General features: G+C 67.8%; 53 protein-coding genes, 1 tRNA gene and 1 pseudogene. 23 read left to right on the forward strand and 32 right to left on the reverse strand.

The window, feature by feature from the left end:
• A partial coding sequence (locus E3T48_RS11960; protein ID WP_255455824.1) for a thiamine pyrophosphate-binding protein occupies positions 1-646 on the reverse strand: 646 nt, incomplete at its 3' end.
• Positions 639-1,109 carry a PLDc N-terminal domain-containing protein gene (locus tag E3T48_RS17485; protein ID WP_134524282.1) on the reverse strand — a complete coding sequence of 157 codons (471 nt, stop codon included), beginning with the start codon at positions 1,107-1,109 and terminating at the stop codon, positions 639-641. The genes E3T48_RS11960 and E3T48_RS17485, both read right to left, overlap by 8 nt.
• 69 nt (positions 1,110-1,178) lie before the next feature.
• Between E3T48_RS17485 and E3T48_RS11970 the strand changes: the two genes are divergently transcribed.
• On the forward strand, positions 1,179-1,478 hold the full coding sequence (locus E3T48_RS11970; protein WP_134524283.1) for a DUF4229 domain-containing protein: 300 nt from the start codon (positions 1,179-1,181) through the stop codon (positions 1,476-1,478).
• On the opposite strand, the gene E3T48_RS11975 is transcribed toward E3T48_RS11970, so the two are convergent.
• Genes E3T48_RS11975 through E3T48_RS11985 form a run of 3 tightly spaced genes read right to left on the reverse strand, consistent with a single transcriptional unit; the run spans position 1,452 to position 4,621 of the window.
• On the reverse strand, positions 1,452-2,459 hold the full coding sequence (locus E3T48_RS11975; RefSeq protein ID WP_134524284.1) for a 1,4-dihydroxy-2-naphthoate polyprenyltransferase: 1,008 nt from the start codon (positions 2,457-2,459) through the stop codon (positions 1,452-1,454). The genes E3T48_RS11970 and E3T48_RS11975 overlap by 27 nt on opposite strands.
• A gap of 42 nt (positions 2,460-2,501) precedes the next feature.
• Positions 2,502-3,707: an AMP-binding protein gene (locus tag E3T48_RS11980; RefSeq protein ID WP_241986795.1), complete on the reverse strand. Its 1,206-nt coding sequence runs from the start codon at positions 3,705-3,707 to the stop codon at positions 2,502-2,504.
• Between the two features lie 2 nt (positions 3,708-3,709).
• Positions 3,710-4,621 (reverse strand): 1,4-dihydroxy-2-naphthoyl-CoA synthase, encoded by a 912-nt coding sequence (locus E3T48_RS11985; protein WP_134524285.1) that lies wholly within the window; start codon positions 4,619-4,621, stop codon positions 3,710-3,712.
• 225 nt (positions 4,622-4,846) lie between these two features.
• Between E3T48_RS11985 and E3T48_RS11990 the strand changes: the two genes are divergently transcribed.
• The 5 genes from E3T48_RS11990 to E3T48_RS12010 all read left to right on the forward strand — a co-directional run bounded on the left by E3T48_RS11990 (position 4,847) and on the right by E3T48_RS12010 (position 7,979).
• A complete protein-coding gene (locus tag E3T48_RS11990; protein WP_134524286.1) occupies positions 4,847-5,149 on the forward strand; it encodes a hypothetical protein in 303 nt (100 codons plus the stop codon).
• Entirely contained in the window at positions 5,149-6,204 is a 1,056-nt protein-coding gene (locus tag E3T48_RS11995) for a sigma-70 family RNA polymerase sigma factor (protein ID WP_241986796.1), read from the forward strand. Before E3T48_RS11990 ends, E3T48_RS11995 begins: the two co-directional genes overlap by 1 nt.
• Before the next feature lie 86 nt (positions 6,205-6,290).
• Entirely contained in the window at positions 6,291-6,623 is a 333-nt protein-coding gene (locus tag E3T48_RS12000) for a DUF7882 family protein (RefSeq protein WP_134524287.1), read from the forward strand.
• Positions 6,620-6,883: a hypothetical protein gene (locus E3T48_RS12005; RefSeq protein ID WP_134524288.1), complete on the forward strand. Its 264-nt coding sequence runs from the start codon at positions 6,620-6,622 to the stop codon at positions 6,881-6,883. The genes E3T48_RS12000 and E3T48_RS12005 overlap by 4 nt, the downstream gene beginning before the upstream one ends.
• Positions 6,884-6,998: 115 nt before the next feature.
• Positions 6,999-7,979, forward strand: a complete 981-nt coding sequence (locus E3T48_RS12010) for an o-succinylbenzoate synthase (RefSeq protein ID WP_134524289.1) — start codon at positions 6,999-7,001, stop codon at positions 7,977-7,979.
• A gap of 96 nt (positions 7,980-8,075) precedes the next feature.
• Here the strand turns inward: E3T48_RS12010 and ccsB are convergent, their stop codons facing one another.
• From ccsB to E3T48_RS12035, 5 genes are read right to left on the reverse strand one after another with little or no spacing between them, the layout of a single operon-like run.
• Positions 8,076-9,071, reverse strand: a complete 996-nt coding sequence (gene ccsB, locus E3T48_RS12015; protein ID WP_134524330.1) for a c-type cytochrome biogenesis protein CcsB — start codon at positions 9,069-9,071, stop codon at positions 8,076-8,078.
• 38 nt (positions 9,072-9,109) lie between these two features.
• Complete coding sequence (resB, locus tag E3T48_RS12020) at positions 9,110-10,795, reverse strand: cytochrome c biogenesis protein ResB (RefSeq protein WP_134524290.1); 1,686 nt, start codon at positions 10,793-10,795, stop codon at positions 9,110-9,112.
• The gene (locus tag E3T48_RS12025; protein WP_134524291.1) at positions 10,779-11,540 is read right to left on the reverse strand and encodes a cytochrome c biogenesis CcdA family protein; all 762 of its coding nucleotides are present in this window, start codon (positions 11,538-11,540) and stop codon (positions 10,779-10,781) included. The genes resB and E3T48_RS12025 overlap by 17 nt, the downstream gene beginning before the upstream one ends.
• A gap of 2 nt (positions 11,541-11,542) precedes the next feature.
• Positions 11,543-12,139, reverse strand: a complete 597-nt coding sequence (locus E3T48_RS12030; protein ID WP_134524292.1) for a TlpA family protein disulfide reductase — start codon at positions 12,137-12,139, stop codon at positions 11,543-11,545.
• The gene (locus tag E3T48_RS12035; RefSeq protein ID WP_134524293.1) at positions 12,136-12,780 is read right to left on the reverse strand and encodes a histidine phosphatase family protein; all 645 of its coding nucleotides are present in this window, start codon (positions 12,778-12,780) and stop codon (positions 12,136-12,138) included. The genes E3T48_RS12030 and E3T48_RS12035 overlap by 4 nt, the downstream gene beginning before the upstream one ends.
• 77 nt (positions 12,781-12,857) lie before the next feature.
• Here E3T48_RS12035 and aspS point away from each other — a divergent pair, with 77 nt between their 5' ends.
• Positions 12,858-14,171 (forward strand): aspartate--tRNA(Asn) ligase, encoded by a 1,314-nt coding sequence (gene aspS, locus E3T48_RS12040; protein WP_134524331.1) that lies wholly within the window; start codon positions 12,858-12,860, stop codon positions 14,169-14,171.
• A 365-nt stretch (positions 14,172-14,536) separates the two neighbouring features.
• On the opposite strand, the gene E3T48_RS12050 is transcribed toward aspS, so the two are convergent.
• Positions 14,537-14,839 carry a Dabb family protein gene (locus E3T48_RS12050; RefSeq protein WP_134524295.1) on the reverse strand — a complete coding sequence of 101 codons (303 nt, stop codon included), beginning with the start codon at positions 14,837-14,839 and terminating at the stop codon, positions 14,537-14,539.
• Complete coding sequence (locus tag E3T48_RS12055) at positions 14,836-15,105, reverse strand: glutaredoxin family protein (protein WP_134524296.1); 270 nt, start codon at positions 15,103-15,105, stop codon at positions 14,836-14,838. Before E3T48_RS12055 ends, E3T48_RS12050 begins: the two co-directional genes overlap by 4 nt.
• Positions 15,106-15,159: 54 nt before the next feature.
• On the opposite strand from E3T48_RS12055, the gene E3T48_RS12060 reads away from it, so the two are divergent.
• Positions 15,160-15,882 (forward strand): HAD family hydrolase, encoded by a 723-nt coding sequence (locus E3T48_RS12060; RefSeq protein WP_134524297.1) that lies wholly within the window; start codon positions 15,160-15,162, stop codon positions 15,880-15,882.
• A gap of 62 nt (positions 15,883-15,944) precedes the next feature.
• Here E3T48_RS12060 and E3T48_RS12065 read toward each other — a convergent pair whose 3' ends face one another.
• The 4 genes from E3T48_RS12065 to proC form a co-directional block, all read right to left on the reverse strand.
• Positions 15,945-16,043, reverse strand: coding sequence for a 30S ribosomal protein bS22 (locus E3T48_RS12065; RefSeq protein ID WP_003792170.1), 99 nt, complete (start codon positions 16,041-16,043; stop codon positions 15,945-15,947).
• A gap of 94 nt (positions 16,044-16,137) precedes the next feature.
• Complete coding sequence (locus E3T48_RS12070) at positions 16,138-16,329, reverse strand: helix-turn-helix domain-containing protein (RefSeq protein ID WP_134524298.1); 192 nt, start codon at positions 16,327-16,329, stop codon at positions 16,138-16,140.
• 91 nt (positions 16,330-16,420) lie between these two features.
• Positions 16,421-16,867 carry an ArsR/SmtB family transcription factor gene (locus E3T48_RS12075; protein WP_134524299.1) on the reverse strand — a complete coding sequence of 149 codons (447 nt, stop codon included), beginning with the start codon at positions 16,865-16,867 and terminating at the stop codon, positions 16,421-16,423.
• Positions 16,868-17,200: 333 nt separating this feature from the next.
• Positions 17,201-18,049 (reverse strand): pyrroline-5-carboxylate reductase, encoded by an 849-nt coding sequence (proC, locus tag E3T48_RS12080; RefSeq protein WP_134524300.1) that lies wholly within the window; start codon positions 18,047-18,049, stop codon positions 17,201-17,203.
• Between the two features lie 86 nt (positions 18,050-18,135).
• Between proC and E3T48_RS12085 the strand changes: the two genes are divergently transcribed.
• Together E3T48_RS12085 and E3T48_RS12090 are read left to right on the forward strand one after the other, a co-directional pair.
• Entirely contained in the window at positions 18,136-19,098 is a 963-nt protein-coding gene (locus tag E3T48_RS12085) for a cation diffusion facilitator family transporter (RefSeq protein ID WP_134524301.1), read from the forward strand.
• On the forward strand, positions 19,095-19,796 hold the full coding sequence (locus tag E3T48_RS12090) for a glutamine amidotransferase (RefSeq protein WP_134524302.1): 702 nt from the start codon (positions 19,095-19,097) through the stop codon (positions 19,794-19,796). The genes E3T48_RS12085 and E3T48_RS12090 overlap by 4 nt, the downstream gene beginning before the upstream one ends.
• Here E3T48_RS12090 and tadA read toward each other — a convergent pair.
• Complete coding sequence (gene tadA, locus E3T48_RS12095; RefSeq protein ID WP_134524303.1) at positions 19,765-20,244, reverse strand: tRNA adenosine(34) deaminase TadA; 480 nt, start codon at positions 20,242-20,244, stop codon at positions 19,765-19,767. The genes E3T48_RS12090 and tadA overlap by 32 nt on opposite strands.
• Positions 20,245-20,277: 33 nt before the next feature.
• Here tadA and upp point away from each other — a divergent pair, with 33 nt between their 5' ends.
• The 7 genes from upp (at position 20,278) to E3T48_RS12130 (ending at position 27,405) form a co-directional block, all read left to right on the forward strand.
• Positions 20,278-20,910: a uracil phosphoribosyltransferase gene (gene upp, locus E3T48_RS12100; RefSeq protein ID WP_134524304.1), complete on the forward strand. Its 633-nt coding sequence runs from the start codon at positions 20,278-20,280 to the stop codon at positions 20,908-20,910.
• 488 nt (positions 20,911-21,398) lie between these two features.
• Entirely contained in the window at positions 21,399-22,103 is a 705-nt protein-coding gene (locus E3T48_RS12105; RefSeq protein ID WP_134524305.1) for a winged helix-turn-helix domain-containing protein, read from the forward strand.
• A 296-nt stretch (positions 22,104-22,399) separates the two neighbouring features.
• On the forward strand, positions 22,400-22,867 hold the full coding sequence (locus E3T48_RS12110) for a MarR family winged helix-turn-helix transcriptional regulator (protein ID WP_134524306.1): 468 nt from the start codon (positions 22,400-22,402) through the stop codon (positions 22,865-22,867).
• 71 nt (positions 22,868-22,938) lie between these two features.
• The gene (locus E3T48_RS12115) at positions 22,939-23,130 is read left to right on the forward strand and encodes a DUF1918 domain-containing protein (protein ID WP_134524307.1); all 192 of its coding nucleotides are present in this window, start codon (positions 22,939-22,941) and stop codon (positions 23,128-23,130) included.
• Positions 23,131-23,603: 473 nt separating this feature from the next.
• Positions 23,604-24,167, forward strand: a complete 564-nt coding sequence (locus E3T48_RS12120) for a phosphatase domain-containing protein (RefSeq protein ID WP_134524308.1) — start codon at positions 23,604-23,606, stop codon at positions 24,165-24,167.
• Positions 24,168-24,262: 95 nt separating this feature from the next.
• Positions 24,263-25,132, forward strand: coding sequence for a DNA adenine methylase (locus E3T48_RS12125; protein ID WP_134524309.1), 870 nt, complete (start codon positions 24,263-24,265; stop codon positions 25,130-25,132).
• Entirely contained in the window at positions 25,129-27,405 is a 2,277-nt protein-coding gene (locus E3T48_RS12130; protein ID WP_134524310.1) for a DGQHR domain-containing protein, read from the forward strand. Before E3T48_RS12125 ends, E3T48_RS12130 begins: the two co-directional genes overlap by 4 nt.
• Before the next feature lie 429 nt (positions 27,406-27,834).
• Here the strand turns inward: E3T48_RS12130 and E3T48_RS12135 are convergent.
• Positions 27,835-27,907, reverse strand: a tRNA-Arg gene (locus E3T48_RS12135).
• A gap of 54 nt (positions 27,908-27,961) precedes the next feature.
• Positions 27,962-29,332: an MFS transporter gene (locus tag E3T48_RS12140; protein WP_241986797.1), complete on the reverse strand. Its 1,371-nt coding sequence runs from the start codon at positions 29,330-29,332 to the stop codon at positions 27,962-27,964.
• A 314-nt stretch (positions 29,333-29,646) separates the two neighbouring features.
• On the opposite strand from E3T48_RS12140, the gene E3T48_RS12145 reads away from it, so the two are divergent.
• Positions 29,647-30,381 (forward strand): flavodoxin family protein, encoded by a 735-nt coding sequence (locus tag E3T48_RS12145; RefSeq protein WP_134524312.1) that lies wholly within the window; start codon positions 29,647-29,649, stop codon positions 30,379-30,381.
• Positions 30,382-30,400: 19 nt separating this feature from the next.
• Complete coding sequence (locus E3T48_RS12150) at positions 30,401-31,969, forward strand: carboxylesterase/lipase family protein (RefSeq protein WP_134524313.1); 1,569 nt, start codon at positions 30,401-30,403, stop codon at positions 31,967-31,969.
• Between the two features lie 459 nt (positions 31,970-32,428).
• Here the strand turns inward: E3T48_RS12150 and E3T48_RS12160 are convergent, their stop codons facing one another.
• The 3 genes from E3T48_RS12160 to E3T48_RS12170 all read right to left on the reverse strand — a co-directional run bounded on the left by E3T48_RS12160 (position 32,429) and on the right by E3T48_RS12170 (position 35,609).
• Complete coding sequence (locus E3T48_RS12160) at positions 32,429-32,836, reverse strand: type II toxin-antitoxin system VapC family toxin (protein WP_134524314.1); 408 nt, start codon at positions 32,834-32,836, stop codon at positions 32,429-32,431.
• Complete coding sequence (locus E3T48_RS12165) at positions 32,833-33,087, reverse strand: type II toxin-antitoxin system Phd/YefM family antitoxin (protein WP_134524315.1); 255 nt, start codon at positions 33,085-33,087, stop codon at positions 32,833-32,835. The genes E3T48_RS12160 and E3T48_RS12165 overlap by 4 nt, the downstream gene beginning before the upstream one ends.
• Positions 33,088-33,305: 218 nt before the next feature.
• Positions 33,306-35,609 carry a putative bifunctional diguanylate cyclase/phosphodiesterase gene (locus E3T48_RS12170; RefSeq protein ID WP_134524316.1) on the reverse strand — a complete coding sequence of 768 codons (2,304 nt, stop codon included), beginning with the start codon at positions 35,607-35,609 and terminating at the stop codon, positions 33,306-33,308.
• A 202-nt stretch (positions 35,610-35,811) separates the two neighbouring features.
• Between E3T48_RS12170 and purL the strand changes: the two genes are divergently transcribed.
• Positions 35,812-38,148, forward strand: coding sequence for a phosphoribosylformylglycinamidine synthase subunit PurL (purL, locus tag E3T48_RS12175; protein WP_134524317.1), 2,337 nt, complete (start codon positions 35,812-35,814; stop codon positions 38,146-38,148).
• Here the strand turns inward: purL and E3T48_RS12180 are convergent.
• The 9 genes from E3T48_RS12180 to E3T48_RS12225 all read right to left on the reverse strand — a co-directional run bounded on the left by E3T48_RS12180 (position 38,145) and on the right by E3T48_RS12225 (position 46,688).
• On the reverse strand, positions 38,145-39,113 hold the full coding sequence (locus E3T48_RS12180; protein ID WP_134524318.1) for an SDR family NAD(P)-dependent oxidoreductase: 969 nt from the start codon (positions 39,111-39,113) through the stop codon (positions 38,145-38,147). The two genes, purL and E3T48_RS12180, sit on opposite strands and share 4 nt — an antisense overlap.
• Positions 39,110-39,493 carry a chorismate mutase gene (locus E3T48_RS12185; RefSeq protein WP_134524319.1) on the reverse strand — a complete coding sequence of 128 codons (384 nt, stop codon included), beginning with the start codon at positions 39,491-39,493 and terminating at the stop codon, positions 39,110-39,112. Before E3T48_RS12185 ends, E3T48_RS12180 begins: the two co-directional genes overlap by 4 nt.
• A gap of 26 nt (positions 39,494-39,519) precedes the next feature.
• Positions 39,520-40,638 (reverse strand): DMT family transporter, encoded by a 1,119-nt coding sequence (locus E3T48_RS12190; protein WP_241986798.1) that lies wholly within the window; start codon positions 40,636-40,638, stop codon positions 39,520-39,522.
• Positions 40,639-40,836: 198 nt separating this feature from the next.
• Positions 40,837-41,481, reverse strand: a complete 645-nt coding sequence (locus E3T48_RS12195; protein WP_134524320.1) for a GNAT family N-acetyltransferase — start codon at positions 41,479-41,481, stop codon at positions 40,837-40,839.
• Between the two features lie 213 nt (positions 41,482-41,694).
• Positions 41,695-42,981: an adenylosuccinate synthase gene (locus E3T48_RS12200; protein WP_134524321.1), complete on the reverse strand. Its 1,287-nt coding sequence runs from the start codon at positions 42,979-42,981 to the stop codon at positions 41,695-41,697.
• Between the two features lies 1 nt (position 42,982).
• Entirely contained in the window at positions 42,983-44,224 is a 1,242-nt protein-coding gene (locus tag E3T48_RS17635) for a DUF3151 domain-containing protein (protein WP_420898376.1), read from the reverse strand.
• A 141-nt stretch (positions 44,225-44,365) separates the two neighbouring features.
• Complete coding sequence (locus tag E3T48_RS12215) at positions 44,366-45,502, reverse strand: baeRF2 domain-containing protein (protein WP_134524322.1); 1,137 nt, start codon at positions 45,500-45,502, stop codon at positions 44,366-44,368.
• A gap of 104 nt (positions 45,503-45,606) precedes the next feature.
• Positions 45,607-45,975, reverse strand: coding sequence for a DUF4440 domain-containing protein (locus E3T48_RS12220; protein ID WP_134524323.1), 369 nt, complete (start codon positions 45,973-45,975; stop codon positions 45,607-45,609).
• Between the two features lie 83 nt (positions 45,976-46,058).
• Positions 46,059-46,688, reverse strand: coding sequence for a TrmH family RNA methyltransferase (locus tag E3T48_RS12225; RefSeq protein WP_134524324.1), 630 nt, complete (start codon positions 46,686-46,688; stop codon positions 46,059-46,061).
• Between the two features lie 284 nt (positions 46,689-46,972).
• On the opposite strand from E3T48_RS12225, the gene E3T48_RS12230 reads away from it, so the two are divergent.
• The 3 genes from E3T48_RS12230 to E3T48_RS12240 are packed head-to-tail and all read left to right on the forward strand — an operon-like array spanning position 46,973 to position 49,748.
• Positions 46,973-48,244, forward strand: coding sequence for an Nramp family divalent metal transporter (locus E3T48_RS12230; protein ID WP_134524325.1), 1,272 nt, complete (start codon positions 46,973-46,975; stop codon positions 48,242-48,244).
• A 9-nt stretch (positions 48,245-48,253) separates the two neighbouring features.
• On the forward strand, positions 48,254-48,895 hold the full coding sequence (locus E3T48_RS12235) for a metal-dependent transcriptional regulator (RefSeq protein ID WP_134524333.1): 642 nt from the start codon (positions 48,254-48,256) through the stop codon (positions 48,893-48,895).
• 52 nt (positions 48,896-48,947) lie between these two features.
• Positions 48,948-49,748, forward strand: a complete 801-nt coding sequence (locus E3T48_RS12240) for an HAD-IIA family hydrolase (RefSeq protein WP_134524326.1) — start codon at positions 48,948-48,950, stop codon at positions 49,746-49,748.
• A gap of 16 nt (positions 49,749-49,764) precedes the next feature.
• Here the strand turns inward: E3T48_RS12240 and E3T48_RS16790 are convergent.
• A pseudogene (locus tag E3T48_RS16790) lies at positions 49,765-50,424 on the reverse strand (septum formation family protein); the annotation flags it as partial.

The raw sequence follows: 50,424 nt of genomic DNA on the forward strand, positions 1-50,424 counted from the left end.
GCTCCGGCTCGGGCCCCGTCCGCCCCGGCGCCGGCGCGTCGACGGCCGGAAGGGAGTGGTCCGTGAGGTCCACCGGCGCCGAGAGCGGCTCCCGGAAGGCGAGGTTGAGCTGCACCGGGCCTGGGTCGGCCGAGTCCCTGCCGGTGGCCGCATCCGTGGCCTGCCGGGCCAGCGCTTCGGCCGCACCGGCCTCCTGCGGCGCTCCGGCCGGCGCCGGAAGGTCGACGCAGAGCCGGGTCGCCGGGCCGAACAGACCGGGTTGCACCGTGGTCTGGTTCGAACGGATGCCGCGCAGCTCGACGGGCCGGTCGGCCGTGAGCAGTATCATCGGAACCCCGGAGTGGTGCGCCTCGAGCACGGCGGGGTGGAGGTTGGCCACGGCGGTGCCGGACGTGCAGACGACCAGGGCCGGCCGGCCGGACTCGACGGCCAGGCCGAGCGCGAGGAATCCCGCGCCGCGCTCGTCGATGCGCACATGCAACCGGATCAGTGCCAGCCGCTCGAGTTCGGCACAGACCAGGGCGAGCGCCTGGGAGCGGGCGCCGGGGCTGAGCACGACGTCGCGCACGCCAAGGCGCACGAACTCGCCGAGCAGGGCGACGCTGAAATCGGTGGCCGGGCTGCCGCTGCCTGGCGCCTCAGGCATCCCGTCGGCCGGGCAGTTCGCCCTCGCCCGGATCTGCCGGTTTGGGGTCGAAACCCGACTTGCCCGCTGAACCCGTCGACCCGGCTGGACCGGTCGACCCGGCTGACCCCGTCGACCCGGTGGCACCGGTCGACCCGGTGCGCGGGTCGGGTTTGTCGAGGTCTGCCAGTTCCTGCTCGAGGGCTCGGATGCGCTCCTCGTCGGTCTTCTGCCGGTCGAGGCCCTTGAGGAAGTCGAGGTCGTCGTCGGGGGCCATCGAACGGGCGATACCCGCACCGCGGCGGCCGCGGCCCACGATCAGCCAGAGCAACGGGCCCACGACCGGGACCAGGAAGATGACGAACATCCACACCCAACGCGGAAGTCCCCGCACTCGATTGTGGGCGGTCGTCGCACAGTCGACCAGGGAATAGACGGTCAGGATGACGACCGCTAGCCCCACGACAATCCACACCTTGACCATCTGGTCATTGTAGAGCGCCCAGCCGAGAGATCGGTGTGTGGCACCCGGTGGGAGATCTAAGCTGGAATCATGAAAGCTGTTCCCGCCTGGTTGTCCTACTCGGTTTACCGCGTGCTCCTGTTCGCCGTTCCGCTCGCGATCCTGCTGGCCCTGCAGATCACCTGGTGGATCGCAGCCCTCGTCGCGGCGCTGATCGGGGTGTGCCTGTCCTACCTCTTCCTGCGCAGGCCCCGCGAGCGGGTCGCTCTCGGCCTGTACCAGGCCCGCCACCCCGCCCAGGAGACGCCCCACCCCGACGCCGAGTCAGAGGACGCGTCGATCGACCGCGCCGCGGGCGACGCGCTACAGCGCGAACGCCAGGGCGAGTAACACGCCGTAGGCCAGGGCCGTGAGGCTGGTCAGCTTCAGCGCGAGCACGAGTTCCTTCGACGTGGTCGCGGTGACGGCGATCAGGCCGGCCGGAACGGCCAGGAACAGCACGAAGAACGTGAACCAGGCCAGCGGGTAGAACAGCCCGAAGAACCCGGCGATGAGGAACGGCACGAGCAGGAAGACGCAGGACACCACCCGCGACGCCGTGCCGCCGATCAGCACCGCGAGGGTGCGCTTGCCCGACGCCCGGTCGGGTTCGAGATCGCGCAGGTTGTTCACCATCAGCACCGCGCAGGCGATCAGACCGATTCCGACGCCGCTCAACCAGCTTTCCGTGTTGACGGTGCCCACCTGCACGAAGGTGGTGCCGAGCGTGGCGACGAGGCCGAAGAACACGAAGACGAAGACCTCGCCGAGGCCGAAGTAGCCGTAGGGACGACGCCCGCCCGTGTAGAACCAGGCGGCGACGATGGCCGCGGCGCCGACCAGCAGCAGCCACCACTGACCGGTCAGCACCACAAGGGTGAGGCCGGCCAGCGCGGCGAGCGCGAAGAAGGCCAGCGCAACGGACAACACCGCGCGCGGCCGCGCCGCGCCGCCACCGGTCAGCCGGGCCGGACCGATCCGGTTGGCGTCGGTGCCGCGGATGCCGTCCGAATAGTCGTTCGCGTAGTTGACGCCGATCTGCAGGCACAGGGCCACCACCAGCGCGAGCAACGCCCGCACCCAGTGGTAGCTGCCCGGCCCGGCGGCGACGATGGCCGCTCCCGTGCCCAGCGCCACCGGCGCGATGGCCAGCGGAAGTGTGCGGAGGCGCGCGCCGGAGACCCAGTCGCCGGCCGTCGCGGGCCGTCCGGTTGCCGCCGCGCGGGTGCGCGGGGCGTTCCGCCTGGCGGGGTTGCCAGATCTCCCGGACCCGGCCGGCTTGCCTGACCCGGGCTGTGACCCGGTGGACGCCGAAGGGTTCAAACGCTGCATTCTGGGCCTGATCGGCCGCGCTGGTTGTGCCACGCATTCATGCTACTTCTTGGCGGCCCCGGCCAGTCGCGCGAGCGCCTGGCGATCCGGTTTGCCGGAGGCGAGCATCGGAATCGCGGCGACGAAAACGAGGCGCGCCGGCCGCGCCGCCGGGCCGAGCACCGCCCCCGTCGCGGCCCTCACCCGGTCGAGCGGCTCCGGGCCGGCCGTCACGGCAGACGGCGCCGACGAGTGCGCCGGGTTCGGGACGACGACCACCGGCACCTGACCCCAGCGGTCATCGTCCACCGCGATCGCCACGGCCCCGGCCAGGCCGGGGAGCAATCGCACGACCCGCTCGACGGCGTCGAGGGACACCTTCTCCCCGCCCGAGATGATGACGTTGTCCTGGCGCCCGAGCACGCGCACGAGGCCGGAGGCCGGGTCGACGTCGCCCAGGTCGCCGGTGCGGTACCAGCGCACCCCGCGCAGCTGACGGAAGCGATCCCCGGTCAGGTCGGGGTCGCCGAGATAGCCCTCGGCGAGCACCGACCCGGAGATCTCGAGCTGCCCGTCGACGGCCCGCACGTCGGTGTCGCCGATCGGCAGCCCGTCATAGACGCACCCGCCTGCCGTCTCGGAGGAACCGTAGGTGCGCACCACCCGCAGGTCGAGGTCCGTTGCGCGGGCCAGGAGCCCCGCTGGGGTGGCCTGCCCGCCGACGAGGATGCCGGTGAACCGTCGCAGCACGGCCAGCAGGCGCCGGTCGTCATCGGCCGCGGCCACCAGCCGGGCCAGCTGGGCCGGCACGAGTGACGTGTACCGCAGCGGTTCGGCCAATCGCTCCGAGCCGGCCAGGAAGGCCGCCGGGTCGAAGTGCCCGCCGGGCAGCACCACCGGCGTGGTCTGGGCCGCGATCGAACGCACGAGCACCTGCACCCCCGCGATGTAGTGCGCCGGGAGTGCGAGCAGCCACTGGCCGGCGCCGCCGAGGGCCACGGTCGAGGCGGCCGCACTGCTGAGCAGCGCGTCGGTGCCGAGCATCACGCGCTTGGGGACATCCGTCGACCCCGACGTTTCGATCACCACGGCCACCCGGCGCGGCACGGTGGCCCCACCTGGCAGCGCGGGATCGGGGAGCAGTGCGGGACCTTGACGCAGGCCGGGAACGGGGAGCAGTGCGGGACCGGCGCCGGCGAGCGCCTCCCGCAGGCACACCATCAGTTCGAGGGGATCGCCTGCCGCCACCGTGCGGAGCTCACGGGTCACCGCTAGAACTGCCAGTCGTATGGGCCCCAGTCGGGGTCGCGCTTCTCCAGGAACGCGTCGCGCCCTTCGACGGCCTCATCGGTGCCGTAGGCGAGGCGGGTGGCCTCCCCGGCGAAGACCTGCTGGCCGACGAGGCCGTCGTCCACGGCATTGAAGGCGAACTTCAGCATCCGGATGGCGGTGGGCGACTTGGTCAGGATCGTGCGAGCCCAGTCCAACGCCTCCACCTCGAGCTCGGCGTGCGGCACGACGGCGTTCACGGCCCCCATCTCGAGAGCGCGCTGGGCGGAGTACTCGCGGGCCAGGAAGAACACTTCCCGCGCGGTCTTCTGTCCCACCTGGCGGGCGAAGTAGGCGCTGCCGTATCCGGCGTCGAACGAGCCCACGTCGGCATCCGTCTGCTTGAACTTGCCGTGCTCGGCACTGGCGATGCTGAGGTCGCAGACCACGTGCAGGGAGTGCCCGCCGCCGGCCGCCCAGCCGGGGATGACCGCGATGACGACCTTGGGCATGAACCGGATCAGCCGCTGCACCTCGAGGATGTGCAGCCGGCCGCCGCGGGCCTTGTCGATGCCGGTGGCTGTCTCACCGTCGGCGTACTTGTAGCCGTCGCGGCCGCGGATGCGCTGATCGCCGCCCGAGCAGAACGCCCAGCCGCCGTCCTTCGGGCTGGGCCCGTTGCCGGTGAGCAGCACGACGCCGATCCGCGGGTTGACCCGCGCGTCCTCGAGCGCCGCGTGCAGCTCGTCGACGGTGTGCGGACGGAACGCGTTCCGCACCTCCGGCCGGTTGAACGCCACCCGGGCGATCTGGCCGGTCAGGTCGTGGTGGTAGGTCACATCGGTGAGTCCGTCGAAACCGGCGACCTCCCGCCATTGGCTCGGATCGAAGATTTCGGACACCTGTTCGGTCATCCCGCCAGCCTACGCGGGCGGGGCGGCGACAGCCCCAGACCGGTCGCGATCGCCCCGCGCGGCTGGCAGCACCGGGCTCGCCGCACCGCGCCGACACGCCGTGAGGAGAGCTCAATTACTCCTTCGGGGGACAAGAAGTCAACCCCCTTGAGGGGCACGTTTTCACCATGTGTACTGAGGGCCTGAGATCACCTGAGATCACCCGAGATCAACCCGGAGGCAGTCGTGGCTGGATATGGCGCAGGGGCAGCATTCCGCAACGATGTGAACGCGATCGACGTGACCAGCGCTGAGGGGAAACGTCGTCTCGTGGACATCGTTGAGATTTCACCGGTGGAATGGTGTGTGCGAGACAGCGCGATTCCGGCCGACGATCCACGGGCGCTGCGCGGATTCATCCAGCGCGTCGGCGGAGCCTTCGAGGTGACGAACCTGCACCGGTTGCGCGAGCGTTCCTACTACTCCTCGTTCGACGCGGCCGCGGCCAGCCTCGAGTCCCGGTCCACCCTCGCCGGGGCGGTCCGCTGATGAGCGCCCTGATGCAGACGCCGCTGTCGGCCCCGCCGCTGCAGTCCCCGCCGGTGCAATCCCAGGCGTCGCAATCCCGGGCGTTGCCGTCCGCGCCGGCGGCGCCCTCCTCCTCCCCCGGCCGGGGAACCGGTTCGTCCTCCGTCTCCCGCTACAGCAGGGCATCCACGGATGCCTTCGGCGACTACCTGCGCCGCATCGGCAAGGGCCCGCTCCTCACCGCCCTCGACGAGGTCGAACTCGCCCGCCGGATCGAGGTGGGCCTGTTCGCCGCCGAGCGGCTGACGCGGGGAGTGGCCGACCCTGCCTGTGCCCGCGAGCTGGCCTGGCTGGCCCACGACGGCGGCCGGGCGAAGAACCATTTCATCGAGGCGAATCTCCGCCTGGTGGTGAGCATCGCCAAGCACTACTCCGGCCGCGGTGTCCCGATCATGGACCTCGTGCAGGACGGCAACATCGGACTCGTTCGCGCCGTGGAGAAGTACGACTTCATGACGGGTTACAAGTTCTCGACCTATGCCACCTGGTGGATCCGGCAGGCGATCCACCGCGGAATGGCCGACAAGTCCAGGATGATCCGCATCCCCGTGCACACCGCGGAGAAGCTGAACAAGATCAAGCGCATCCGCCGCGACCTCACCAGCACCCTCGACCGCGACCCGACCCTGCGCGAGCTCTCCGATGCGGCGCAGATCCCGGCCAGGGACGTCTCCCGGCTGCTCCAGTACGACAACGAGCCGATATCCCTGCACGCGCCGGTGGGCGACGGGATCGGGGACATCTCCGAGCTGATCATCGACGATGACCTGCCCCAGCCCGACGAGTATGCCACCATCACCCTGCGAGCGGCCGACATCGTCTTCTACCTCGACGCCCTGCCGCCTCGGGAACGGGCCATCCTCGTGGCCAGGTTCGGCCTGAACGGCGACGAGCCGCGCACCCTCGACCAGATCGCCGTGATCCAGGGGGTCACCCGGGAACGCGTGCGGCAGATCGAGAAGCGCGCGCTGGCCCTTCTGCACGTGCCGCGCCTCGAACGGTACCTCCGGGATTGACTCCTGGCTTCCCCCCGAATTGAGAGTATCCCGCCACCACAGTTCGCGCGTATTCTCGTTAGTAGTCATTAAACGGGGGTTTTGAGATGGGCAAGCTGACCTACAATTCGACGTTGTCGGCCGACTTTGATGATCGGGTCCTCGCCCACATCCAGGTCGTCATCGGCGCGAAGCTGCGCCGCGGCGAGTGTTTCTACTTCACCTGGCGCGACGATCCCCAGGGCGGGGACGGCCGGAGCACCATCTGGCTGCACCCGGCCATTCCGCTCACCTACAAGTACTTCGGCGGCCGGTCGCCCAGTCTCAACCGGGAGTGGATCGAAGCCCTGATGCTCACGGCGAATTCCTCCGGGGGCCTGCAACTGGTCCCGGAGCCGCACCGGGCCACAGCCGTCGTGACAGTGAGGGATGACTCATGAACCGCATCGACATCGTCTACGGTGGCCAGCAGTACTCCCTCGCCGGCCGATCGATCGACTCGATCCAGACCGAGATCGATGCGGCGATCACGACGGGCAAACCGTACTGGCTGATGGTGAACAGCGGCGGCGGCCGGTTCGAGGACGCCTACCTGCTGATCGCCCCCGGCATCCCGTTCGCGGTGCTCAATGTGAAGCCGGAGGACGGGCAGGACATCGATCTCGACGTGGACGGGGTGTTCGGCCAGGACGGTCTCTGACCCACCCGGACTCCGGGCACGGATGCCGCGCCCGTTCGTGTGCGCGCCGCCGGCCAGCGCGGTTCGCCAGCGCGGTTCGTCAGCAGCGCTCCGCCGCTGCTGGCACACTGGGAACATGCTTCCTTCACTGGACGATTTGCTCGGAACGGCGCGCGTCGTCGCGTTGCCGCTGGTCACGCGGTTTCGCGGCATCGACAGCCGTGAGGCGCTGCTGCTGCACGGCCCGGAGGGCTGGACCGAGTTCTCCCCGTTCGCCGAGTACGACGACGCCGAGGCCGCCGCCTGGCTCCGCGCGGCCATCGACTTCGGCTGGGAGAGGGCCCCCGCGCTGCTCCGCGACCGCGTCCCGGTCAACGCCACCGTGCCGGCCGTCGACGCGGCCGAGGTGGCCGGTGTGCTCGCCCGGTTCCCCGGCTGCCGCACGGCAAAGGTGAAGGTTGCGGCCCCCGGCCAGACCCTCGCCGACGACGTCGCCCGGGTGCGGGCCGTGCGCGACGTGCTCGGGCCGGAGGGACGCATCCGGGTCGACGCGAACGGGCTGTGGAATGTGGATGAGGCCGAGCACGCCATCCACGCGTTGAACGAGTTCGACCTCGAGTACGTGGAACAGCCGTGCGCGAGTATCGAGGAACTCGCCGAGATCCGCAGCCGCACCGCCTACCTCGACGTCGGAGTCGCCGCGGACGAGAGCGTGCGCCGCGCCGACGACCCGCTGCTGGTGGCCCGCACCGGCTCCGCGGACATCCTCGTGATCAAGGCCGGGCCGCTCGGCGGCATCCACGCGGCGCTGGCCCTGATCAGACAGGCCGGCCTGCCGGTCGTCGTCTCCAGCGCCCTCGACACCTCGGTCGGCATCTCGATGGGCGCGCACCTCGCCGCCGCGATCCCGGGCCTCGACTACGACTGTGGCCTCGGCACCGCGTCACTGTTCGCGGCGGATGTCACGCGGGAGCCGATCCTGCCGGTCGACGGGAGCATCCCGGTGCGCAGGGTCACGCCGGACCCCGACCTGCTCGACCGTTATGCGGCATCCGCCGAGCGGCGCGACTGGTGGCTCGCCCGCCTGGAACGCTGCTACGCGCTGCTCGCCGACTGACCTGCCCCGTCGAATTCGACGGAGATTTTGGCCAAAACGGCCAAAACCGGTCTCGCCACGGGCGATTATGCGAAAAAGTCCGTCGAATTCGACGGGTCAGAGGCCGGAGTAGGAGTGCAGCCCCTTGAAGAACACGTTGACGATGCCGAAGTTGAACATCACGGCAGCGAAGCCGATGATCGCCAGCCAGGCTGAGCGCGACCCGCGCCAGCCGCGGGTTGCCCTGGCATGGATGTACCCGGCGTAGAGGGTCCAGATGATGAACGTCCAGACCTCCTTGGTGTCCCAGCCCCAGTAGCGGCCCCACGCCCGTTCGGCCCAGATCGATCCCGCCATGAGGGTGAAGGTCCAGAGAATGAATCCGATCACGTTCACCCGGTAGGCGAGATTCTCCAGGGTCGCCGCCGAGGGCAGCGTGGCCAGGAAGCGGAGCGGCCCGGTGCGGCCGGTCGCCAAGAAAGCCTGGCGCCGGAACTGCATCAGCTGAACCGTGGAGAGCGCAACGCCGAGCGCGAAGAATCCCGTGGCGAGGGAGGCGACGAAGACGTGGATGACGAGCCACACCGACTGCAGCGCGGGCGGGAGCGGCGCCACCTCGACGTAGAAGCGCAGAGCCGCGACACCGAGGAGCACGAGCACCATTCCCGTGACGAAGGTGCCGAGAAAGCGAAGGTCGACCCGGGTCAGCACGACCAGGAACACGGTCACGATCAACAGGGTGCCCGTCATCGCGAATTCGTACATGTTCGCCCAGGGCACCCGGCCGGCCGCAATTCCGCGCAGCACATCCGCGATGAGCTGCAACAGCCAGGCCAGCACGGTGAGCGCGACACCGACCCGCAGGCTCGGCGAACGGCCATACGGGGTGCTCGCATCGTTCGCGATCCGTGCGCTGATCCTGGTCAGGGTCGTCGTCTCTCCGGCGGACGCCCCGGCCCGAGCGCCGGCGTGACCGGTGGCGGTACCCGAGGCATCCGAGTCGGTTCCCGCCGCCTCGCGGAGGGCCTCGCCGGGGGCACCGTTCGTGACTGCGGCAGACCGTCTGGCCAAGTCGAAGGAGAACGCGATGAACGCCAGCGCGTACACGGCCATGGCCGAATACAGGCTCAGGATCGAGAGTTCGTTGAGATTCACGGTAACAGCCTAATTGGGTCGAGAGCCGGATCGGCTGATTGGCGGGTCAGCAGCAGCGCGGCATGACGGTCCGCGAGCGACGTGACGGCGGCCTCGAGAGCGGGATCCTCACCCCGGGCGAGCCCGGCGTACTCGAGCCTCAGGGAACCGTCTTCACCCTCGACCGCCTTCACCCAGAGTCTGCGCCGCGGCACGAGCAGGGAGACCAGCAGCCCCAGCACGGCCAGAACCGCGAACGACATCACCCACGCCTGGGTCGGATCCTGACGGATGTCGAAGGAGGCGAACCTGCGAACCGAACCGGAGAAGTCGCCCGGCTTCGCCCCCGGCGTCGCGTCGTCGAACGTGACGGAGCCGAGCCCGCCAGGCAGAGCCTGGGATTCGCCCGGCTTCAATTCGATCGATTTGACGCCGGTTTTCCCACCGGTCAGCTGCGTCATCTTGTCGGTCTTCAGCGAATAGACCGACGTCGGCACACCGTCGTTCAATCCGAGGTCACCGGCGTAGACATTGAGGGTGAGCACCGGGTATTGAAGGTCGGGGAACGACGAATAGTACGCCCCCGAGACCGCCTTCGCCTGGGTCGGGTAGAAGAATCCGATCATGCCCACCTGCTGCGCCAAGCCGTCCGGCACCTTCACGACCCCGAGGGAGGTGAGGTTGGCATCCTGCGGCAGGAACGGAATGGGGTCGGTGAAGACGACCACGCCCGCCGGGTTCTTCACGGTGACGCTGGGCGCATACCCGTTGCCGAGCAGGTAGATGTTGGTATTGCCGGCCTTCATCGGAACGTTGACCTTCACCTGGCCGGTGTCGACGGCCTGTCCGCGCCGGGTCACGCTCACTCCGGCCGAGTAGTCCACGGGCTGCCCGTACGCCTTGAGGTTCCGCATTTCGTAGGCGACCGTGAAGTCGTTGAGGGTCAGCTTGTACGGCTCGAGGGTCGCGTCATCGAAGAACCGACCGGGGTTGAACGAGTCGTAGGCCAGCAGCGTGTTCACGAAGGTCTGGCCCTCGACCAGGACTCGCTGGCCGCCGAAACCGAAACCGCCGCCGAATCCGACAGTGATCAGGATGCCGACGAGCGCGAAGTGGAAGAGGAGATTGCCGGTTTCGCGCAGGTAGCCGCGTTCGGCCGAGACCGAGAACTCCGGCCCGCTCTCGAACAGGGCCACCCGGTAGCCGCCCTTCCGCAGGAGCCCCCTGGCGGTGGTGACCGCGGCCTGGGCATTCGCTCCGGCTGGCGCGGTGCGGCTGGTGAAGCCGGCCAGTCGGGCGAGCCGCGCCGGAGTGCGCGGCGGTTTCGCACGGAGGGCCTGAAAGTGGTGCTTCGTGCGCGGGATGACGCAGCCGATCAGGGAGATGAACAGCAGCAGGTAGATGGCCGAGAACCAGGCCGAGGAATACACGTCGAAGGCCTGGATCTTGTCCAGGGCCGGCGCGAGGGTGGGGTTGTTGGCGAAGTACTGAGTGACCCCGTTCGGGTCTGCGCTGCGCTGGGGAACGAGGGAACCCGGCACGGCGGCGATCGCCAGCAGCAACAGCAGGAACAGCGCCGTGCGCATGCTGGTCAGCTGGCGCCAGACCCAGCGCAGCCAGCCGACCGGGCCGAGGGCAGGTTGGTTGATGGCGCCATCGCTCAGCGGCGCCGGGGAGTCGTAATGGTCAGATGGGCGTGACAAAGCTGCCGATCACTCCTTGCAGGTCGAGGAGCCAGGCGTTCCACACGCCGCTCACCATGAGCACACCGATGACGACGAGCAACACGCCGCCGAAGAGGTTGATCGTTCGCACATTCCGTTTGAGGAAGGACACAGCGCCCGTCGCCCAGCTCAGGCCGAGAGCGATCAGTAGGAAGGGGATGCCAAGGCCGAGCGCGTAGAACAAGGCGAGCAGCCCGCCCTGCCAGGGTGACCCCGTGGTGAGGCTGAGCGAATTGATCGCGGTCAGCGTCGGCCCGGTGCACGGCGTCCATCCGACGGCGAAGACGGCCCCGAGCACGGGTGCCCCGGCGAGTCCCATCCGCGGCTTCCAGGTGGCCTTGACGGTGCGTTGCAGGACGGCGAACTGGCCGACGAAGACGAGGCCGAGCAGGATGACGACGACCCCGGCGACCCGGGTGACCAGGTCCCGGTACTGGTTGAGCCAGAAACCGGCGAATCCGAAGACGACGCCGGTGAGCACGAAGACGAGGGTGAACCCGAGGATGAACAGGGCCACGCCGGCCAGCAGGCGGCCCTGGCCACGCCGGTCCCCGCGCGCCGCGCTGGTGCGCCCGTCGGTGAACCCGCCGATGTAGGCCAGGTAGCCGGGAACGAGGGGAAGGATGCACGGCGACGCGAACGAGACGAGGCCGGCCAGCACGGCGACCGGGATGGCGAAGAGGAGTTGGCCGCTGAAGACGATCTCACCGAAGGGATTGCCCACGCCTACGCGCCCTCGTCGAGTGCGGAGGTGATCAGGGTCTCCAGGATCGACGGCGAGGACAGCTCGCCGAGGATGCGGGCGGCGACCCTTCCCGACCGGTCGATCACCAGCGTGGTCGGCACCGCGTTGGGCGGGATGCTGCCGCTGAACGCCAGCTGCATGGCCCCGTCGCCGACATCCATCACCGAGGGATAACCGACCCCGTAGTTCTCGTTGAAGGCGACCGCGTTCGCGGCCTGGTCTCGCACGTTGACGCCGACGAAGGAGGCCCCCTTCCCCTCGAACTGCGCGCTGAGCTTCTGCAGAGCGGGAGCCTCTGCCCGGCATGGGGCGCAGCTGGCGTACCAGAAGTTCACGACGACGACCTGCCCGGCATAGTCGGCGCTGGAGAGGGTCGCGCCGGTCTCGCTCGTGCCCGCCCACGCGATCGGATCGCCGCGTTCGGCCGCGGGGATCTCGGTCCAACTGCCGTCGCCCGCGATGAACCCCTTGTTGCTGCCCTCACGGTACTGGGCAGCGAGCGGGTCGGTCGCGCAGCCCGTCAGGAGCAGCGCCACCGCCACGAGCCCGACCATCGCCGCACGCGCACGAACCCTCATACCGCCCCCACGTCGGTGGCGCCGGCCTGAAGTTCGACGGCGGGGTTCGAGTAGCCCACCTCGACCGGGCCGTCGCCGCGCCAGGACAGGGCCGTGATGCTCGAGAGGCCGCACCGGCGTTTGCGGGGGTCGTGGGCTAGGCGTTCGCCGCCCAGGGCGCGGTGCACCGTCCAGATCGGCAACTGGTGGCTCACCAGCACGACGTCGCCGCCGTCGACGGAGTGGTACGCGTCGTCGATCGCGGCGAGCATCCGACCGGCGATGGACTGGAACGGCTCTCCCCAGCTGGGCCGGAGGGGATTGACCAGGGCCCGCCAGTTGCGAGGGTCGCGTAGGGCGCCGTCGGGGCCGCGCATCCGTTTGCCCTCGAAGAAGTTGGCCGGCTCGATCAGGCGCGGGTCGATGTCGACGGGGAGGCCGAAGGCCGCCGCGATCGGCGCGGCGGACTCACGCGTGCGCTGCAGCGGCGAGGAGACGATCCGCACGACCGGGCGACCTCGTTGGACCAGATCGGCCGCCGCTGCCTCCGCCATGGCCTGGCCGAGGTCGGAGAGACCGAAGCCGGGCAGCCGTCCATAAAGGACGCGTTCGGGGTTGTACACCTCACCGTGTCGGACGAGATGAACCTGACTGGCTGCCACCCGAACAGTCTACGGAGGCCCCACCCGCGAATTCGCCGAGAGCGTGCCGCTAAACTCGGCAGGTGACTGCGCGCATACTGATCAAGAACCTGGCCGCCCTCTCGAATAGCACCGTCACGGTGTCCGGGTGGGTCGACACCGTCCGCGACCAGAAAAAGGTGCAGTTCGTCGTGCTCCGAGACGAGTCCGGCGCGGTGCAGCTGGTGAACCCGCGCACCACGGATGCCGACGGCGTCGTTGTCGCCGACGAGCCGGCCACCACGATCTCCGCCCTCTCACAGGGCAGCTTCGTCACCGTGACCGGCGAACTCAAGCACGACGAGCGGGTCAAGCTCGGCGGCATCGAGATCAAGCTGGCCACCATGGAGCTCGCCACCGCCGCCATCCCGGAGACCCCGATTGCGGCCGATTCCAGCCTCGACAAGCGGATGGACTGGCGCTTCCTCGACCTGCGCCAGCCGAAGCAGAACCTGATTTTCCGCATCCAGACCACGTTCGAGCACGCCCTGCGCACGTATTGGATCGAGCACGACTTCATCGAGCTGCACACCCCGAAGCTGATGGCCAGCGCGAGCGAGTCTCGCGCCGAGCTGTTCGAGGTGGAGTACTTCGAGACCAAGGCGTACCTCGCGCAGAGCCCCCAGTTCTTCAAGCAGATGGCGCAGTCGGCCGGCTTCGGGAAGGTCTTCGAGGTGGGGCCGGCGTTCCGGGCCGACCCGTCGTTCACCAGCCGCCACGCCACCGAGTTCACCAGCGTCGACGCCGAAATCAGCTGGATCGACAGCCACGAAGACGTCATGCAGCTGCACGAAGAGCTGCTCGTCGCCGGTTTCGCCGCTGTCAAGGCCAAGCACGGCGACGAGGTGCTCGCCCTGTTCGGCGTCGAGGTGACCGTGCCGAGCCGGCCGTTCCCGCGCATCCCCCTGGCCGAGGCCAAGGAGATCGTCAAGAGCCGCGGCTACGAGGTGCCCCGCGACGACGACGACATGGACCCGGAGGGCGAGCGCCAGATCGCCGCCTACGTGGCCGAGACCTACGGGCACGAATTCGTCTTCCTCACCGACTATGCCGCCAGCATCCGGCCGTTCTACCACATGCGCCCTGAGGGGGACGCGAGCGTCACCAACAGCTACGACCTCATCTTCAACGGCACCGAGATCTCCACCGGCGCCCAGCGTGAGCACCGCATCGACGTTCTCGTCGAGCAGGCCAAGGAGAAGGGCCTCGATCCGGAGGAGCTCGGCGGCTACCTGGACTTCTTCCGTTACGGCGTGCCCACCCACGGCGGGTTCGGGATGGGGCTGGCCCGCGTGCTCATGCTGATGCTGCACCAGACCAGCATCCGCGAGGTCACGTTCCTCTTCCGCGGCCCGTCACGCCTCGAGCCCTAGGCAGTTTCCGGATTTCGACAGGCTCAATCACCGGTGGTCGAGCCGCCCGGTGGTCGAGCCCGTCGAGACCCGGTGGTCGAGCCGCCCGGCGGTCGAGCCGCCCGTGGTCGAGCCCGTCGAGACTCGGTGGTCGAGCCTGTCGAGACCCGGTGGTCGAGCCCGTCGAGACCCGGTGGTCGAGCCCGTCGAGACCCGGTGGTCGAGCCCGTCGAGACCCGGTGGTCGAGCCCGTCGAGACCCGGTGGTCGAGCCCGTCGAGACCCGGTGGTCGAGCCCGTCGAGACCCGGTGGTCGAGCCCGTCGAGACCCGGTGGTCGAGCCCGTCGAGACCGGCGTGGTCTCGACAAACTCGACCACCGACGGGCCTACGGAACGAGGAAGTCCACGGCCATCTTGGCCGAGACGACCGACCGGATGAAGGTTCCTGCCGCCTGGTGCGCCGGGTGCGCCTGGTAGCGGGCGACCGCGGCCAGGTCGTCGAAGTCGGCGATCAGGACGACGTCCCAGTTGTCGCCGCCGACCACATCGGCGCCCACCCGCAGGGAGCGGATCTCCGCCACGACGCCGACGAGGGCTTCCAGCCTGGACGCGATCCCGGCCGCGTCCCCTGCTCTGGTCGCCGGGTCGGTCGCGCTGAGCTTCCAGGAGACAACGTGCCGGATGCTCATCGAACAGCCAGCAGCGCCGTGCGCAGCCGCAACGGATCGATGCGCCAGTAGTTGTGCACCTTGCCGTTGATCAACAGCACGGGAATGTCCTCGACATAGAGCTCGTTCAGCTCGGCGTCGTCGAGGATCGAACGTTCCTCGAGCACGATCGCCGGCGCCGCCGGGTTGTCGGCGAGCTTCGTGACGACGCTGTCAACCAGCTCGCGCGCGTCGTCGCAGAGGTGACATCCGGGCTTGCCGATCAGGGTGAGGAATGCTGTGGCCATTGCTCCAGCCTATGCTGGCCCTGCCGGTGTGCGCGCAACTAGACTCAAGCGCACATGTCTGAAGCCAACGCCGCCCGCTCCATCGCATTCTTCGATGTCGACAACACGCTCATGCGCGGCGCGAGCCTGTACCACCTCGGCATCGGCGCCTGGCGGCGGCGCCTGATCACCAGACGAGACATCACATCCTTCGCCTGGAAGCAGGCCAGGTTCATCGCGGTGGGCGAGAACCGGGTGCACCTGGCGAGTGTGCGCGAGCGCGCGCTCGAGGTCGTCGTCGGCCACAACCGCGCCGAACTCATCGACCTGAGCCGAGAGATCTTCGATGCCCGGCTCATCCGGCTGCTCTGGCCCGAGACCGTCGCCGTCGCCCGCGCGCACCTGGAGGCGGGCCGCGAGGTCTGGCTGGTCTCAGCCACCGCCCAGGAGGTCGCCGACGTGATCGCCGAGCGGCTCGGATTCACGGGCGCTCTCGGCACGGTGCTCGAGACCGTGGAGGGCGTGTTCACGGGTCGACTGATCGACGGCGTCTGCCACGGGGACCAAAAGGCGGAGGCCGCGCGCGGCCAGGCCGTCCGGAGCGACGCCGACCTGGCAGACTGCTGGGCCTATTCCGATTCGCACAACGACATTCCGCTGCTCGACCTCGTGGGCAACCCCGTCGTCGTGAACCCGGATGCGACGCTCCAGCGGTACGCGATGGCGCGCCACTGGCCGATCATGCGGCTGGGGCGCGGCAGCATCGCTGCGGCCGCGCGGGCAAGCAAAAAGCGCTAGGTCCAAAGACCTAGCGCTCACGCAAGAAACGACGCTTCAGGACCAGACGGCCCGGAACCGACTTACTTCTTATTGCGACGCTGGTGACGGGTCTTCCGAAGCAGCTTGCGGTGCTTCTTCTTCGCCATACGCTTGCGTCGCTTCTTAATTACAGAACCCACACGGACCTCACAAGATTTGGTTACAAGATTTGGTTTCGCCACGAGATTCGCGGCCGACACGAAAACACCATTCTACCGGAAAAAGAACGGCTGCTCACGCGGTGTCCGCAATGGGTCGCTGAATCACCGCGGAAACGGCAGATTCCGGCACCCGGAACGACCGGCCGAACCGAATCGCCGGCAGTTCCCCGGAGTGCACGAGACGGTATACGGTCATCTTGGAAACGCGCATCATCTCGGCCACCTCGGCGACCGTTAGGAAGCGTACGTCAGCGAGATCTTGCATTCGGGTTTCTCCTCACGATCGTGGGCCGGTCCTGTTACGGACGATACCCACGTGCTAGGTGAAAACTCTAGGGGTTGACCCGAACGGCCGTCTAGTCGTTTTTACGCCATTTTCGGGGCTTGGCGTCTTTCACCGCATGCGCCATCTGGAATGACGTGTCGGCGAAGGCCTTTCCGATTGCCGCGGCGAATGCCCGCTGCTCCTCCTTCAGCCCCTCGGTCTCCTCGGCGGCCTCTTCGGCCGACGCATCGAAGTCGACGCTGAGGAACGGGATCAGCCAGTCCTCGATCTCCTCGAGGGGCGCGTAGTCCAGGTGGTAGTAGCGGTGCTGGCCGGCTTCGCGCACGCCGACGAGGCCAGCCTCGCGCAGCACCTTGAGGTGCTTGGAGACGGTCGGCTGGCTCAGCCCCAGCTTGTCGACGATGTCAGACACGCTGAGCTCGCCACCGGCCGTGCTCGACTGGTTGTATCGCTCAAGGAGAATGCGTAATATTTCGCGTCGGGTCGAATCCGCCACCACGCCGAAGATGTCTGCCATGCCTCAAGGCTAGTCATTCCCGGTGGGGGATACCATGGCGGCCGGGCGTGGCGCCTGATTTCGACAGGCTCAATCACCGGGCGGAGGTCGAGCCCGTCGAGACCCGGCGCACCGATTTCGACAGGCTCAATCACCGGGCGGAGGTCGAGCCCGTCGAGACCCGGTGCGCCGATTTCGACAGGCTCAATCACCGGGCGGAGGTCGAGCCCGTCGAGACCCGGCGCGCCGATTTCGACAGGCTCAATCACCGGGCGGAGGTCGAGCCCGTCGAGACCCGGTCCGCCGATTTCGACAGGCTCAATCACCGGGACAGGCTCAATCACCGGGTTAGAACTAGTTGCCGGCGAGTTCGCGGGCGCGGGCGAGGGCGGCATCCGTTGCCCGGTCGAAGAGTTCCTTGAGGCCACCCTTTTCGAGCTCCCAGACGGCCCGCTCGGTGGTGCCGCTCGGGCTGGTGACCTGGCGACGGAGTTCCGTCGGCGACAGGTCGGAGCCCGCCAGCAGGGTGCAGGCACCGAGGAAAGTGCCGTTGACCATCACGGCCGCCTCCTCCGGGGTGAAGCCCTTGGCGACCGCCGTGGCCGTGAGCTGCTCGATCAGGTAGAAGACGTAGGCCGGGCCGGAACCGGAGATGGTGCTGAGCGCGTCGAGTTTGCTCTCCGGCACGACGAGCACGTCGCCGACGGTGCCGAACAGGGCGGTCGCGAGCTCGAGGTCGGTGGCGCTGGAGCGGGTGCCGGCGCTCAGCCCGGTGACGGCCTTGCCGACGAGCGCCGGCGTGTTCGGCATCGAGCGGATGACCGCCACCGACTCGGGCAGCAGCGATTCGAAGGTCGCGATGGTGACGCCGGCAGCGACGCTCACGACGAGCGTTCCGGGCTCGAGGCTGCCGGCGATCTCGGTGAGCAGGTCGGGCACCATGGCCGGCTTGACGGCAACGATCACGATGCGCGCGCCGGCCACGGCCTTGAGGTTGGCCTCGGGTTCATCCGCCGTGGCGAATGCGGTCACGCCGTCGAGGCCGCTCAGTTCGGCGGCCTTCGATGCGGTTCGGTTGGTCGCACGGATGCCGCCCTCGACCGTGACGCGCGGGGTCAGCAGACCGGTCAGGACGGCCCTGGCCATCGATCCGGCGCCCAGGAACGCGATGGTGGGGAGCGTGGTGGAAGCAGTCGACGTCATGAAGGGAGTCTAGTTACGCGTTCATGACCGGACACGGTGTGCCGTGGCCGGTGCACGCGGTTTGCCCGGCGTTCTAGGATTGCTGCATGAGCGCATCCGGCGGAAACAAAGCAATCGTGGCCGCCCTGGCGGCCAACCTGGGCATCGCCGTCACGAAATTCATCGCGTGGGCCTTCTCCGGCTCCTCCTCGATGCTCGCCGAGGGCGTGCACTCGCTCGCCGACTCAGGCAACCAGCTGCTGTTGCTGCTCGGCGGCCGCAAGGCGCGCAAGGAGGCGGACGCGGAGCATCCGTTCGGCTACGGCCGGGAACGCTTCGTCTACGCGTTCGTCGTGTCGATCATCCTCTTCTCCATCGGCGGCGTATTCTCGCTGTACGAGGGCGTGGAGAAGCTGCAGGACCCCCACCCGCTTGAGGTGCCGTGGCTGCCGATCGTGGTGCTGCTGGTCGCAATGGGCCTCGAATCGTTCTCGCTGCGCACCGCCATCAGGGAATCGAACCTCGTGCGCGGCAACCAGTCGTGGGTGCAGTTCGTGCGGCACGCGAAGGCCCCTGAGCTTCCCGTGGTGCTGCTCGAGGACATCGCCGCCCTTGCCGGTCTGGTGCTCGCGTTCCTCGGCGTCGGCCTCACGATCATCACCGGCAACCCGATTTGGGACGCCATCGGCACGCTGTGCATCGGCGTGCTCCTCGTCCTGGTCGCGATCGTGCTCGGCGTGGAGACCAAGAGCCTCCTGGTCGGCGAGGGCGCCGGGCGCGCGGATGCCTCGCGCATCGAACGCGCCATCCTCTCCGGCCCGGAGACCCGCAAGATCATCCACCTGAAGACGCTCTATCTCGGGCCGGACGAACTGCTCGTGGCCGGAAAGATCGCCTTCGACGCCGAGGCCCGGTTCTCGGACATCACCACCGGCATCAACGCGGTGGAGGCCCGGATCCGGGAGGCAGTTCCCGTCGCCCGGGTGATCTACCTCGAGCCGGACATCTATGTCGACCCGGCCCATCGCGGCCTGACCACGGACGCGATCGTGATCAAGGGCAGCGAATGAGCCGCAATGCTCTTGTCCTCCGCCACGACGACATGATCCACCTGGGAAACCTCGAACCGGTCCTCCGCGACCACGGCTATGACGTGCGCTACGTGGACACCATGCGGGAGGACGTGAGCATCCTCGACCCCCACGCCGCCGACCTCCTCGTCGTGCTCGGCGGGGAGATGGGCGTCTACGAGGCCGACCGGTTCCCGGCCCTCCGCGACGAGATCACCCTGCTCGAATCCCGGCTCGGCGCCGGCCGGCCGGTCTTCGGGGTCTGCCTGGGCGCCCAGCTGATGGCGACCGCGCTCGGCTCCCGGGTGTACCGCGGCCCGACCAACGAGATCGGCTACCGCTCCGTGGAGCCGACCGAGGCCGGCGCTGATTCCCCGGTGCGGCACATTGCCGGGGTGCCCGTGTTCCAGTGGCACAGCGACACCTTCGACCTGCCCGAGGGCGTCACCCGGCTGGCCGGGTCGCCGCAATACGGCAACGAGGCGTTCGGGGTCGAGAACTGGGCTCTGGCGGTGCAGTTCCATCCCGAAGTCACCGAGGAGATGCACGAAGTCTGGCTGGCAGCATCCGAGGCCGAGGTGGCCGCGGAAGGCTTCGACCCGGCGAACCTCCGCCGGGAGCGGGAGCGGTACTCGGAGGGCATGCAGGGCGCCTCCCGGGCCATGTTCAGCGAATGGCTCGCCGGGCTGGATCGCTGAAGAAGTCACGAAGCAGGATGCCGCACTCCGCGGCATCCACCTCGGCGAAGACCTCCACCCGGTGGTTGAGCCTGCGGTCACGCAGCACGTCGTAGATCGACCCGGACGCCCCGGCCTTCTCGTCCCAGGCGCCGAAGACGACCACGGGCACGCGTGCCGCGACGATCGCGCCCGCGCACATCACGCACGGCTCGAGGGTCACCACGAGGGTGCACTCGGTCAGGTGCCAGTCACCGAGGAACGCGGCGGCCTCGCGGATCGCGACGATCTCGGCGTGGGCGGTCGGGTCCTGGTGCAGCTCGCGCTCGTTGCGACCCCGGCCGATCACCGCCCCGGACTGGTCGAGCACCACCGCGCCGACCGGGACATCCCCGGTCGCCAGAGCCGCGCGCGCCTCCGCGAGGGCAAGCAGCATCCACCCGCGGTGCCGACGATCCTGCTCGCCCATCCGGATGCCTCCCCCGACTAGTAGATTGAGCCTATGCGAGTCCACGTAGCCGACCACCCCCTGATCACCCACAAACTCACGGTTCTCCGGGACAAGCGCACCCCGTCGCCGCTCTTCCGCTCCCTGGTGGAGGAGCTGATGACGCTCCTCGCCTACGAGGGCACCCGCGGCGTGCGCGTCGAGAAGGTCACCGTGCAGACACCGGTGGCTGAAGCCCGCGGCGTGCAGATCAGCGACCCCAAGCCGCTCGTCGTCCCCATCCTCCGGGCCGGCCTCGGCATGCTCGAGGGCATGGTCAAGCTCCTGCCGACCGCCGAGGTCGGCTTCCTGGGCATGGCCCGCAACGAGGAGACACTCGAACCGACGACCTACGCCGAGCGCCTGCCCGACGACCTGTCCGACCGCCAGTGCTTCGTGCTCGACCCGATGCTCGCCACCGGAGGATCGCTGATCGCAGCGATCCAGTTCCTCTTCGACCGTGGCGCGGTGGACGTCACGGCGATCTGCATCCTCGCCGCCCCCGAGGGGCTGGCCGCGGTGGAGAAGGCGATGGCCGGCCGCGAGGTCACCATCGTGCTCGGCGCGGTCGATGAGAGGCTCGATGAGCACGGCTACATCGTGCCCGGCCTCGGCGACGCCGGCGACCGCCTCTACGGGCTGGTCTGATCCGCCGGCCCACCCGGACTGCAGGACCTGCGACGAACAACACGCCGCAGGCACTGTAGTTCACGAATCTTTGATGAAATAGTAATTCGTCACGGAATCTTTTGCAGTTGCCCGATCGATCACCGATCCTCCGATCCGTCCCAGCCCCGGCGAACGTGGTGCGCGTCACACCGCGTCACCCGGGGTCACAGAATTGACACACGCCGTAACAGTGGGCTTTACTCGCACTATGACAACGAGCGCACGCCCCCTGACCTCCTTCGAGGCCCCCGGGACTGCCGGCATGATGATGCCCGGCAGTTGCTCCGCGTGTTGCCGAATGTCCCGCTGACCGCGAACCATCGCCGAGTTCCCGCCGCTGTACCAGCGGCAGGTTGAACTCCCGCTCTTCCCCGATTTCGCCCCGGTCCTCGACGGCCACGCCTCGCCGAACCACGAATCGCGTCCCGCGATGGTTCCCCCGCATCATCACACCAAGGATTCCTCCCATGTCGCTTGCACACATTGACACCGCCCGCTCGGCCCAGGCCGCCCGCCTCGAGCAGGCACTCAACCAGGCTCCCGCCGCCCCACGCATCCGCGCCGTCCCCGACGGCACCCAGGCCCGCGGGTTCGTTCTCTACGTCGGCATCGACGAGGCGAAAGCGGCCGCGGCCGGCACGAGCCTCGGCCGCATCGTCGAGGCGCTCAAGGCCCTGACCAACGAGCTGGCACCGGATGCCGAGACCCACGCCGCCGTCGCCCTGGCACCGGTGGGCGCCGGCGGACGCGATGTCGACGTCGTGCGGCTTGCCCTGCAGGACCCGGCCGCGCTGGCCAGGCACCGCAACGAGACCGAAGACCCCGACCGGGCGGCGGGCGGCGTCGTCGTCGACATCTCCCGCAAGCGGGTCATCCTCGACAGCGAGACCGCGGCCCTCACCTACAAGGAATTCGAGCTGCTGCAGTACCTCGTCCTGCGCGAAGGCCGCACCATTGAGCGGGCAGAGCTCATCTCCTCGCTGTGGAATGCCTCAGACGAGGAAGACGCACCGAACGAGCGCACGATCGACGTGCACGTGCGCCGTCTGCGCGCCAAGTTGGGCCGCTACGAGGACATCGTGCGCACGGTCCGCGGCGTCGGCTACCGGTTCGACCGTCACGCCGACGTGTCGATCCGCCAGTCGAGCACTCCGAGCCCCGACGTCTTCTAGGCCACTCTTCGCGCTGCGGCGTATCGCGGCTGCACGGTGATGCGTCAGTGGCCCGTGAATGTGATTGAGGGCCGGTCGCAGAGGCTAACGACCGACCCTCTTCCCTTGCACCAAGAGTGTCCTGCAATCACATTTCGCGCCTTCCGCCACAGCAAACGGTTGACGCACAATGAATATATAACGAACCGGTAACGGAGCGCTAGCTATCCGCTCGTTATTTTCCTGCGAATTCCCTCTCAGCGAATTCGGTGCTCCGCTGTCGAGTCCCTATCCTTGGGGAACACGACATTGGAGGCATGGTGAGCGATCGAGCGGCTGCCGTCGGCGCCTGGGAATCCCTCTTCCGGGCCCAGGTGGCCATCATGCGCAGCCTCGCCTCGGACTTTCCTGCCCACGGGATCTCCTTCAACGAATACGACGTGATGTTCAACCTGTCGCGGGAACCCGACCGGCGCATCCGTCTGCGCGATCTCAATGAGCACGTGCTGCTCACCCAGCCGAGCGTGAGCCGCCTCGTCGACCGGCTCACCTCCCGCGGGTACGTGCTCAAGCTCACCGACCCGTCCGACGGGCGCGGGGCAATCATCGAGCTCACGCCCGAGGGGTATGACGTGTTCCGGCGGGTCGCGTTGCAGCACATGGACACGATCACCGGGCGGATGGGCGACGCCCTCTCCAATGAGGAACTGGCCCAGTTGACGGGCCTCTGCGACCGACTGCGCACGGCGCCCTCCGGCGCCGGCCTCAAGCCTCGGCACGCCTGACCGCGCCCCCCGAAATGGCCCTGTGCAGGCGGCGACTGGCGGCGTAACGTAACGCTCAGGAGGTGAGTCTCATGCGCGCACGCCCAGGAGATCGAATCATCATTCGTGGTCGCACGGTGGAGACACCGGATCGGCACGGCGAGATCATCGAGGTTCGGGGAGAGGAGGGCGAGCCGCCCTACCGGGTCCGGTTCGGCGAGGGCCACGAGAGCGTCGTCTACCCGGGGTCCGACTTCGTGGTTGAACACGCCGAAACGGTCTGACCCGGCCGCTGACGTCCGGGCATGCACACAACACTGCTCCGGTCTAGGGGGTTCTGACCGCGCCCGGCGAGAGCTAACGTCGTGACTACACGTCGCATACGTGGCGTTTTTCCCCAAGGGGGTCCATCGGCATGAGAATCACCTGCCCGTTCTGCCATGCACCGGCCCGGCTCACGCCGAATCCGGCCCACTCCGAACGACTCACTCTTCCGCTCTACGTCCTCAAGTGCTCCGGGTGTGACCGCACCAGCGTGCGGCGTGACTCGGCCAGGCCGACGCGGATCACTCTCGCTGCACGCTGACCGGTGGTCGCGGCGTCCGCCGTCAGACGCCGGGTGCACTGCCAGGACGACCCGGCAGGGAAAGAGTAGCGGCCGCACCAGGGGAAAACGAAAGCGGCCCACCGAAATGAGCCGCTTTCGTTCTGTTTCTTACTGCGCGCCCGAAGGAGCGGTGTCAGGTAACGTCACAATGTGGAACCTCTACGGATCAGACGATTCTCCAAAACCGACGCGCTGATTTGCGATGTCGATGGCACCCTTGTCGATGTTCGTGACGTCCGCAGTCACGTCGAACGTCCAGCCGGTGAAGTGGACTTCAAGCCAAATTATGAGCGGTTTCACGCCGATTCGATCAACTCTCCGGCGCACCCAGAAGTCATACAACTCCTCAAGCACGCGCATGCTTGTGGGTTGACCATCCTGATCGTCACGGGTCGCGAGCAGAAGTGGTCATTCCTGACCACCACCTGGCTAGCCGAGCACGGCGTGCCGTATGACGAACTCATTATGCGCTCCCGAAATGACCCCAGGCCGGATGCGGTCGTCAAGACCGAGATGGTCCGAAGTATCGCTCTCCGATATAACACCCGGCTCGCTATCGATGACAGGCCAGCCATTGTCGAGGTGTGGCAGGGGGCCGGGATCCCAACAGCCTTAGTGACGGCATCTGGTTCATTAGGCGCGCTTGAATGGCCGGCTGGTCATGAGGCAGAGGACGATGTTCAGGCACTAGTTCGGGACGCCCTTCATAGATAGGCATCACGGTTGAGACCCGCGTCGAGCGAAGCCGCGCGCATGCGGTCCACTAATGTAAGGAGAACTTACGCCGAACCCGGGAACTCGAGGACTAGATGCCTGCACCTTTGTTTGGCGACACTCTATGGAGTGACTCGCTCGAACAGAAGGCACAGCGGGTCGCACCATTCCTTCGGTGGGCTGGCGGCAAACGATGGCTTCTCCCCCAGATTCTTGATCTCATCGGTGATTTGCCCGTGCGGCGATACCACGAGCCGTTTGTGGGCGGTGGATCTGTCTTCTTTGCACTCGATGTCTCGGAGCAGGCATTCCTGTCGGACTTGAACACCGACCTCATTGAGGTGTATCGGCAGGTCAGGGACCGCCCTTCGGACGTAACCGAGGAACTCACCAAGTACGAGAACACGTCCGCGGAGTATTACGCGGCGCGCGCTTCCTCACCGACCGCTGCGGTCCAGCGCGCAGCGCGGTTCATTTACCTGAACCACACCTCGTTCAACGGAATCTTCCGAGTGAACCTCAAAGGCGAATACAACGTTCCATTTGGCCACCGAAAGAACACAAACATGCCGGACGAGGAGTGGCTTCTCCAGGCAAGTGCGCGCCTGCAGGGTTCGGAACTCAACGGTGCCGACTTCGAACGTGCGTTGGGGGATGTCGAGGAAGGGGATCTTGTATTCCTGGATCCCCCCTACACAGTCGCCCACAATAACAATGGCTTTGTGAAGTACAACCAACACCTCTTCTCGTTTCAAGACCAGGAACGCCTCGCGATCGAAATCAAGAAGATTCGAGATGCAGGAGCGAACTACATCTTGACGAACGCTGCTCACATTTCTATCGAAAACCTTTTCTCGCCGTTGGGGCGCAAGTTGACAGTCAGTCGTCGGAATGTGATCGGCGGCAAGAACGCAACTCGTGGAAGCGCGGAAGAGTTTGTTTTCACAAACATTGGGGATAAGTGACCGAGGAAATTGCTCTCCTGCCACCCGCGAGCGTCAGTCGGGAGATCGCGCGCCGGCTTTCACCCTATGTGAGAGAAAAAATACCTACCGCGAGACAGATCGAGTACGAGAACGACGGCTGGGTCCTAGACAAGCAGCTCAAGTCACAGGTCTGGATGCGAAAGCTCAAGCGCCAGGAAATAGCGTTTGAAGACCAAGTGTGGGCGATGTGTGCACGCCTCGGGTTCGAGAGTCTAAGTCGAGATCGCCTGCTAAGTATCAGCTATGGAAAAAGCGACAACGAGACTAAGCAAATCGATGTTCTGGCCGCCGACGATGATGTCGTTCTCGTCATCGAGTGCAAGTCTTCTGCTGCCGAGCAAGCTCCGACCCATGCGTTCAAGACAGAGATAGAGAGCATCCAGGGGTACCGTGCTGGTCTCATCGGGACTATCCGCGCGCAGTTTCCAAACCACAAAGTTCGATTCGTTTTCGCCACGAACAACATAAATGTAAGCAAAGACACGCTCGAACGCATCGGGAACGCAGAGATTTCCTACCTGGATGAAGAGGCAATCTCCTATTATCACGAGCTGGCAAATCACCTTGGAAGCGCCGCCAAGTTTCAGCTTCTAGGCAACCTATTTCAAGGGCAACAGATCGCTGCTATGGACGCGAGTGTCCCCGCAATCCAGGGGCGCATGGGTGGTCTGACCTATTTCTCTTTCGCTATCGAGCCCGAGCGACTACTGAAAATCGCGTACGTGCTTCACCGCAACAACGCCAACCTCCGCTGGATGCCAACGTATCAACGGATCATTAAAAAGTCGCGGCTCAAGAAGGTCTCCCAGTTCGTGGAAGACGGAGGCTTCTTCCCAAACTCGCTCGTTGTCAACATCGACAACGGGGGCAAGAAGCTCAAGTTTGACCGGTCCGAAAAGCAATCGGGCACGACCACCCTCGGGATACTCCACCTTCCTCGTAAGTATCGGTCCGCATACGTGATCGACGGTCAGCACCGCCTCTACGGATTTGCCCATTCGGACCGCGCGGCAACAGAACTTGTTCCAGTCGTGGCGTTCGTCGATCTCCCCGGTGAAAAACAACTCGAACTCTTCATGCAGATCAATGAAAACCAACAAGCTGTTCCCAAAAACCTGCAGAACACTCTCAATGCGGATCTCCTCTGGACGAGTCCTGACAAGAAGAAGCAGGCGCATGCCCTAAAGCTAAAAATCGCGCAGCTCCTCGGGGAACAGAAGTCCTCACCATTGCGTGGACGCGTGATCATGGGCGAGGAACAAGCCAACGATCGTAAGTGCATCAGTCTCGACGCGATTCAACGAGGCATTGACCGCGGGCGCTTCATCGGTGAATTCACCGCCGCGGGGCCGAAAAAATTCGGATCCTTCTACCGAACGTCGAACGACGACACGTGCACTCCACTTGCAGAGTTCCTGGAGTTGTGTTTTGGATACCTACGTGATGAGATCCCAAAACAGTGGAACATCGGTCGTGGAGAGGGTGGCTTCGTCTTCACCAACGCCGGAACGGAAGGCCTTCTACGGCTCATCGGTGACGTGGTTGACCACCTCAGGGATCAGGGACGGCTAGAGCCTCGAGATGCAACGCCCCAAGAGGTCTTTGCGCAAGTGAGAGGTCTACTCGAACATGCGGTGGCGTACATTGTAGGACTCACTGTGGACGAGGCGGCCGAGTTCAGAGGATGGTTGGGAAGTGGCGGACCCACAAAGTATCTGCGTAAGTTCCAGGCTGCAATCCACACTGCTGTGCCCGTTTTTGAGCCCGAGGGCTTGGCCGAATGGACTACCGATCAGGCCAAACAGTTCAATGCGGATTCCTACTCGATGGCCCATGCCATTGAAGCTCATTTGAACGCAGACATTCGGCAGCGACTCGAGGACAAGTTCGGATCAGACTGGTACAAGCTTGGGGTTCCGAAAAAGGTCTACCAAGATGCGCAGAGCCGTGCTGCCGAGAAGCAATACGAAGCAGCACCAGGCGTCAAAATCGACTGGTGGGATTGCCTTTACTTGATCAACTACAGAGAAGTACTCGTGCACGGGAACATGACGCTTTGGAATGAGCTCTACAACGATGCCTACACTCTGCCAAGCGACAAGAAAGCTTCTAGCTGGAAAGACAAGTCAGGCTGGATGATTCAGCTCAACGACATCCGTAACAAGATCTCGCACAATGGGACTGTCACGGAAGAAGAGTACGAGTTCCTACATGCCATGCATTCTCATTTTGGGCTTGCCAGCTCAAGCTAGGTAGATAGGCAAGGCGACCTACTGCGCCGGATTTAGAAGCGCAATTGCTCTCTCAGCAGGACAGCGTGAGCGCTCTAGGTTACAGACAGGTCTGTCGCACGGTGGATACTCGCACCGAGCCCTCGGCGGTCTTCAGCGATGGGGCTTGGCCGAAAGTCCCAAAGATCACATCGATTTGCGGCGCACCACTAGGCAGTTCACGGATTGCCTTGACAGTCTCCGAGGTGCACCTTCTAGGGAGGCCGGTAGGCGACACGCGCTGGGCGGTAGCGACCGCTCGAGGTTCGGGCACGGTTCGTGAAAACTCACGCACGTAAGCCGTGGCGAGTGCGCGCAAGTGTAGATTGCGCGTCAATCGCACTCTGCAGGAACCCACGTGGGGCGAGAACCAACGAAAGCGGCCCACCGAAATGAGCCGCTTTCCTACTGTGCGCCCGAAGGGATTCGAACCCCCAACCTTCTGATCCGTAGTCAGATGCTCTATCCGTTGAGCTACGAGCGCAGTGGTGCCGTTCGAACTTGGCGCTCGAAGACAACTTAGAAACTATAACAGTTTTTACGGACTGTCTCGTTCGAGAGCGGCGACGGCCGGCGTTCGGATCCCCAGCCAGGACACGATCCCGCCGGCGAACATCAGCACCGCGACGACGACCATCACCCGTTGGAAACCCGCCACATCGAGCCGGGCGCCGATGATCGTGCCGGCCAGGGCCACGGCGATGAGGCCGGCGACCCTGGCCACGGCGTTGTTGATGGCCGATCCGATGCCCGCCTGCTCGGCCCGGATCGACCCGAGCACCGCAGAGGTGAGCGGCGCCACCGTGATGGCCAGGCCCAGCCCGATCAGCACGATGGCGGGCACCACCTGCAGCCACACGTTGATCGGCGGCACGGCGGCCAGGAGCAGCAGGAAACCGGCCCCCGCGATTATCGGGCCGATGGCCATGAACCGGCGCGGGCCGTAGCGGCCGGCGAGGGTGCCGAACAGGGTCGCGAAGAGGAGCAGCATGAGCGTGGCCGGCACGCCCGCGATGCCCGCCGCGGTGGCGGAGAACCCGCCCACCTGCTGCAGATAGACGGAGAAGATGAAGAATCCCAGGCTCAGGGCCGAGTAGATGCCGACCGTGGCGATGTTGCCGACCCAGAAGTTGCGCACCCGGAACAGCCCGAGCGGCATCATCGGCTGCGGTGCCCGGGCCTCCCACCAGAGGAACGCGGCGAGCGCGAGCACGCCCACGATCAGTGGCGCGAAGACCACCGGGCTGCCCCAGCCCAGCCGGCCCTGCTCGATCAGCGCGAAGACGGGGGCGCCCAGACCGACGACGGCCAGGCCGGCTCCGACCAGGTCGATCCGGGCGGCCGGGCCCGTGCGCGCGCGCTCGTCGATCCTGGCCAGCACGATCAGGGTGACGACGATGGGAAGCACGTTGATCGCGAAGATGAAGCGCCAGCCGATCGTGTCGACGAGGATGCCGCCCAGCACCGGCCCGGCGATGCCGGCGATGCCGGTCCAGCCCGTCCACGCCCCGATCGCCTTGCCCTGCGCCGGACCGGAGAAGGTGGAGGTGATCAGGGCCAGGGAGCTCGGCACCAGCAGCGCGGCCGCCATGCCCTGCAGGATCCGGGCGACCACCAGCAACGTCCCCAGCGGTGCCACGGCGCAGGCCAGTGAGGTGATCCCGAACCAGATCAGGCCGACTCGGAGCACCCGAACCCGTCCGTAGGTGTCGGAGAGGGAACCGGCCACGAGGATCAGTGCGCCGAGGGAGAGCAGGTAGCCGTCGACCACCCACTGCTGCAGCGCCAGGTCGCCGCCGAACTCCCGCGCGATCGCGGGCAACGCGACGTTGATGATCGAGGCGTCGAGGAAGGCCACGAACGACGACAGGACGGCGACGATCAGGACGCGGCGCTGGCGGGGAGTCACGCCGCAGTTTAGCTCCGATGAACACGCCGGGGCAAAGGATCGCAGGCCGGCCGGGGCGCCGGCGGTCGAGACCCGGCGGTCGAGACCCGGCGGTCGAGCCCGGGTCGACGGGATTTTGACAAGCTCGACCACCGGGTCTCGACGAGCTCGACCACCGGGTCTCGACAAGCTCGACCACCGGGTCTCGACAAGCTCGACCACCGGGTCTCGACAAGCTCGACCACCGAGACACAAGCTCGACCACCGGGTCTCGACAAGCTCGACCACCGGGGCACGCCCTAGCCGACACCGGGGGCCGGTGCAAAACTGGCGCCATGACCCCGACCCGGAACAGCCAGGCATCCTTCGAATACGCCGGCCTACGCGCCCTGTTCATCAACTGCACCCTGAAACGCAGCCCCGAGGTCAGCCACACGCAGGGCATCATGAATCTCAGCGCGGCGATCATGCACGAGCAGGGCGTCTACGTGGAGACGCTCAGGGCGATCGACCACGAGATCGCCACCGGCGTCTACCCGGACATGACCGAGCACGGCTGGAAGACGGATGCCTGGCCCGCCCTCTTCGACAAGGTGCTCACCGCCGACATCCTTGTCATCGGCGGGCCGATCTGGCTCGGCGACAACGGGTCGGTGACCAAGCGGATCATCGAACGGCTCTACGCGATGAGCGGCGAGTTCAACGACAAGGGCCAGTACCTCTACTACGGCAAGGTCGGCGGGGCGATCATCACCGGCAACGAGGACGGCGTGAAGCATTGCGCATCGAACATCCTCTACAGCCTGCAGCACATCGGCTACACGATCCCGCCCGCGGCGGATGCCGGCTGGATCGGCGAGATCGGGCCGGGGCCGAGCTACCTCGACCCGGGCTCCGGCGGGCCGGAGAACGACTTCACCAACCGCAACACCACCTTCATGACCTGGAACCTCATGCACCTGGCCGCGATCCTGAAGGCCAACGGCGGGATCCCCGCCTACGGCAACCTGCGCCAGGCCTGGGACCAGGGTGAGCGGTTCGGCTTCCGGGCGAACCCGGAATACCGGTAGACAGAAGGAGGAAGACCGCATGAGCGCGATCCTGACCCACGACGTGCCGCTGCCGATGCCGCGCCGCCTGGACGTGCGGGTCACCGGCGGGACCGTGCGCGGCGTGCAGGAGGACGGCATGCTGGCCTGGCGCGGGATCCCGTACGCGGCGCCGCCGGTGGACGAGTACCGGTTCCGCGCCCCCCAGCCCGTTGTCGCGTGGGACGGCATCCGCGACGCGTCGACGTTCGGGCGGATCGCGCCGCAACCCTACAAGGGCCAGTTCAAGGGGGCCGGGCCGAAGGTGCCCGCCGGCGAGGACTGCCTGACCATCAACGTGCTGCGTCCGGCCGCGCCCTCTCGCAAACGCCTGGGCCGCCCGGTGATGGTGTTCATCCACGGCGGCGGTTACAGCGTGGGCTCGTCGCGGAAGTTCGCCGGCCGAGGCGAGCGCTTCGTGCGGAGCGGCCGGGTGGTCTACGTCAGCTTCAACTACCGGCTCGGCGCACTCGGATACCTGGACTTCAGCCGGTACTCGACGCCGGAGCGGCCCCTCGAGAGCAATCTCGGGCTGCGCGACCAGGTTGCCGCCCTTGAATGGGTGCGGGACAACATCCGTGCCTTCGGCGGCGACCCGCACAACGTGACCGTATTCGGCGAGTCCGCCGGCGGCAACGCGGTGATCACGCTGATGGCGACACCGAGCACCACGGGCCTGTTCGCCCGGGCGATCGCGCAGAGTGCCCCGACGAACGCCTCGTTCTCCACCGCGCTCACCGACGGCTGGGCCGCGGAATTCGTGGACGAGCTGCGGGCGATCACCGAGGTGCCCGGCGGGGAGCAGGCCGACCCGAACGCGCTGCTCTGCTCCGCGGAGGTCGCCGACCTGACCCGGGCGGCCGTGGTCGTGCAATCCCGGACCCCCGACGCCTACCCCGGCACCTTCTGCCTGGTGCCCGTGGTCGACGGCGACTTCCTGCCCGAGAGGCCGCTCGACGCGTTCCGGCACGGGCGGGCGCACCGGGTGCCGCTGATCATCGGCACGAACGAGCGGGAGGGTTCCCTGTTCCGGGGCCGGGTGGACATCCTCCCCCGCTCCCCGTGGCGCATCGTGTCCGTCTACGACAACGCCCCCGCGTCCTCGCACGACGCCATGCGGGCGGTGTACTCCCGGCTGCCGGCGAACCGGTCGGCCGTCGACTTCGGCGGTGATTTCGTGTTCTGGTACCCGAGCGTGCAGATCGGCGAGCTTCACTCCCGGGTGGCGCCGGTCTACGTGTACCGCTTCGACCTGGCACCCCGGCTCATGCACCTGCTCGGTATCGGCGCCACCCACGGCCTGGAACTGTTCGCCCTGTTCGAGCAGGTCGACGCCCCCTTCGCCCGGGCGATGAGCCTGCTCGGCGGCCGCGCGGCATTCATCGGCGCGGGGGAACGGATGCGGCGGCACTGGCTGCGCTTCGCCGTCACCGGCCGGCCAGACGGCAACTGGCCGGACTACTCCGAGCCCGATCGGCTGACCCTGATCTTCGATGAAGAGGACCGGGTCGAGTCGGACCCGCGCCGGGAACGGCGTGCGGTCTGGCAGAGCTTCATGCCCGAGTTCTGACTGCGCCCAGAGTTGATGCCCAGGTCGACGGCGTGCAGGTCGATACGGGCGAGTTCCTCGTCGTCGAAGGCGAGGTTGTCCACGGCGTCAAGGTCCGTCTCCAGCTGGGCGACGGATGACGCCCCGAAATGCGCGGCGCAGGGTGTCACGCTGCGTCTCCCTCGCAGTGGTGTCACCGAATTGCTGCCAGAGCCCCAGGGAGATCGTGCTGGCACACTTCGGCGCGCGTCCCGAGCCGGTGGTCGAGCTCGTCGAGACCGGCTCGCGTCACGTGATTTCGACAGGCTCAATCACCGGCGGGGGCGGCCCGATCACCGGTGGTCGAGCTCGTCGAGACCAGCTCGCGCGATCAGCGGTGGTCGAGCTCGTCGAGACCAGCTCGCGTCACGTGATTTCGACAGGCTCAATCACCGGCGGTCGAGCTCAATCACCGGTCGGGCGGCTCGATCGCCGAGCGGACTACTCCCGGGACCGGCCCGGCGAGCGGACGCGCAACCCGACGGCCTCGGCGCCCTGGAGCTGACGGGGGTCGTACGAGATGTACTCGTCCGCTCCCGCTTGGAGCGCGGCGGCGATATGGAGCGCGTCCAGGCTTCGCAGGGTGCTTCCGGGCAGCGTCCCTGCCTCCCGGAAGAGGTTTCGGTCCATCTCGATCATCGCCAGTCGTATGAGCACGTCGCTGGCCGCAGCCTGCGGTATGCCCACGCGCGTGGCCATGCGCCGCAGTTCGGTTTCCACGAGTAGCGCCGACACGATCTCGGTGTCCATTCGCCCGATCAGGTCGTCGAGGTGCGCCCGGAGCGCACCGCTCTCCGGTTCGTCGGCGAGGAGTTTGCCTGCAGCCGAGGTGTCCAGGTAGGCGATCAACGCTCGGCGCGCAGTTCGTTCAGCGCTGCCTCGGTGGTCATGGTGATCGCGAAGCGCGGCAGGCCTGAGAAGCCGCCGCGGATGAGCGCGGGCCTGAAGCGAACACCACCGAGCGGAGCGACGGGGGGCGGGGAGAGGACCGCGACGATGTGGCCGTGGTTGGTGACCTGCAAAGTCTCGCCGTCCTGGACAGCGCGCAGGATCTCCGCACTCTTGTTGCGCAGGTCCCGGTGTGGGATCGTCCGTGTCATGGCGCAACTGTAGCAGTCGTAGCAGTTAGCAGGCGAGGGTCAGGGCAGGGTCTCGACAGGCTCGACCACCGAGGTGGGCGCAGGCGAGGGGGGTCTCGACAGGCTCGACCACCGAGACAGGCTCGACCACCGAGACAGGCTCGACCACCGAGGTGGGCGCAGGCGACGGGGGTCTCGACAGGCTCGACCACCGAGACAGGCTCGACCACCGAGAGGACTCAGCGGGTGACGGCGCGGACGGGCTGAGGGAGGCGCGCAGCCAGCCACGCGTCGAGTGCGGCGGCGGGAACGGGCCGGGACATGTGGTAGCCCTGGGCCTGGTCGCAGCCGTAACCGTAACCGACGAGCATGGAGTAGGCGATGCCGTCTTCCACTCCCTCGGCGACCATGCGCAGGTTCAGGCTGTGGGCGAGCGCGATGGTCGACTCGACCAGGGCCGCGGCCCGAGGGTCGTCGGCCATCGTCATCACAAAGGACCGGTCGAGCTTCAGCTCGTCGAGGGGCAGATCCCGCAGATAGGCCAGTGAGCTGTAGCCGGTGCCGAAGTCATCGACGGCGAGCCGGATGCCGGCGGCGCGCAGCCGGGTCAGGATGGCGCGGGCGCGCACGCTGTCGATCATCAGGAAGTCCTCGGTGATTTCGAGCATGAGCACCGAGGGCGACAGGCCACGGGCCACGATCATCGCGCCGATCCGTTCGGGCAGGTCCTGTTCGACCAGGGAGCTGGCGGACATGTTGACGGCGACCGTGAGGGGCCGACCCGCGGCCTGCCAGGTGGCCGCTTGATCCAGGGCCTTCCCGAGCACCACCTGGGTCAGTCGGCCCATCAGACCAGCCTCCTCGACCAGTCGCAGGAACGAGTCCGGATACAGCAGGCCGCGGCTTGGGTGGTTCCACCGAACCAGGGCTTCGACGTCGTGAACGATCCCGGTGTCCAGATCGACCTTGGGCTGGAAGTGCACGACCAGCTGGTCCGTCCGCAGGGCGAGACGCAGTTCCTCCGCGGTGCGCAGCCGGGCGTCGCCGTGACTGTCGTCGTCGTTTCGGTAGACGTGGTGTCCCGAGCGGGTTTCCTTGGCCTTGTACATGGCCATATCGGCCTTGCGCATCAGGGTGCCCAGATCCGTGCCGTGCTCGGGGGAAATGGCGATGCCGATGCTGACGCTGGCCTGCACCGCGATTCCCGCCAGCGTGAACGGCGCCACCAGGGCGGCGCGCAGTTTCACGGCGACGGTCGCGGCGCGGTCCTGATCGGTGTGATCGAGGAGGATCGCGAACTCGTCCCCGCCGAGCCGGGCGAGCAGATCGCCCGCGCGCAGCTGCTCAGACAGGCGCCGGCCTGCCCCGACCAGGAGCTGGTCCCCCACCTCGTGCCCGAGGCTGTCGTTGACGTCCTTGAACCGGTCCAGATCCAACAGGAGCAGGGCGCTGTGCCGGTCGGCGCCCGCCAGGAGTCGGGCCGGCGCATCCGCGTACAGTGCCCGCCGGTTCGGCAGACCGGTGAGGTCGTCGGTGCGGGTCTGCACGCGCAGCACGGCCATCCGGGTCAACTGACGGAAGGTCAGTTGGAAACGCACGGCGGTCACCACCAGCGTCAGCGTCGCCAGCCCGACCGCCAGATCCATGACGTCCACCTGACTGCTCAGCACCAGGACACCGACGGCCGCCGTCGAGGCGACAGCGGGCACGATCAGGGCGCGCCCTCTCGTGCCGGCCTGCCGGTGGGGAGTGTCTGGACGAGTCGATCCGTCGACCCACAGCGCGGCAAGGGTGAGGCCGATGGCCCAGCCTGCGTCAACGATGGTGCCGATCACATAGGTGTCCGTGAGCACGCGCAGAGCGTAGACGACGTCGGCGGCGGCGAAGACGAGGAGCCCGATGACCAGGAGCGTCCAGCGCCGGCCCAGGACGAGACCCTGGGATGCGGCGAGCCCCACCACGGCAGCGACCAGCAGCAGGTCGAACAGCGGGTACGCGACCGCGACGGCGGTCGCCAACGACAGTGGGGCGTCGGCCTCCGACGCCAGAACCGGGGCGATCAGCACGGTGAGAACGGCGGCCGCGCCGAACGCACCCACCGCGCTGTCCAGAACCACCGAGAACGACATGCTGCGCAACTGAGGGCGCACCAGTTCCGCTAGGGCGGCCAGCATCAGCGGGTAGAACAGCAGATAGCCGACATCGGTCGGGCCGGGGAACGGCAGCGACGACGCTCCGGCCAGGGACGCGACGTAGATCTGATTGGCGGCCGCGAACGCCGTCACGGCCGCCGCGGCCAGGACGACGTAGCTGCGCCGGAACCTGGTGCGGTACGCCGCCACCCAGCAGACCAGCGCCGGCACCCATTCGGTGAGTGTGCCCAGCCCGCCGTCGACCACCGGGCTGAAGCCGTCGCCGTGGTTCAGCAACCCGATCACGTAGGCGATCGCCAGGAGTCCGGAGGACCAGATCGGCCAGCTCGCGCGCCCGCGCAGATCAGCCGTGAGCCGACGAATGTCGACCGTGCGTTTCGGTGCAGCCATCAGCCCCCCTGTTGGCCTCAATCTACCAGTTGATCGGGCGGATTGTCGGTCGGGACATCCGTCGGCGTACCCCAGAATTGGGAGCCGAACGCCGAGGTCCGCCGCGCCGCCCGAGACGGACGAAGCGGCTGGGCACGCCCCGCGGAGGCCCAAACGGTAGACTTGCCGGGCCAAGCATCCGCTATCCCTGGGAGAACGCCTCGTGACCGCTGTTTCCACTTCATCCTCCCGCGGCGTCGCCGACACCGTGACCAACGCGATCGCGACACCTGACAAAGAGCAGCCGTTCGACGCGCTCGGCCTGACCCCGGGCGAGTACGCGGAGATCCGCACCATTCTCGGCCGCCGCCCCACCTCGGGCGAGCTCGCGATGTACTCGGTGATGTGGAGTGAGCACTGCTCCTACAAGAGCTCGAAGAAGTACCTGCGCCAGTTCGGTGACAAGGTCTCCCCCGCGATGAAGAAGAACCTCATGGTCGGGATGGGCGAGAACGCCGGCGTGCTCGACGTCGGCGAGGGCTGGGCGGTCACGTTCAAGATCGAATCGCACAACCACCCCTCCTACATCGAGCCGTTCCAGGGCGCCGCGACCGGCGTCGGCGGCATCGTGCGCGACATCATCTCGATGGGTGCCCGCCCGGTCGCGGTGATGGACGCCCTCCGCTTCGGCGACATCGACGACCCTGACACCGCCCGTGTCGTGCACGGCGTCGTGTCCGGCATCTCGTTCTACGGCAACTGCCTCGGTCTGCCCAACATCGGCGGCGAGACCTGGTTCGACAGGGTCTACCAGGGCAACCCGCTCGTCAACGCGCTCTCGGTGGGCGTGCTGCGGCACGAGGACCTGCACCTGGCCAACGCCACCGGCGCGGGCAACAAGGTCGTGCTGTTCGGGGCGCGCACCGGCGGAGACGGCATCGGCGGGGCATCCATTCTCGCCTCCGATACCTTCTCCGACCCTTCGACAGGCTCAGGACAAGGGGCGGACAAACCCACCAAGCGGCCCGCCGTACAGGTCGGCGACCCGTTCGCCGAGAAGGTGCTGATCGAGTGCTGCCTTGAGCTGTACCGGGAGAAGCTCGTCGAGGGTATCCAGGACCTGGGCGCCGCGGGCATCTCCTGCGCGACCAGCGAGCTCGCCTCCAACGGCGACGGCGGCATGTTCATCGAGCTCGACAAGGTGCTGCTGCGCGACCCGACTCTGACCGCCGAGGAAATCCTGATGAGCGAGAGCCAGGAGCGGATGATGGCCGTCGTCACCCCGGAGAAGCTCGCCGGTTTCCTCGCCGTCACCGCGAAGTGGGACGTGGAGACCAGCGTGCTCGGCGAGGTCACCGACTCCGGCCGGCTCATCATCGACTGGCACGGCGAAGAGATCGTCAACGTGGACCCGCGCACCGTCGCGGTCGACGGCCCGGTCTACGACCGTCCCGTGGCCTACCCGGCCTGGCTCGACGCGCTGCAGGCGGACACGGCATCCGCTCTGCCCCGCCCGGTCTCGCCCGAGGTGCTGCGCGAGCAGTTCCTCGCCCTGCTCGGCTCGCCGAACCTGGCCGACCCGAGCTGGATCACCGACCAGTACGACCGGTACGTGATGGGCAACACGGCCCTCTCGTTCCCCGACGACGCGGGCATGATCCGGATCGACGAGGAATCGGGCCTCGGCTTCGTGATCGCCACCGACGCGAACGGCCGCTACTGCCAGCTCGACCCGTACCGCGGCGCGCAGCTCGCCCTCGCCGAGGCGTACCGCAACGTGGCCGCGACCGGCGCGGTTCCGGTGGGCATCAGCGACTGCCTCAACTTCGGCTCGCCGGAGAACCCCGAGGTGATGTGGCAGTTCGAACGCGCCGTCACGGCGCTGGCCGACGGCTGCCTCGAACTGGAGATCCCGGTCACCGGCGGCAACGTCTCGTTCTACAACCAGACCGGCGATGCGCCGATCCACCCGACCCCGGTCGTGGCCGTGCTCGGCGTGATCGACGACGTCGCCCGGCGCGTGCCCAGCGGCTGGCAGGACGACGGCCACAACATCTACCTGCTCGGCATCACCCGTGAGGAGCTCGACGGCTCCGCCTGGGCCGGCGTCATCCACGACCACCTGGGCGGCGTTCCGCCGATGGTGGACCTTCTTGGGGAGGCGACTCTCGCCGGGCTGCTGCACGCGGCGTCGGTCGAGGCGCTGATCGACAGCGCGCACGACCTCAGCACGGGAGGCCTCGCGCAGACGCTCGCCGAGGCGGTGCTCCGGTTCGGGGTCGGCGCCCGGGTGTGGCTCGGCGACATCTGCGAGCGCGACGGGGTGGACGCATCCGTCGCCCTGTTCTCGGAGTCGGCCGGCCGCGTGGTCGTGTCGGTGCCGCGGGAGGACGACGTGAAGTTCCTCGGCCTGTGCGAGGGGCGCGGCTACCCGGTGCTGCGCATCGGCGTGACGGATGCCACGGCGCCGGTGCTCGAGATCCAGGACTACTTCACGGTGTCGCTGGCCGACCTGCAGTCCCGCCACCGCGGCACCCTGCCGTCCCGCTTCGGCGCCTAGCCTCCTGTTCCTCCTGTTCCTCCGTTCTCGCGGCTGAGGGGGAAGGGAATCTTCGTGACGGACTCCGAGGCCGACCAGAGTCGGGCGGCCAGCGGCTGGTCCAGGGAGGTGCGGGTGGGGGTTTGGATCGTCGGGGCGCCGCGGGTGAGGAAACGGGGGCCGTAGTACTGGCCGCCGCGGGCATCCGGGTCGGTGGCGGCGAGCACGGTCGGCCAGGCGCCGCGGTCCTTGCCCTGGGCCACCAGACTCTGCAGGTTGTCGACGAAACGAACGCCGCGGCTGGGCTCGCTGACCCCGCGGATGCCGGGCGTCAGCCCCGAGATCGAATAGCCCGGGTGCGCGACCAGCGATGCGACCCCGAGGGGGCCGCCGGCATCCGCTGCCCGCAACCTGCGGTCGAGCTCGAACCCGAACACCTGCAGCGCGATCTTCGACTGCGCGTAGGCGGTCCACTGCTTGTAGCCGGCCTTGAGCTGCAGGTCCTCGAGCGTGGAATCGATGATGCGCGAGATCATCGAGCCGAGGGAGACGACCCGGCTGCCTGGCGTGCGCCGCAGCGCCGGCAGCACCTGCGCGGCGAGCGCGAAATGACCGAGGTAGTTGGTGGCGAGCACGAGTTCGTTGCCGTCGACGCTGACCTCCCGGGTGCGTGGCGGGTGCACGATCCCGGCGTTGAGGATGAGCCCGTCGATTGCAGGGAGTTCCAGCAGGGTCTCGGCCGCCCGCCGCACGGAGGCCAGGTCGGCCAGATCGAGCGACACGGTCGACACGGATGCCCCGGGCACCCTCCCGCGGATGGCCGCGGCGGCGGCCCCTGCCCTGTCCGGGTCGCGGCAGGCGAGCACGACGTGGGCGCCGGCATCCGCCAACTGCTCGGCGGTGAAGTAGCCGAGCCCCGTGTTGGCGCCCGTGATCACGAAGGTCTTGCCGGCCTGGCCGGGGAGGCGTCGCGGGTTCCAGGTCACGAGGCGGGGTTCGTCCCGGTCGCGGCCGACCCCGCGGCGCGCGCGCCGCCGTTCGCATTCTCGGTGCCGGCGATCTGCTCGTGGTGGTGGATCACCTCGGCGATGATGAAATTGAGGAACTTCTCGGCGAACGCCGGGTCGAGTCGCGCCTCCTCGGCGAGGCCGCGCAGGCGCTGGATCTGCAGGAGTTCACGGGTCGGGTCCGCCGGCGGCAGGCCGTGCGCAGCCTTGAGCCGGCCGACCTGCTGGGTGAACTTGAAGCGCTCGGCGAGCAGGTGAATCAGCGCGGCATCGATGTTGTCGATGCTCTGCCGGATGCTGCCCAGCTCGTCGATCGCATCCTGCCCCGCGTCCGCGGACGATTCCTCTGCTGCTGCCATGGTTCGACGATACCGTGCGGTCGAAATCACCGCCGACTTCGACCTTTCCGGTCGAGGTTGACCGGTGTGCGGGTCGGGCTGGACCGGAATGGTCGATCTCGGCGCGGGGGCTGCTCGGCGCGGGGAGGGACGCGGAGAGGGACGGGGGCATCAGGGACGGGGAGGTCAGGGACGTCGGGGGCATCGTCGCGGGGAACCGCACCGCGAGCCGCACCCGGACGGGGCGGCGGCAGCCGGAGTCGCTTCTGGGCCAGCAGGATGCCGAAGAGCACCAGGGCCGCGCCGAGGGGCTCGTGCCAGGACAGGGTCTCGCCGAGCAGGAGTACGCCGAGCAGCACGCCGACCACGGGCGTGACGTAGGTGACCGTGGACGCGTTGGTCGGCCCCCAGGCGCGCAACACGTTGATGTTCCAGATGTACGCGACGCCGGTGCCCAGCGCCCCAAGCGCGACCAGGCTCAGCACGATCGGCACGGTGAGAGCCACCGGATGCCACGCCAGCACCGGGGTGAGCAACAGCATGATCGCCCCGCCGAGCCCGATGTTGAGCAAGGCAAAGGTCGCTCCCGCGATCGGCCGGCCGCTGAGGAACCGGCGGGTGTAGCCGAAGGTGAAGCCGTAACAGACCGCGGCGCCGAGGCAGGCGAGCTGGCCCCAGAGGTCGCCGGTCAAGGCCGCGTAGCGCCACGGGCCGATGATCACGCCCACGCCGAGGATGCCCACCAGCACACCGACCACCTGGCCGCGGACGAGCCGCTCCACCCGGAAGGCGAGAGTGGCCATCAGCGCCGTCATGATCGGGGTGACGGCGTTGTAGATGCTCGCCAGGCTGGACGACACGTACTGCTCCGCCCACGCGAACAGAAGGTGAGGGATGACGCATCCGGTGATCGCGATCACAAGGAAGTGCAGCCAGACGATGCCCTCGCGTGGCAGCACCGGGCCGTTCTTCACGCGGGGCCGGGTGACGAGCACGATCAGGCCCAGCGTGAGGCCGCCGAGCACGAGCCGGGACCACGCCACCTGGCCGAAGCTGACCCCGGCCAGGGCGACCTTCATGAACAGGAAACTGGAGCCCCAGACCACGCCCATGCCCAGGAACTGGAGGGTGACGATGGTCTTGCCTGCCGCCGGAGTGTCGATCACCTGCCGACCCTATCGCGGCCAGGCGCGACCCGCGGCGGATCCCACGTCGACGGCCGAAACCCGCCGAGTTCTACCTTTCCGGTCGAGGTTGACCCGCCCACCGGTCGATCTCGACCGGAAAGGTCCATCTCGGCGGGAGGGACGGGCCGGACGTAGGACAAGAGGAAGAGCAAGAGCAGGAGCAGGAGCAGAAAGTGCTCAGCTCAGCTGGCCGACTCGGTAGTGCACCGCCTGGGTGCCGTAGCCGTCGAGCCTCGCCCGGAGGCCAGCCTGCACCCGCGGCCACTCGTCCTCGAGCACCGAGTACACCACGGTGTCGCGCCAGGATCCGTCGGCGCGGCGCCGCTCCCGGCGGATGGTGCCCTCGTAGGTGGCGCCGATGCCGGCGATGGCCGCGCAGGAGCGCAGGTTGAGCGCGTCGGCCTGGATCTTCACCCGGCCGAACCCGTGCTCAAAGGCCAGGCCCAGGAGCAGGAGCTTGGCTTCGGCGTTGACGGCGGTGCCCCAGACCCTCGGGTCGTAGGCGGTCCAGCCCAGGTGCGCGGTGCCGTTGGCCAGATCGAGGTCGCCGAGGGTCGAGGTGCCGACCAGGTCCCCGTCGTGCGGGCCGCCGATCAGGCGCACCGCGTAGGGCAGCCCCGCCCACTGGTAGTACCCGAGGGCCCAATCGATGAAATCGCCGAGGCCGGTGCGCAGCCCGGCCGGGCCGCCGCCGTAGCCGTCGGCGAACACTGCCGGTTTGGCGATCGCCCGGTGCAGCTCGGGCAACAGCAGGCGCGTCAGCGGCTCGAGCTGCAGGTACTCGCCCGCGATCGTCGCGGGCACCGGACGAAGGGCGCTCATCCCGACATCCTGGCAGGAGAACGTGACCGTGCGGTGAACGGATGCCGACGAATCAGGTCGCGTCGCATCCGTTCTGCCGCGTCGAATTCGACGGACTTTTTGCCGATTCCGGACCAGAATCAGCGTCGCCAGGCCCGTTTTCGGGAAAATCTCCGTCGAATTCGACAGGGGTGAACGGGTCAGGGGGGAACTGGCCGGTCCTGCCGACCTCGATCAGTCGACGAGGTCGTGCCGGGAGATGATCGCTTCGCGGCCGGGGCCGACGCCGATCGCCGAGATGCGGGCGCCGCTCATCTTCTCGATGGCGAGCACGTAGTCCTGGGCGGCGCGGGGCAGGTCCTCGAAGGTGCGTGCACCCGTGATGTCCTCGGTCCAGCCGGGGAAATCCTCGTAGATGGGCTTCGCGTGGTGGAAGTCGGACTGCGAGACCGGCACCTCGTCGAAGCGCACGCCGTCGACGCTGTAGGCGACGCAGACCGGGATGACGTCGAGTCCGGTGAGCACGTCGAGCTTGGTGAGCACGAAGTCGGTGACACCGTTGATCCGGGCCGTGTAGCGGGCCACCGGGGCGTCGTACCAGCCGCAGCGGCGAGGGCGACCGGTGGTGGTGCCGAACTCGAAGCCGTTCGCGCGGAGGAACTCGCCCGACTCGTCGAATAGCTCGGTCGGGAACGGGCCGGCGCCGACGCGGGTCGTGTACGCCTTGACGACGGCGATGATCCGGTCGATCCGGTTCGGGCCGATGCCTGAACCGGTCACCGCGCCGCCGGAGGTGGCGTTCGAGGAGGTGACGAACGGGTAGGTGCCGTGGTCGACATCCAGCATGGTCGCCTGGCCGCCCTCGAACAGGACCGTCTTGCCGTCGGTGAGCGCCTGGTGCAGCAGCAGCGCGGTGTCGGCGACCATCGGGCGCAGTCGTTCCGCGTAGCCAAGCAGGTCCTCGACGATCTCGTCGACGGAGATCGCTCGGCGGTTGTAGACCTTGACCAGCAGGTGATTCTTCTGGGCGAGGGCGCCCTCGACCTTCTGGCGCAGGATGTTCTCGTCGAACAGGTCCTGCACGCGGATGCCGACGCGGTTGATCTTGTCGGCGTAGGTCGGGCCGATGCCGCGCCCGGTGGTGCCGATCTGGCGCTTGCCGAGGAAACGCTCGGTGACCTTGTCGACCGTGCGGTGGTACTGGGTGATGATGTGCGCGTTGGCGCTCACCCGGAGCCTGGAGACGTCCACCCCGCGGGAGATGAGTGCGTCGAGCTCCTCGAACAGCACCTCGATGTCGACGACCACGCCGTTGGCGATGATCGGCGTGACCCCGGGGGTCAGGATGCCGGAGGGCAGCAGGTGCAACGCGTACTTCTCGGTGCCAATGACGACCGTGTGGCCGGCGTTGTTGCCGCCGTTGAACTTGACGACATAGTCGACCCGGCTGCCGAGAAGGTCAGTCGCCTTGCCCTTGCCCTCGTCGCCCCACTGGGCTCCGATCAAAACAATCGCTGGCATATCAGTTCTCTCCTCGGATGAAGAACGCCTCGGTGGGCGGGGCCGGGTCGTTGGCGCGGTATCCGTCTGGCGTAACGGCTTCCTGCTCGATGCGGCTGATCACGGTGTGGTCGGCGTCGTTCAGAAAGGTGGTGAGGCGGTCGAACTCGTCGTTCTCGCCGATCTCCCGGGCGGCCCGGCGAAGCGCGTACAGTGCGCGGAGCACACCGCGGTTGGGTTCGTGGGTCCACCGGACGGGACCGTGGCCGCGCCAGCCTGCCTTGCGCAGCGCGTCGAGGCCGCGATGGTAGCCGACCCGCGCGAAGGCGTAGGACTCGATCGTGCGGCCCTCGAGGTGGGCGACATCGGCGAGCACGGCCCAGGCGAGGGACGAGGTCGGATGCGCCGCCACGACGGAGGCGAGATCGGCGCTGCCGGTTCGTCGGAGAGCCTCGATCACCTCCGGTTCCGCGGGAAGAAGGGTCTCGGGCTGCTCAATCAAATTGTCGCCGGTCACACTCGATCTTATCGCGGACCGGATGCCGCCTTGTCGGTCGGTCGTGACGATGGGTGTGCGGCGGGGATCTCGACAAGCTCGATCACCGGGGGCCGGGCCGAACAGCGGGTGAGGCACCGGGTCAGTCGCCGAGCAGGCCGTCGGAGAAGGAGTCCAGGATGGCGGCCGAGACCTCGCGTCGCGGTGCCGATCAGGGTCGAAGACGAGCCACTCCAGGCCCGACATCAGGACGGCCCCGAACACGCTCGACGCCATCAGACCGCACGTTCCGTCGTCCCGGCTGCCCGGATTGACTTCGTAGATCGCCTCCGCGAAGACCGCGAGGGCCTCGTGCCTGAGCGCGAACAGGGTCTTCTGCCAGGTGCGGTCGGTGCGGAAGATCTCCGACGCCATCAGCTTGGCCAGGGCGGTGTTGGAGGCGATCCGGTCGAGCAGCGCCGCGATCAGGGCCTCGAGCGCGGCGCGCCCGTGCAGGCCGGCCCGCGCCTCCCTGAGGGTGTCGGCGAGCGCGCCGACCCCCTCCTGGAGGAGCTCCTCGAACAGCCGGTCCTTGCGCAAGCCGCGAGCCGCGCCGCCGGGCCCGCCGGGATCGACTGGCTGCCCGGCGAAACGGATGCCCCTGCCGCGGTCGTCGTCGCATTCCACACCGACCCGGCGGCCTTCGTCGCCGAGCTCCCGACGTTGGCCGGATGCATCCGTCCGGCCGGCATGGCGTGGATCGCCTGGCCGCGTAAGGCGGCCGGTCACCGGAGCGAGATGACCGAGAACCTCATCCGGGACGCCGCGCTGACGCTCGGGATCGTGGACGTGAAGGTCGCGGCGCTGGACGACGACTGGTCGGGCCTGAAGATCGTCTGGCGCCGCGAACTCCGGTGAGGGCGGCTCCCGTCACTCCGTCTCGGGGGTCGTCGGCAGCGTCGACCAGCGCAGCAGCGCAGCAGCGGTGGAGTCGTCGGGAAGCTCGCCGTGCGACACGACCACCACCCGCGCGTCGGTGAGGGTGGCGGCCCTGGCCAGGGCGTCCGAGGCGGCGACCACTCCCAGCTCGCCGGCGCCGAGGGCATCCGCCGACGAGCCGGAGACCCACGGCTCCCGATCGAGGGCGATCAGGGTGGTCCCGGACAGACCCGCAGGGTCCAGGATGAGCACCTCCACCTGACCCTGCTGAAGCGAGCGCACCACGGCGGCGAAGTCGATCTCGGCCAACCCGTCTCCTCGCCCGGACTCCAGGCGTTCGAGGGCGTCGTACTCGTCCTGGGCGAGGATCGACGCGATGTGCCGGTCGAGGTCTTCCTCCAGTTCACGGGTGGTTGCGCCGCCCGGCCGGGTGTTCGTCGGCACGACGGCGAGGATGTCCCTGGTCGCGGGAGCGAGCTGGGCAACGAGGAGTTGGCGGGCGCGCACGTCCCCCGTCACGACCAGGAGCTCGGCCGCACTGTCCCGCACGATTTCGTCGATGGCGTCCGCCACCTGACCCTCGTTGCGCTTCCAGATCTCCTCGGTGTCGCGCTGGAAGCGGGAGTTGGACAGGAAGCCGACCTGCACCTTGGTGATGTACTCGGTGTCACCCTGGACGTCTTCCTCCGCCACCGGGTCGGCCTGGCTCAGCCGGAACAGCCGGATTTCGCCTCCGTCACGGCCCACCTCGGCCACCACGTAGCTCAGGTCCCTCGGCCGCTGGGTGAACAGCGGGATCAGGCTGGGAACGGGGCCGTGGGACGCGATCAGATCGCCCAGGGGTTCCCCGGGCAGCAACTCGTTGAGCTCGACGTTTCCGTCGCGCACGACCATCAGCCGGCTGATCTTCCCCGGAACGCCCGGCGGTTCCTCGACCAGTTCGATGATGGTGTCCGCGTCCACGGACGGCGCACCGACGCCGTCCAGCGCGTCCCGCAGGGTGCGGTGCCGGATGGCGGACGTGCGGCGGGGGTCCTCGCCGGCCTGGGTGACATCCGCATAGACCGTCGAAACCGAACCGGGCCGGCGATACAGGTCCGCCAACCCCTCATTTCCGAAGTCTGCCATGGCCGGAGTCCCTTCTCACGATGTGTACCCATTCGCCACGCTAGCCCGCGGTCCGAGGGTCCACAACCCTGCCGGAAGGCCCTGTTCGGGTCCCGGCGGAGCCGTCAGATCGCGGTCTGCTGGTGGGCTGCGACGCACCAGCCGCCGTCGGCGAAGACGTAGGTCGTGGCCGCATTCACCTCGGTCGTCGCCTCGCCGCGGCGGGCCACCAGGCGGTAGACGAGGATGCCGGCGTGGTCGTTGATCCGGATCACGGCGGGCTCGCGCAGCTGGTAGCTGTCGATCGGGACGGCGGCTGCGAACGCGGCGATCACCTGGTCCCGGGTGATGACCCTCCCGGGCAGGATCAGGAGCGCGTCCCTGGTCATCGTGCGGCGGTAATACTCTCCGCCTCGGCCGGCGAGGATCGCCTGCCAGCCCTCCTGCTCCTCGTGAAGCAGGCGGGCGGGGAGATCGTCAGTGATCGCAGTCATGACCCCACGCTAGCCCCTATCCGCGGCGGATGCCTCGCCTCTTTCGAGCGACCGGGGCAGCACCGGCGCGGCTGCGGCGCGGCTCAGAACCGGTGCTGGAGCACCCAGTCGTGCATGGTCACGGCGGCCGCGGCCGAGGCGTTGATCGACCGGGTCGAGCCGAACTGGCTGATCTCCACCACGGCCTCGGCGGCGTCGATCGCCTCCTCGGAGAGTCCGGGGCCCTCCTGCCCGAACAGGAGAACGCAGCGCTCGGGGAAGCGGAAGGTCTCGATGATGACGCTGCCGGGCACGTTGTCGACGGCGATGATCGGAAGCCGCTCGCCCGTAGCCCACGCGACGAACGCCGCGACATCCGGGTGGTGCAGCACATGCTGGTAGCGGTCGGTGACCATCGCGCCGCGCTTGTTCCAGCGCTTCCGGCCGATGATGTGCACGGTGTCGGCGGCGAACGCGTTGGCGCTGCGCACGATCGAACCGATGTTCATATCGTGCTGCCAGTTCTCGATGGCGACGTGGAACGGATGCCGCTTCTCGTCCAGGTCGGCCACGATCGCCGCCATCGACCAGTACCGGTACCGGTCGATCACGTTGCGGGTGTCGCCGTGCTCGAGCAGCTCCGGGTCGTAGATCGACTCCTCCGGGAGGTCGCCCTGCCACGGGCCGACGCCGTGGGTGGACAGTTCTGGCGTCGGATTCAGTTGCTCGGTCACGGTCCAACCGTATCCCGCGTCTGCCCGCCCCTGTGTGACGCTGCCCGCCCCATCCTGACCCGGGCTCACCGTCGCCGAGTTCTACCTTTCCGGTCGAAACCGACAGGTGCGCAAGTCGGCTTCGACCGAAAAGGTAGAACTCGGCGCTGTTCTCCCGCGACGGGCCGTTCGTGTGCCACAGCAGGCAGACCGGCGGCATCGTCCCGGCTGACGAACACAATTGGTTGGGTCCCTGGCCCAGTTCGGGCTTTCGGCCTGCCTAAATCTCGGCTAGCCTTTTAGGCATGCCTCAAACCCTGCCCGCCGCCCCTGACCGCGAACTGGCCCACGCGCCGACCACCGTGGCATCCGCCCGGCTGCTGTGGCTGCTCGGACCGGCCCTCGTGGCCGGCGTGGCCTACCTCGACCCCGGCAACGTCGCCAGCAACATGACGGCCGGCGCCCGCTACGGCTACCTGCTGGTCTGGGTGGTGGTGGCGGGCAACGTGATGGCCTGGCTGATCCAGTATCTCTCGGCCAAGCTCGGCATCGTCACCGGGACGAGCCTTCCGGAGATCCTGGGGCTGCGCATCCGTCGGCCGCTCGCCAGGCGACTCTATTGGCTGCAGGCCGAGCTGGTGGCGATGGCCACCGACCTGGCCGAGATCATCGGCGGCGCGGTCGCCCTCAACCTGCTCTTCGGGCTGCCGTTGCTCGCCGGAGGAGTGATCACCGGTGTCATCTCGATGGTGGTGCTGGCCGTTCAGTCCCGCCGCGGTCCGCGCGTGTTCGAGCGCGTCATCGTCTCGCTGATGCTGATCATCGTCGTGGGCTTTTCCGCCGGAGTGTTCCTGGCTCCGCCGGATGCCGGAATGATCGTCGGCGGGCTGCTGCCCCGCTTCGAGGGCAGCAACTCCGTGCTCCTGGCGGCATCGATCCTCGGCGCCACGATCATGCCCCACGCCATCTACGCTCACTCCTCGCTCGCCCGCGATCGCTTCCCCGAGTGGCAGGGCCAGACGGCGACGCGACGGCTGCTCTGGGCCACGAAGTGGGATGTCACCATCGCCATGGCCATCGCGGGGACAGTCAACCTCGCGATCCTGCTGCTCGCGGCCTCCGCCTTGCAAGGCGTGGAGGGAACCGACACGCTCCAGGGGGCGCACTCGGCCCTGCAGAGCACTCTCGGCACGGGCGCCGCCACGATCTTCGCGGTCGGCCTGCTGGCCTCCGGGTTGGCGTCAACCTCGGTCGGCGCCTACGCCGGCGCCGAGATCATGCACGGCCTGCTTCGCATCCGGATGTCCATCCTGCTCCGGCGCCTGATCACGCTGATCCCGGCGCTGCTGATCCTGGGTGTCGGTTTCGATCCGACCGAGGCGCTCGTACTGAGCCAGGTCGTGCTGTCGTTCGGCATCCCGTTCGCGCTCATCCCGCTGGTCTGGCTCACTGCCCAGCGCGGGATCCTCGGGACCTTCGCCAACCGCTGGTTCACCACCGCAGCCGGAATCCTGTGCGCGACACTCCTGGTCGCGCTCAACGTGGTGCTCCTCGTTCTCGTCTTCACCGGGGCCTGAGCCGTGAAAATGTCGACCACCCCGGCGGTGGAGGACTACCTCAAGACCATCTATGCCCACACCGAATGGCAGCCAGAGCCGATCACCCCCTCAGTGCTCGCCGCGCGCCTCGGGGTGGCGCCGTCGTCCGTCACCGAGATGGTGAAGAAACTCGCCGGGGCTGGCCTGATCACGCATGTGCCCTACGGGCCGCTCCGGCTCACCCCCGCGGGCTTCCTCGGCGCGAGCGCCGTGGTGCGCCGGCACCGCCTGGTCGAGACCTGGCTCGTGCGCGAGATGGGCTACGACTGGGACCAGGTGCACGACGAGGCGGAGATCCTCGAGCACGCCCTCTCCGACCGGCTCCTCGAGGCGATCGACGTGCGGCTCGGCCGCCCGGGCTCCGACCCGCACGGCGACCTGATCCCGGCCGCGGACGGCAGCCTGGTGCGCGTCCCCGCGATCCGTTTGGCGGATGCCGCGCCCGGCCACGCGGGGACGGTGCTGCGGATCAGCGACCGCGACCCGGCCATCCTGCGCGATCTCGCCGCCGATTCGATCGGGCCGGGCAGCGCCTTGACCGTGCTCGAGTCGTGCGCGGTGCGGTTGCCGGGTGGGAGCATCCGACTGCTCGCCCCCGACGCCGCCGCGTCGATCTGGCTGACGAAGTGACCGGACGGAAACCTGTCCCGGCTAGGCTTGGGACGACCCTGAGGAGCGCCCAATGACACGCCGCGACGAGATCGAATGCTGGCTCACCGACATGGACGGTGTGCTCGTGCACGAGAACAGTCCGCTGCCCGGTGCGGCCGACCTGATCCAGAACTGGACCGATGCCGGAACGCCGTTCCTCGTGCTCACCAACAATTCCATCTTCACCCCGCGGGACCTGAGCGCCCGCCTCCGCGCGTCGGGCCTGATCGTGCCAGAGGAGCGGATCTGGACATCCGCCCTGGCCACCGCCGACTTCCTGAAGTCGCAGGCGCCGGGCGGCACCGCCTTCGTCATCGGCGAGGTCGGGCTGACGACGGCCCTGCACGAGGCCGGCTTCATCATGACCGAGACGAACCCCGACTACGTCGTCGTCGGTGAGACCCGCAACTACTCGTTCGAGGCGATCACCAAGGCCATCCGCCTGCTGCTGGCCGGCGCTCGCTTCATTGCGACGAACCCGGATGCGACCGGCCCCAGCGCCGACGGGCCGATGCCCGCGACGGGTGCGATCGCCGCCCTCATCTCGAAGGCGACCGGCATGGAACCGTATGTCGTCGGCAAGCCCAACCCGATGATGTTCCGCTCGGCGATGAACAAGATCGGCGCGCACTCGGAGAACACGGCCATGATCGGCGACCGGATGGACACCGACATCGTCGCCGGGATCGAGGCCGGGCTGCACACGATCCTGGTGATGACCGGGATCAGCGACGAGGCCGAGGTTCGCCGGTACCCGTTCCGCCCCGACGAGATCATCTCGGGCGTGCACGAACTCGTCGCGCGCGAACCGCTGCTGTCGGACGAGGTTTAGGAGCCAGCGGCCGCCGTCAGCCGGCGGGGGCCGGTCCGGGTCCGGCGACGCTCTTGGAGAGCGGCTCGCCCGACGACCGACTGACGAAGCAGTAGTAGTAGTGCGGCCCCTTCGCCCACTGTTCCTCGGTGATGGGGTAGCTTCCCTGCACCTGCACGTCGGGGAATTCGGCGGCGGCGGGCAGGTCGATCACTCCGGTCGCGCTGCAGAGCAGGTTGATCTGTGAGGCCAGGGCTTCCTCTCCGGGGAACGCGGCGGCGGCATCCCCGGGAAAGGTTCCCCGGTAGACCAATTGGGCGGCGTGCGGCGCGGCGCAGTCCGCGACCGTGAAGTCTTCTTCCCACGGTGACAGATAGGGCTGCAGGCATTCGCCGCCGAAGAGGGTGTTCCACTTGTGCACGCCGACCGGCTGGGGTCCGGTGGGCTCCGGGGTGGCCGTGGGGGTCGGCGCGGCGGTCGGGGTCGCGGCGGCGCTGGACGTGGCCACGGCGGCCGGCGTGGTGCCGCCGACGAGTTGCCGACCGAGGAAGAAGAGGCCGACCAGCACGATCACGGCGAGCAGGGCGCCGGCGATCCAGAGCAGTCGGGGCGGAATCCCGCCGAACATCCCCGGGCCGGACGGCCGGCCACCGCCGGGACCGCGGCGGCGCACGGGGGCGGCAGGGCCGGCTGCACC

The organism is Cryobacterium fucosi, assembly GCF_004403515.1.
Classification (GTDB): Bacteria; Actinomycetota; Actinomycetes; order Actinomycetales; family Microbacteriaceae; genus Cryobacterium; species Cryobacterium fucosi.

Excerpts from the sequence above, each read along its gene's own strand:
- E3T48_RS12005 (WP_134524288.1), top strand. The coding sequence starts at position 6,620 with ATGAACCGCATCGACATCGTCTACGGTGGCCAGCAGTACTCCCTCGCC.
- E3T48_RS12185 (WP_134524319.1), bottom strand. The coding sequence starts at position 39,493 with ATGGCAGCAGCAGAGGAATCGTCCGCGGACGCGGGGCAGGATGCGATC.
- E3T48_RS12200 (WP_134524321.1), bottom strand. The coding sequence starts at position 42,981 with ATGCCAGCGATTGTTTTGATCGGAGCCCAGTGGGGCGACGAGGGCAAG.
- E3T48_RS12085 (WP_134524301.1), top strand. The coding sequence starts at position 18,136 with ATGAGCGCATCCGGCGGAAACAAAGCAATCGTGGCCGCCCTGGCGGCC.
- E3T48_RS12075 (WP_134524299.1), bottom strand. The coding sequence starts at position 16,867 with ATGGCAGACATCTTCGGCGTGGTGGCGGATTCGACCCGACGCGAAATA.
- E3T48_RS11995 (WP_241986796.1), top strand. The coding sequence starts at position 5,149 with ATGAGCGCCCTGATGCAGACGCCGCTGTCGGCCCCGCCGCTGCAGTCC.
- E3T48_RS11975 (WP_134524284.1), bottom strand. The coding sequence starts at position 2,459 with ATGCAGCGTTTGAACCCTTCGGCGTCCACCGGGTCACAGCCCGGGTCA.
- E3T48_RS12125 (WP_134524309.1), top strand. The coding sequence starts at position 24,263 with ATGCCTGCACCTTTGTTTGGCGACACTCTATGGAGTGACTCGCTCGAA.
- E3T48_RS12000 (WP_134524287.1), top strand. The coding sequence starts at position 6,291 with ATGGGCAAGCTGACCTACAATTCGACGTTGTCGGCCGACTTTGATGAT.
- E3T48_RS12145 (WP_134524312.1), top strand. The coding sequence starts at position 29,647 with ATGACCCCGACCCGGAACAGCCAGGCATCCTTCGAATACGCCGGCCTA.
- E3T48_RS12150 (WP_134524313.1), top strand. The coding sequence starts at position 30,401 with ATGAGCGCGATCCTGACCCACGACGTGCCGCTGCCGATGCCGCGCCGC.
- E3T48_RS12220 (WP_134524323.1), bottom strand. The coding sequence starts at position 45,975 with ATGACTGCGATCACTGACGATCTCCCCGCCCGCCTGCTTCACGAGGAG.
- E3T48_RS12010 (WP_134524289.1), top strand. The coding sequence starts at position 6,999 with ATGCTTCCTTCACTGGACGATTTGCTCGGAACGGCGCGCGTCGTCGCG.
- upp (WP_134524304.1), top strand. The coding sequence starts at position 20,278 with ATGCGAGTCCACGTAGCCGACCACCCCCTGATCACCCACAAACTCACG.
- E3T48_RS12165 (WP_134524315.1), bottom strand. The coding sequence starts at position 33,087 with ATGACACGGACGATCCCACACCGGGACCTGCGCAACAAGAGTGCGGAG.
- E3T48_RS12070 (WP_134524298.1), bottom strand. The coding sequence starts at position 16,329 with ATGCAAGATCTCGCTGACGTACGCTTCCTAACGGTCGCCGAGGTGGCC.
- E3T48_RS12030 (WP_134524292.1), bottom strand. The coding sequence starts at position 12,139 with ATGAGGGTTCGTGCGCGTGCGGCGATGGTCGGGCTCGTGGCGGTGGCG.
- E3T48_RS12105 (WP_134524305.1), top strand. The coding sequence starts at position 21,399 with ATGTCGCTTGCACACATTGACACCGCCCGCTCGGCCCAGGCCGCCCGC.
- E3T48_RS12060 (WP_134524297.1), top strand. The coding sequence starts at position 15,160 with ATGTCTGAAGCCAACGCCGCCCGCTCCATCGCATTCTTCGATGTCGAC.
- E3T48_RS12090 (WP_134524302.1), top strand. The coding sequence starts at position 19,095 with ATGAGCCGCAATGCTCTTGTCCTCCGCCACGACGACATGATCCACCTG.
- tadA (WP_134524303.1), bottom strand. The coding sequence starts at position 20,244 with ATGGGCGAGCAGGATCGTCGGCACCGCGGGTGGATGCTGCTTGCCCTC.
- proC (WP_134524300.1), bottom strand. The coding sequence starts at position 18,049 with ATGACGTCGACTGCTTCCACCACGCTCCCCACCATCGCGTTCCTGGGC.
- E3T48_RS12110 (WP_134524306.1), top strand. The coding sequence starts at position 22,400 with ATGGTGAGCGATCGAGCGGCTGCCGTCGGCGCCTGGGAATCCCTCTTC.
- E3T48_RS12050 (WP_134524295.1), bottom strand. The coding sequence starts at position 14,839 with ATGAGCATCCGGCACGTTGTCTCCTGGAAGCTCAGCGCGACCGACCCG.
- E3T48_RS12235 (WP_134524333.1), top strand. The coding sequence starts at position 48,254 with ATGTCGACCACCCCGGCGGTGGAGGACTACCTCAAGACCATCTATGCC.
- E3T48_RS12115 (WP_134524307.1), top strand. The coding sequence starts at position 22,939 with ATGCGCGCACGCCCAGGAGATCGAATCATCATTCGTGGTCGCACGGTG.
- ccsB (WP_134524330.1), bottom strand. The coding sequence starts at position 9,071 with ATGGCCGTGTACGCGCTGGCGTTCATCGCGTTCTCCTTCGACTTGGCC.
- E3T48_RS12240 (WP_134524326.1), top strand. The coding sequence starts at position 48,948 with ATGACACGCCGCGACGAGATCGAATGCTGGCTCACCGACATGGACGGT.
- E3T48_RS17485 (WP_134524282.1), bottom strand. The coding sequence starts at position 1,109 with ATGGTCAAGGTGTGGATTGTCGTGGGGCTAGCGGTCGTCATCCTGACC.
- E3T48_RS11985 (WP_134524285.1), bottom strand. The coding sequence starts at position 4,621 with ATGACCGAACAGGTGTCCGAAATCTTCGATCCGAGCCAATGGCGGGAG.
- E3T48_RS12055 (WP_134524296.1), bottom strand. The coding sequence starts at position 15,105 with ATGGCCACAGCATTCCTCACCCTGATCGGCAAGCCCGGATGTCACCTC.
- E3T48_RS12170 (WP_134524316.1), bottom strand. The coding sequence starts at position 35,609 with ATGGCTGCACCGAAACGCACGGTCGACATTCGTCGGCTCACGGCTGAT.
- E3T48_RS12215 (WP_134524322.1), bottom strand. The coding sequence starts at position 45,502 with ATGGCAGACTTCGGAAATGAGGGGTTGGCGGACCTGTATCGCCGGCCC.
- E3T48_RS12195 (WP_134524320.1), bottom strand. The coding sequence starts at position 41,481 with ATGAGCGCCCTTCGTCCGGTGCCCGCGACGATCGCGGGCGAGTACCTG.
- E3T48_RS12230 (WP_134524325.1), top strand. The coding sequence starts at position 46,973 with ATGCCTCAAACCCTGCCCGCCGCCCCTGACCGCGAACTGGCCCACGCG.
- E3T48_RS11970 (WP_134524283.1), top strand. The coding sequence starts at position 1,179 with ATGAAAGCTGTTCCCGCCTGGTTGTCCTACTCGGTTTACCGCGTGCTC.